Genomic DNA, 57,671 nt, shown 5'->3' with positions numbered 1-57,671 from the left:
CCGGTCGAAGACGCTGCCGTCGGCGCGGGTCATCGGCAGGACGGATCGGGCGTGGTCGCCGCGGTCCCAGGCGGCGGCCGCCTTGCCGTGGGTCTCCACCGCGTAGGCGTCCAGCTGGTCGCGGGTCCAGCCGTCGATGGTGGCGTTCAGGTCGGCGGCCACGCCCATGTGGATGGAGCCGATCCGCTCGACCGTCTCCGGGTCGGACCAGAGCGGCCCCCGGTCGCTGTACATCGGCACCCGGGAGACGCTCTCCACGCCGCCCGCCACGGCCAGGCCGATCTCCCCGGCGCGGATCCTGGCCGAGGTCTGGGCCACCGCGTCGATGCCGGACGCGCAGAACCGGTTGACCGTCCCGCCGGGCACGCCGTCGCCCCACCCGGCCAGCAGCGTCGCCGTCCTGGCCAGGTTGGCGCCCTGCTCGCCGACCTGGGAGGCGGAGCCGACGATCACGTCCTCGACCGCGCCGGGATCCAGGCCGGTACGGCCGACGATGGCCGTCTGCAGCGCCGCGACCAGATCCACCGGGCTCCGATGGTGCAGCGAACCGCGGGCCGAGCCCTTCGCCCGGGGGGTGCGGAGGTACTCCAAGAGGAAGACGTCGGACACGGTTTACGCCTCTCTGCGACGTGCTGCTTCGTTGACGCGCAACTCTCGTTATTGTAGTAAGGAACCATGTCAGTATGGATCCTGGGTGGTCACCAAACGGACTTCGCTCGTAACTGGTGCCGGGATGACCAGGAGTTCGCCGATCTCACCGAAGCGGTCACGGCCGGCACTCTGGAGGACGCGGGAGTGGACGCCGCCGACATCGGTGTCATCCACGTCGGCAACGCCTTCGGCCAGCTCTTCACCCGGCAGGGCCAGCTTGGCGGCATGCCCGCCACCGTGCGCCCCGAATTCTGGGAAGTCCCCGCCGCCCGGCACGAAGCCGCCTGCGCCTCCGGCGGCGTCGCCCTGCTCGCCGCCATGGCCGACCTCGAATCCGGCCGGTACGACTGCGCCCTCGTGCTCGGCCTCGAACTGGAACGCACCGTCTCCGGCGACGACGCGGCCGGGCATCTCGGCGCCGCCGCCTGGGTCGGCCACGAGGGCGAGGACGCCCGGTTCATGTGGCCGTACATGTTCAGCGCGCTCGCTGACGAGTACGACCGCCGCTACGGCCTGGACGACGCGCACCTGCGCGCCATCGCCGAACTCAACTTCCGCAACGCCCGCGCCAACCCGAACGCGCAGACCCGCGGCTGGACCTTCACCGAGGCCAGCTTCACCGACGACGACACCCTCAACCCGATCGTCGAAGGCCGGGTCCGCCGGACCGACTGCAGCCAGATCACCGACGGCGCCGCCGGGGTCGTGCTGGTGAGCGAGCGTTTCGCGGCCCGTACGAAGGCGCGGAAGGCCCGCATCCAGGGCTGGGGGCATCGCACGGTCGGGCTGCCGCTCGCCCAGAAGCTGGAACGCAGCGCCGCCGACCCCTATGTGCTGCCGCACGTGCGCAACACCATCCTGGACGCCTTCGCGCGGGCCGGCATCCCCGGTGTGGACGCGCTCGACGGGATCGAGACCCACGACTGCTTCACCATGTCCGAGTACGCGGCCATCGACCACTTCGGCATCACCGGCCCCGGCGAGAGCTGGAAGGCCGTCGAGAACGGCGACCTGGAACTCGGCGGGCGCATCCCGGTCAACCCGAGCGGCGGGCTGATCGGCGGCGGCCATCCGGTCGGGGCCACCGGGGTCCGGATGGTCCTGGACGCCAGCCGGCAGGTCACCGGCCGGGCCGGGGCCTACCAGGTCGAAGGGGCGCGCCGGTTCGGAACGCTGAACATCGGCGGCAGCACGACCACCACGGTCGGCTTCGTCGTCGGTATCGAGTAGAGGAGCACCCGCGTGGACGTCGACGTCGTCGGACGTGTCCTGTCGACCCTGCCGGCGGAGGACGACCATCCGTACCGGACCGGGCCGTGGCGTCCGCAGACCGCCGAGTGGCGCGCGGACGAGCTGACCGTGGTCGGGGAGATTCCCGCGGACCTCGACGGCGTGTACCTGCGCAACACCGAGAATCCGGTGCATCCGGCGCTGGAGCGTTACCACCCGTTCGACGGGGACGGCATGGTGCACGTGATCGGGTTCCGGGACGGGAAGGCGTTCTACCGGAACAAGTTCGTCCGCACCGACGGGTTCCTGCTGGAGGCGGAGGCGGGCAAGCCGCTGTGGGCGGGCATCGCGGAGCGGCCGGCCAAGTCGCCGCGCGCGGACGGGTGGGGGGCGCGGGGGCGGATGAAGGACGCGTCCAGCACGGACGTGGTCGTGCACGCCGGGGTGGCGCTGACCAGTTTCTACCAGTGCGGGGATCTGTACCGGCTGGATCCGCTGACGCTGGAGACGCTCGGGAAGGCCGAGTGGGGTGGCGAGTTCCCGTACGGGTGCGGGGTCTCGGCGCACACCAAGGTCGATCCGCGCACGGGGGAGCTGCTGTTCTTCAACTACGGGACCGATGAGCCGTACATGCACTACGGGGTCGTCGGGGCGGACGACCGGCTGAGCCACTACGTGGACATCGCGCTGCCGGGCCCCCGGCTGCCGCACGACATGGCGTTCACCGAGAACTACGCGATACTCAACGACTGCCCGATGTTCTGGGATCCGGAGCTGATGGCGAAGGGCAGGTACGCGGCCAGGTTCCACCCCGAACTGCCGCTGCGGCTCGGCGTGATCCCGCGCAAGGGCACCGAGGTGCGGTGGTTCGAGGCGGCTCCGACCTATGTGCTGCACTGGGTCAACGCGTACGAGGAGGGCGACGAGATCGTCCTGGACGGGTTCTTCCAGGACGACCCGGAACCCAGGGACAGCGGCGACGGCGGCTACTACCAGCGCATGTTCCGCTTCCTCGCGCTGGACCGGATGCAGACCCGGCTGCACCGCTGGCGGCTCAACCTGGTCACCGGCCAGTGCCGGGAGGAGCGCCTGACCGACTCGATCACCGAGTTCGGCGTGCTCAACAGCGCCTACGGCGGCCTCGGCTACCGCTACGCGTACGCGGCCACCGGCGTCGAGGGCTGGTTCCTGTTCGACGGCCTGGTCCGCCACGACCTGCGCACCGGCGCCGAGGACCGGTTCCGGCTGCCCGCCGGCGTGTACGGCAGCGAACCCGCCATGGCCCCCCGTAGCGGATCTTCAGCCGAAGACGACGGCTACGTTGTTACGCTGACCACCGACATGAACGATGATCGCTCGGAGTGCCTGATCTTCGACGCGGCCCGGATCGCGGACGGTCCGATCGCGCGGATCAAGCTGCCCGAACGCGTCTCCAGCGGCACCCACGCCACCTGGGCGGCCGGGGACACCATCCCCGGCTGGCGCGCGGCGGACTCACCAGCCCAGGCACTGCGGCTCTGATTTGCTCCCGATGGAGACACCCGTGCTCGTCCACCCGCCGGACCGGCCGACCGCGCTGCCCCCGGGCGGCGCCAACGCGATCGGCCACACGCTCGGCCTGGTCGGCGACGAGTGGAACCTGCTGCTGCTCCGCTACGCGATGCTCGGCGTCCGCCGCTACGGCGAGTGGCGGACCGCGCTGCCGATCTCGCACGCCGTGCTGACCCGGCGGCTCGCCTACCTGACCGGCATGGGGGTCTTCGAGAAGGCCGAGTACGAGAGCCGCTCCCGCCGCCTCGAATACCGGCTGACCAGACGCGGCCGCGACCTGTGGCCGGTGCTGCTGTCGGTCTGGGCCTGGGAGGCGGCCTGGGTGCCCGAGCACGTTGAGTCGCTGCCCACCATGGCGCACCGGCGCTGCGACCGGCCGTTCCTGCCGATCCTGACCTGCGCCGCCTGCGGCAAGCCGGTCCGCCCGCGCGACATCGTCGGCGAGTTCGGCCCGAGCGGCACGTGGGAACGGTCCGTTCCGGCCGCCACCACCCGGCGGCGCTCCACCAGCGCGGGCGCCGGCGTCTTCCCGCAGACCATGACGCTGATCGGGAACCGCTGGTCGGCGGCCATCCTGGGCGCGTCCTTCCAGGGTCTGCACCGGTTCCGCGACTTCGAGCAGCGCCTGGGCGCGCCGCCCACGATCGTGGCCGAGCGGCTGCGCCTCTTCTGCGAACTGGGCGTCTTCGAGCAGAGCCCGAGCGCCGAGCGCGCCGACTGGCTCAGCTACCACCTCACCGAGAAGGGCCGGGCGTTCTTCCCCGTCGTCAGCACCGCCGTCGACTGGGGGGAGCGCTGGCACCGGGCGGCCGAGGGCCCCGCGATGACGTACACGCATCCGTCCTGCGGCCAGGACTTTCATCCCCAGCTCCGCTGCGACCAGTGCCTGGCGCCGCTGCGCGGGCACGAGGTCGCGGTGGAACGCCCGGCGGGTTGACCTTCGGGTAGGTCGAAGGTGCAGGTTGGTGTCGTGAGTGATGCCGGGGAACTTATCACCATCGGGCAGCTGGCTCGGCGTACCGGACTGTCGGTGCACACGATCCGGTTCTGGACCGACAGCGGCGTGGTGCCGTCCGCGCCGCGCTCGGCGGGCGGCTACCGCCTGTTCGACGCGGCGGCCGTGGCCCGTTTCGAGCTGGTACGGACGCTGCGCGAGCTCGGCATCGGACTGGAGAGCGTCCACGAGATCCTGGCCCAGCGGGTCACGGTCGCCGAGGTGGCCGAGACACACGTCCTGGCCCTGGACGCGGAGATACGCACGCTACGCCTGCGCCGCGCCGTCCTGAGCACGGTCGCCCGCCGGCGCGGCACGACCGAGGAGGCACAGATCATGCACCAGCTGGCCCGGCTGTCGGCGACGGAACGCCGGCAGATCATCGACGACTTCGTGACCGGCGTGTTCGCGGGCGTGCCACTCGACGACGACGCCAAGGTCATCGCCGAGTGGATGCGCGAACTCCCGGCCGAACTGCCCGACGACCCGACCGCCGAACAGGTCGACGCCTGGCTGGAACTGGCCGAACTGGTGGCCGACGCGGGCTTCGCCGACCGGCTCCGGAAGATAGTGCTCATCGGTTCCGCCGGACCCCGCTTCGGCGAGGGCCTCGACCTGCGCGGCCGGGTCCTGGAACACGCCGGCCGCGCCGTGGCCGAACAGATCGCGCCGGACTCGGCCCGGGGCCAGGCCATCGTGGCTCAGATCCCCCGGGAACGGGCCGAACTCGCCGACCGGCTCCGCACCCTCGCGGACGCCGAGGTGGAACGCTACTGGCAACTCCTCGCGATCTTGAACAACCACCCGCCGGGCCCTTCGGTCATCCCCGCTTTCGGGTGGCTGATCTCGGCCTTGTGACGTCGATCTCTGACACGCTGAAGCCCGGCGTCGATGCGGAGGTAGACGTGAACGCGTTGCTGACCAAACTGTGGCGACTGGCGAAGCCGGTGCAGTGGCGATTCCTCTACTTCGTGAACGCGAAGTTCATGTGTGGGATCACAGGGGTCGTGCGAACCGAGGACGGGCGGGTGCTGCTGCTCCGGCATCGGCTGTGGCCCGCCGAACGGCCGTGGGGCTTTCCGACGGGGTACGCGAAGAAGGGCGAACGCCACGAGGACACCATCACCCGCGAAGTACGCGAGGAGACCGGGCTGACCGTCGAGGTAGGGCGGCTACTCAAGATCAATAGCGGGTTCAAGCTGCGGATCGAGGTCTACTACGAGGCCACCTTGGTCGGCGACTTCGAGAACCTCCGGCTGGACGAGCGGGAGGTCCTCGAAGCCCGGCTGTTCACGCTGGACGAGCTGCCCGCCGGAATGCCCGACGGCCACCGGGAACTACTCCAGCTTGTCAGCCGGTAAGGGTCACCCGCCGAGTACGTCCGCGGCGAGTGCGGTGCCCTCCAGGCGGGCCGAGATCTTGGCGAAGGCGAGGTCCCGGGAGGTGGAGGTGTCGTCGGCGAACGGTGCGAAGCCGCAGTCGTCGCAGCTGCCCAGCTGGGCCGGGGGGATGCGGCGGGCGGCGGCGAGGATGCGGTCGCGTACCTGGGCGGGGGTTTCTGGGGTCTGGTCGATCGGGTCGGTCACTCCGACGAAGACGCGGGCGCCGGCCGGCAGGTGGCTCGCCACGATGGCCAGGACGCGGTCCGGGTCGGGCTCGCTGGCCAGTTGGAGGTAGAAGTTGCCGACCCGCAGCCCGAACAGTTTCGGCAGCAGGCCCGCGTAGTCGACGTCCAGGCTGTGGGTGGAGTCCTGGTCGCCGCCGGGGCAGGTGTGGACGCCGATTCTGGCCTGCTCCTCGGCGGTGAAGCGGTCGAGGACCTGGTTGTTCAGGGCGATGAAGGCGTCGAGCACGCCGCCGCCGGGGTCGAGCTTGAGGGCGAGGCGGCCCTCGGTGAAGTCGAGCTGCACCACGTGCGCGCCCGCGTCCAGGCAGCGGCGGATGTCGGCCTCGGCGGCGTCGACGAGGTCGGCGATGAAAGATTCACGGGGATAGCCCGGGATGCCGTCGGCGGGGTACAGCAGGCTCAGCGCGGAGGGCGCGATCACCGCCTGCTTGATCGGCAGGCTGGTGTGGCGCCGCGCGGCTCTGAGATAGCTGTCCGCGTGGGTCAGGTAGCCGAAAGGGCCGCTGGTCAGATGGGGGAGCTGCCGGGTGTGACCGTCGGCGAACGGGATGATCGCGCCGTCGGGGCTCAGGTTGGTCAGGCCGTCGATGGGATAGGTCGCGAAACTCGGCTTGGACTGTTCGCCGTCGACCAGGACGGGACAGCCCAGCCCGGCCAGCCGGGCGATCGTGTCGGCGACGGCCTCGTCCTGCCGTTCGGCCAGCACGTCGGCGCTGATCCGGCCGGCCGCGTGGTCGGCCAGCGCGGCGAGCAGGGCGGGGGAGCGGGGGATGCTACCGATCGGTTCGGTGGGGATTCCCATGCGACCGAGCGTAGATACCCAACCCGGTCCCAGCAATCTCACTGTGAGGCCGGTGTCACGACTCCGGAGGTGCCGTCGACGGTGATCCGCTGGCCGGTTTCGAGGGATTCGGTGGCGCGGGGGACGCCGACGACGGCCGGGATGCCGTATTCGCGGGCGACGACCGCGCCGTGCGAGTTGGCGCCGCCCATCTCCATGACCAGGCCTGCGGCGGTCAGGAAGAGCGGGGTCCAGCCGGGGTCGGTGGACGGGCAGACGAGGATCTCGCCGGGCTCCAGGTGGGCGCCGACGGGGTCCAGGACGACGCGGGCGAGGCCGGTGACCGTGCCGGCGGAGGCGGGGGTGCCGGTCAGTGCGCCGTCGGGGGCCGGGGCCCGGCTCGCGACGGCTTCCGGTTCTGTGCCGTCGGAGAGCAGGACGCGGGGGATGTGGCGGCGGCGCAGTTCGCGGTCGTAGTCGTCGCGGCGGCGGGCGACGGTGGCGCGGAGGTCGCCGCCCGCGCGGGCTTCTGGGAGGGTGAGGAAGAAGACGTCGCCGGGCCGCTCGATCGCGCCGTGCCCGGCCAGGTCCGCGCCGACCCGCCAGAGGAGTTCGCGGACCGTCGCCAGCGCGACCACCAGGTAGTACTTGGGGAGTTCGCGGAATCCGGCGAGAGCTCGGGCGCGGCCCAGGGCGAAGCGCACGACCCGGCCGCGCAGGCCGCCCGCGCGGCGGGACAGTTCGGCGATCATCGATTCGGCTTCGGCCGCGCCCCTGGCGAACAGGGCGTCGGGGGCCAGCGAAGAGTCCTCCAGGCGCAGGTAGTTGGCCAGGACGCCGAGCACGTGGGAGGGGTCCTCGCGCCAGCGCGGCAGGCCGAGGTCGATCTCGGCGACGGCGCGGTCGCCGTACCTGGCGAGGAAGTCGGCGAGTGCTTCGCGGACCAGCGGGGGGAGGTCGCCGGTCGGGTCGTCGCGGAGCGCCGCGGCCGCTTCGGGGTGTTTCCTGATGCGTTCGGCGAGGTGCCAGAGTTCCAGGTCCATCTCGGTGGTGACGTTGTGCGGGAGGCCGCGGAGCACGCCCTGGACTTCGCCGGGCCCGGCCTTGGCGCCGAGGAGCCGGTCGGCCAGGCCGAGCATGATGAAGCCGGGGGCGGCGGCGGGCAGGATGGCCGGGACGAGCGGGATCATCTGGGTGGACAGCAGCCATTCGGCGTGGTCCAGCGGGGTCACGCCGGGCGGGAGCGGGAGGCGGGCCCGCAGGTCGGCGCCGATCTGCTCCACCCGCAGCCGGGCCTTCGCCGGGTTGGCGATGGCCTGGACGGCGTGCGGCGGGAGGCGGAACCTCCACACCAGCCGGAGGCCGCGGCGGATCGCCGGGAGCTTGGCGCGCTGGGTGACGCTGAACTCGGGCTCGTCGAACAGGCCGCGTATGACGGTGGCCGAGCGGGCCTCCATCACGTCGAAGACCCGCGGCACGACCGCGCGGCCGAGGCTGCTGCGCAGCAGGGACGTCAGGTCGATGAAGATCCTGCCGCCGGCCTCGTGGAAGGCCGTCGCCCCGGCGCGCGGGTCGGCGACAGGGGAGCCGAACACGGTCGCGGAGACCGACGAGGACAACATCCGGAACGCCGAGACGCCCATCGGCGTGATCGGGCGGGTCAGGCCCTGCGCCAGGCTGAAGCAGAAGTACGCCCGCAATCCCGGCGGGCCTTCCGGAACCGGGTAGAGAGTGGTGATCGGCCGGGCCTGGGTGAGCCACAGCGTGCCGCCGGCGTCGATCGCCCACTCGGTGTCCTGCGGCGAACCGTAGTGATCCTCCACCCGGCCGCCGAGCTCGGCCAGCGCCAGGATCTGCGCGTCGGTGAGGCACGCCGCGTCCTGCGCGGTCGCGACCTGCTCGACGCCGCCTCCGGCCAGGGATCGTACGGCCATGCGCTTGTCGCCCAATCGCCGCTCCCGGACCCGCCCATCCCGCACGACGAAATGATCGGGATTGACCGCCCCCGACACGACGGCTTCGCCGAGTCCCGGGCTGGCGTCGATGACCGCTTCGCGGCGGCGGCCGGTGATCGGATTCGCGGTGAACATGACGCCCGCGATCTCGGACTGCACCATCTCCTGAATGACGACCGCCAGCTTGACCGCCTGATGGTCGATTCCGTTCGCGCTCCGATAGGCCACCGCCCGATCCGTCCACAGCGACGCCCAGCAGCGGTGCACCGCGTCGAGCACGGCGTCGCCGCCGATCACGTTCAGGTAGGTGTCCTGCTGCCCGGCGAAGCTCGCGTACGGCAGGTCCTCCGCCGTGGCCGACGACCGGACGGCCACCGGCACGTCCCCGAACCGGCGGATGGCCGCCGCGATGTCCTCGGGGACCGGGGCCCGCATGACCAGTTCCCTGGCTTTCGCCGGATCCGCCGCCTGGGCGCCGAGGTCGAGCGCCCCCGCCACCTGGTCGTACGCCTCGGTGGTGACGACCACGCCCGGCGGCACCGGCAGCCCCGCCACGGTGAGGATCCCGAGGTTCAGCGCCTTCCCGCCGACCAGCCCCAGATCCCCCACCCCGATGTCCCGAAATTTCAGGATGTACGACATGCGATCGCCTCCTTGCGGCCAGGTTACGACCAGGCCACGCGAAAATCAACAACCGTTGAATTCTCGGTGAAGCGGTCGTGGCCGGACAAACGAGCCGCCGATTAATTAATCGGGCGTTCGATTTAAATCCGGGCATTCGCACTATCGAATGATTTCGAAACACCCGGCAATTCAGGAGATGCGACCTCTCGGCGGCGGACCTACCGTTCCAAATGAGGAGGGTCATGGAAACTCTTGAGAAACCTGAATTGGCGGAGCGTGCCGGCAGAATCGTGCCGTTGCTGCGCGGGAACGCGTACTGGTCGGAGGGCCACCGCCGCCTGCACCCGCTGTCCATCGAGGCGATGGCCGAAGCGGGCGTCTTCAAGCTCAGAACCCCGGCCAGGTACGGCGGTTACGCCTGCGACAGCCGTACCCTAAGCCAGGTTCTGGGCGTGCTCGGGCAGGGCGACGGCTCGGCCGCCTGGACCGCCGCCGTGTGGTCGATCGCGACCTGGCTGACCTGCCTGTTCCCCGACGAGGTCCAGGACGAGGTGTTCGCCACCCCCGACGTGCGGATCTGCGCCACGCTCAGCCCCACGGCGGTCGCCACGCCGAAGGACGGCGGCTACTCGGTCAGCGGGCAGTGGGCGTTCATGAGCGGCGCCCACCACAGCCAGTGGCAGGTGATCGTCGCCGCGACCGAGAGCACCGGGCCGATCATGGCCGTGGTGCCGATGGCCGACCTGCAGATCATGGACGACTGGTACACCTCCGGGCTGAAAGGCTCGGGCAGCGTCACCACCATCGCCAGCGAGATCTACGTCCCGGCAGTCCGGGCGCTCCCGCTCGGCGCGATCCTGCAAGAGCAGTACGCCTCCCGGCGGAACGCCGACACCCCGATCTACCGGTCGCCGCTGCTGCCCACCGCCGCCGCGTCCTCGGTCGGCACGCTGCTCGGCCTGGCCAGGGGCGCGATGGGCTCGTTCCTGCACCGGCTGCCCGGCCGGGGCATCACCTACACCGGCTACACCAGCCAGCGCGAGGCCCCGGTGACCCACCTTCAGGTGGCCGCCGCCGCCATGAAGATCGACGAAGCCGAGTTCCACGCCGACCGGCTGGCCGGCCAGGTCGACGGCAAGGCGATCCTCGGGGAGACCTGGACCACGGCGGAACGGGCCCGCGCCCGAGCTGACATGGGCTCGGTCTGCCAGCTGGTGAAGGAGGCCGTGGACATCCTGAACACGGCCAGCGGCGGCTCCTCGATCTACGACATCGTGCCGATCCAGCAGATCGAACGGGACGTGCGGGCGATCAACCTGCACGCACTCATGCACCCCAACACCAACCTGGAACTCTACGGCCGGGTCCTCTGCGGCCTCGACCCGAACACCTATTACCTATGAGGCACACATGCTCAGATGCAGCGTGGTCATCCCGACCTACAACCGGGCGGAACTGCTCGGGCACACGCTCGGCGCCCTGACCCTGCAGACGCTCCCGCGCGAGGAGTTCGAGGTCATCGTCATCGACGACGGCTCCGACGACGACACCGCCGCGGTGGCGCACCGCTTCCAGGACCGGCTCAACCTGCGCTACTTCTTCCGGGAGCGCGAAGGTTACCGGGCCGCCAAGACCCGCAACGTCGGCATCGCGCACGCCGAGGCCGAGGTGTGCGTGCTGTTCGACTGCGGCGTGCTGCCCAGCTCCGGCTGCCTGGCGGCCCACCTGGCCAGCCACGACGCGGCGGCGGTCCCGATCGCCGTCACCGGCTACGTCTACTGCTACAACTTCAACGGCGACGACGCGGAGCTGATGAACCGCACCATCGACTTCGCCGACCCCGACGGCACCATCGCCCTGCTGGCCGACAAGCGCCTGTGGCTCGACATGCGCGAGGACTACTACACCAAGTACGGCGACGACTACGGCACCCAGCCCGCGCCCTGGATGAACTACTGGACCTGCAACGTCTCGGCCAGGACCGACCAGCTGCGCGCGGTCGGCGGGTTCGATGAGGACTTCGTCGCGTGGGGCGGCGAGGACATCGACCTCGGCTACCGGCTGCACCGGGACGGCGCCCACTTCATCCTCAACCGGGACGCGTCCGCGATCCACTGCCCGCACCCGAAGACCGAGGAGGGCAACAACGCCGACGCCGACGCCAACTACCGCCGGATGGCCGCCAAATACGGCACGCCCATCACCCGGCTCCTGCTGTCCATCCCCGACGTGCACTTCTTCAACCTGAACGACATCATCACGCTGCGCGGCATGCCCGCCTGCGCCGACTACCTGGCCGCGAACGCCAGGTAAAGCCGCACCCACCCGAGCGCCGACGGGTTTTTCACGAGAGGACTCCGTTCATATGCGCTTGGACCCGATCCGCGTGCTCGTCACCGGCGGCGCCGGATTCATCGGCTCGGCCCTGTGTGAGCGCCTGCTCCGGGACGGCCTGGAAGTCATCTGCGTCGACAACTTCGTGACCGGCCGCGCGGCGAACATCGCGCATCTGCTGGCCGTGCCCGGCTTCCGGCTGGTCACCCACGATGTGATCGAGCCGCTGGACCTGCCGGGGCCGCTGCACGAGATCTTTCACCTGGCCTCCCCGGCGTCGCCGGTGGACTACCAGCGCCTGCCCCTGGAGACCCTTCGGGTCGGCTCGGCGGGCACCGACAACATGCTCGCCCTGGCCCGCGCCAAGAACGCCCGCTTCCTGCTCGCCTCCACCTCCGAGGTGTACGGCGACCCGCTCGAACACCCGCAGCGCGAGGCGTACCTGGGGAACGTCAACACGGTCGGCCCGCGATCGGTGTACGACGAGGCGAAACGGTACGCGGAGGCCATCACGGCGGCCTACCACCGGACCTACGGCACCGACACCGCCATCGCCCGGATCTTCAACACCTTCGGGCCGCGGATGCGCCTCAACGACGGCCGGGTGGTGCCCAACTTCATCGCCCAGGCCCTCGCCGGGAAGCCGTTCTCGGTCAACGGCACCGGCAAGCAGACCCGCTCGCTCTGCTACGTCGACGACATGGTCGAGGCCCTGCTCTCCCTCATGCGCTCACCGCACCACGGCCCGGTCAACCTGGGCAGCACCGAGGAGATGGCCGTCCTGGACATCGCCGGGCTGATCGCCGACCAGACCGGCAACCCGCTCCGGTTCGTGTACGCGCCGCTCGGCCAGGACGACCCAGAGAAACGCCGCCCGGACACCGCGCTGGCCCACCGGCTCCTCGGCTGGTCCCCGGCGATCGGCATCCCGGACGGCATCGCCCGAACGATCAGCTGGTTCCGTACCGACCTGGGGAGGACTTCGTGAAATGCAGTGTGGTGATCCCGACCTACAACCGGGAAGAACTGCTCCGGCACACCCTGAACTCGCTCACCCGGCAGACCCTGCCGGCCGGCGACTTCGAGGTGCTGATCGGGGACGACGGATCGAGTGACGGCACCAAGGCCGTGGTGGACGGCTTCCGGGACCGGCTCAACCTGCGCTACTTCTTCCAGGAGGACCTCGGCCACCGCGCCGCCCAGGCCCGCAACCTGGGCCTCGCGCAGGCGTCGGCGGAGATCTGCGTGCTGATGGACTCGGGCGTGCTCGCCTCCACCACCTTCCTGGCCACCCATCTGGCCACCCACGAGGCCGCCGACGTGCCGCTCGCCGTCTGCGGCTACGTCTACTGCTTCAACCTCGACAACGAGGACGCCATCCTCATCCTGAAGGCGATCGACTTCGCCAACCCCGACGCCACCATCGCCAAGCTGAAGCGCTCCGGCCAGTGGCTCGACGTCCGCGAGATCTTCTACGCCAGGTACGGCGACGACTTCGCCGACCTGCCCGCGCCCTGGCTCAACTACTGGACCTGCAACGTCTCCGCGCGCACCGCGCAGCTCCACGAGATCGGCATGTTCGACGAGAACTTCCGGCGCTGGGGCGGCGAGGACATCGACCTCGGCTACCGGCTGCACCGCGCGGGCGCCCGCTTCGTGCTGAACCGCGACGCCACCGCGATCCACGTGCCGCACCCGAAGAGCTTCGACGGCAACAACGACCAGGCGGCCGAGAACTACCGCTACATGGCCCGCAAGTACGGCACGCCGATCATCGACCTGCTGCCCAGGATCGGGGAGCTCAACTTCTTCGAGCTCAACGACATCATCCGGGAGCTCGGGCTGCCGCAGTGCAATGACTTCGTGGCCGCCCAGCGGTCTCAGGGGCAGATGTCCGGATAATTCTGGTCCGGCAGGTAGGACGGGAGGTCGAGCGGCGGCGGGAAACGTCCGGCCAGCCGGCAGACCTCGGTGGCCGGGTCGGGGGTCAGCGCGGGGTTCCACAGCCGCCTGGTCCCGGCCGGGCCGCCGCCGATCAGCCCGCCGTCGGCGCCGTACGCGACCGTGGTCAGGGCGCGGCCGAGGGGCGCGCCCAGCTGCTTGTGGGTGTTCAAATCCCAGATCCGGATATTTCCGGCGGCGGTGGCGAGGGTGGTCCCGTCGCCGCTGAACGCGATCGAGGTCACCGCCCCGGTGTGGCCGAGGAACGGCGGCCCGATCGGGCGGCGTTCGGCCAGGTTCCAGAGCCGGACCGTGCCGTTCTGGGTTCCGGTGGCCAGGCGGTTGCGGTCGCGCGGATCGAAGGCGAGCGCGGAGATGCCGCTGGCCTGGGCGAGCGTCAGCTCACCCGGGGTTCCGGTGGCCGTGCTCCACCAGCGGATGGTGTGGTCGTCGCCGCCGGAGACCAGTTCGGCGCCGTCCGGGCTGTAGACCAGGGTGTTCACCTGGCCGGTGTGCCCGGTCAGCGGTTCGCGCAGGCGTTTGCGGGTGCGTGCGTCCCACAGGCAGATGGCGCCGGCGGTCGCGGTGGCGAACTGGCGGCCGTCCGGGCTGGTGGCGGTCGCGGTGGCGAGTTCGGTCCGCCGGGTGGCGGACGCCTTGACGGTCGCCGGGCGGCAGGGCGGCGCTCCCGCGACGGCCTCGGGCGCGGCCCCCGCGGGCTCGCCGCCCAGCCTGCGGGTCAGGGCGAGGTCCCAGACGCGGACGACCTCGTCGTCGCCGGCCGCGGCCAGCCAGTTGCCGTCCGGGCTGAGCGCCAGGTCCCGCACCGCGCCGGCCCGGAACGGCTCGGCCAGCGGGACGCCGTTCGCCAGGACGTGGACCAGGCCGTTGCGCTGGGCGGTGGCGAGCAGGTTTCCCTCGGTGCCGTAGGCGAGGGCCACGAAATCGCCGCGGATCGGCCGGTTGGTCTGCCGCCGGGTGGTGAGATCCAGCCGTCGCAGGGTCCCGTCCACGATGAACGCCACGTTGTCCCGATTTATCGTGACCGGGCCTGGTCCGCCGGCGATGCGGCCGATCAGGCGATGGGTGCGGGCGTTCCAGATGCGCAGCACGCCCGCGTTGTCGTAGGTGGTCAGGACGCGGCCGTCGAAGGTGAGGTCGCGCAGGCCGCTCGGGTGGCGCGGGAACGCACGGCCCAGCTGCCGCCGCGTGGTCAGGTTGAGCAGACGCGGCACGCCGTTCTGGTCGCCCACCGCGAGCACCCGGCCGGGCGGGTCAGGCGCGATCATCGTGCCGGCGATCGGCTCACCCACCTGCTCGGTGCCGTTCCAGATCCGGACCGTCCTGTCCCGGCTGGCGGTGATCACCCGCCCGTTCGCGGCGAAAGTCACCTGGGTGATCCCGCCCCGGTGCCCCGTGACCGGCTCACCCGGCCGGAACGAGCGCGCGTCCCAGGTCCGCAGCGTGCCGTCCGCGCCGCCGGTGGCCAGCGTCGTGCCGTCCCTGCTGTACGCCACCGCGTACACGCTGTTGCGGTGCCCCCGCAGCACGGCCGTCAGCGGGCTGGTCAGCGCGGCCAGCATGCTCCGCCGCGCCTCCGGCGTCGGCGCCGCCCGCCAGGCGGCCACCGCGAGCAGCCGGGACATCGCCGGATCGACGGAGGCCACACTCTCACTCTGCGCGGCCAGCCGCACCGACTCCACCCCACCGCGCGCGCTCACCACCTCCCGGGCGGCCACCACCGCACCAGACCCGGTCGCCAGCAGGAGCACCGCCAGCAGCGATGCCCGGAGTGCCTTCATCGTCGAGCTCCCATCAGGGCTCCATCAGCTCGATGAAATCAGATCCCGGCGCTCCAATGGTCCCTCATTCCGCTGGGATAGCATCGAAATGCCGACCACGATAGCCAGGAGGCGAGATCATGAGCGGACGTGGCTTGGCCCACGAGGTGGAGTTCGGGCCATACACCGTCCTCGATCTCCATGAGCTTCCGGAGGACGGTAAGGGGTTCGAGGTTGAGGACGGGTGGCTGGTCGAGGTGGCTGCTGGTTCCCGGCACAACTGGGTGGCACGGAACCTGTCCCGGACCATCGAGGCCGCCGCGTCGCGGTCCGGCGCTGCCGTGATCGTGTGTGACGGCGGCGAGTGGGAGATCAGCACGCCTGCCGGGATCCGCAAGCCCGACATCTTCGTCATCCCGCGGGACGTCGCCCGCGCCGCGATCATCGACGAATCGCCGAAGGTGATTCCCGGCAGGGAGGTCCTGCTGGCCGTCGAGGTCGTCTCCCCGGGCAGCGGCAGCGAGCGGAACGACCGGGTGCGGAAGGTGGGGGAGTACGCCACGGTCGGCATCTCCCAGTACTGGATCGTGGATCATCAGCCAGAACCACGGGTCCAGGTGCTGGTACTCGGCGAGTACGGCTACGTGGCCGCGCCGGCCGTCGCCGCCGGCTCGCTGCTGGCAACGCAACTCGAAGCCGACAAACCATTTGAGATCTCTTTCGACCCGGCGGCGCTCCTCGACTTCTGAGCCAGACACGCGGGCAGCGTATGGGCGCCGCAGGACGGACCGACCCTAGGGGTTGCGGATCGAGATGGTGGTCGGGTCGGACAGCACCCGTTCGATGACGACGTGGGCCGCGCCCCGGGAGGCGGCGCCGAAACCGAGGTCGGAGGCGGTGAGACGGCAGCGGTCGGCGGCGTCGCGCATGCTGAGCTGGTCCAGTTCGGTCTGGGCGACCGGGATGATCCGGTCGGCCAGCTGGGCGAAGTATCCGCCCAGGACGATCACCCGCGGGTTGAAGAGGTTGACCAGCGTCGCCGCGCCGACCCCGAGCCACCGGCCCACCTCGGTGATCGCCGCGTCGACGCGGGGATCACCGGCGGCTCGCTGCTGCTCCATCTCGGCCAGCCGTTCCTCCGGGTCGCGGACGACCGGCGGGCCGACCCCGTAGGCGTGGTCGGGGGCGGCCATCCGGACCAGCGCCGCCAGCCCCACCTTGGTCTCCCAGCAGCCGATCCGGCCGCAGCCGCACCGCTCACCGGCCGGGTCGACCCTGATGTGTCCGACCTCGCCGGCGAAGCCGTCCGCGCCGTTCAGCAGCCGCCCGCCGGAGATGATGCCGCAGCCGACGCCGACCTCGCCGGTGAGGTAGATCAGGTTCGCCGTGCCCAGGGCGACCCCGCAGCGATATTCGGCCAGCGCCGCCAGGTTGGCGTCGTTGTCGACGGTGATGGGGACGTCCGGGGCGATGGCGGCGCACCGCAGCCGGTCGGCCAGCGGCACCAGGCGCCAGCCGAGGTTCGGGGCGACGACGACGGTGCCGGTGCTGGTGTCGACGAGTCCGGGCACGGCCACGGTGATCCCCGCCAGCGCGACCCCGAGCCGGCCGATGTCGGCGACGGTCCTGCCGATCACCTGGGCCAGCTTGTCGATGGAGCGTCCCGGATCACGCCCGAGGGCGTCGAAGCCGACCCTCCGGTCGGCGAGCACCCGGCCCGCCAGGTCGGTGGCGTAGGCGGCGATGTAGTCGACGTTGACCTCGACGCCCAGGGCGCCCACCCCGGCGCCGTCGAGCACGAGCGCGAGGCTCGGGCGGCCGACCGCGCCCGCGTGCCTGGGCCCGATCTCCTTGACCAGCGCGCGCGCCTGCAACTCTCCCACCAGGCTGGTGACGGTGTTCTTGTTCAGGCCCGTCTCGGCGGCGACGGCCGACCGGGAGCACGGCCCGCTCCCGCTGACCTGGCGCAGCACCAGGGATAGGTTGGCGCGGCGGATCGTGGCCTGGTCCGATGGAGCCCCCGCCCCGCCCGGACCGGTCAGATCCACAGCCCCGCCTCCTCAATTGGTCCGCCTGGCTGGTCAAATTAAAGACCGCCCGGCTCGCAAGAGGCAAACGAAGCGATCGTAACGGTCCAGTAACAGCCTGTGTATGCCATCTACCTGCGCATATTTGAAGATGTCAACTCGTTACCTCGCGACAACGTGCACACCGGACACATGCGTGTTACAAACCTCATTAATTGATTGCTGAGACAAACGAAAGGCGGTGACCCGCGTGACCCGGAAACACAACCTCACACACGCGGCCGGCACCGCCTCACCGACCAGCTCTCCGATGGTGCGTCAGACGAACCTCTCGTTGGTCCTGCGCCACCTGCGTGACCACGTGTCCCAGTCCAGGGCCGACATCGCGGAGGTGACCGGCCTGCACCGGGCCACGGTCTCCAACCTGGTGTCGGAACTGCTCGACCGGCGGCTGGTCCGGGAGATCGGCACGGAGCACGTCGGCGCGATCGGCCGCCCCCGGCGGCCCCTGGCTCTGCACGGCGCGCATGTCGGCGCGCTGGGTTTGGAGATCAATGTTGACTACATCTCGGTTCACGGGTCCGACCTCGGCGGCCGGGTCCTGGTGGAGCGCCGGGTCGGCTTCGACGCCATAGCCGGCGGGCCGGATCGGGCTCTGCGCGTGCTCAGCCGGGTGGCCCTGGAGGCCGTCGAGGCGATGAAGCGGGCCGAGGCCGTACCCGCCGGGCTCGGTGTGGCGGTTCCCGGCCTGGTCGACGTGGCGCGCGGTGTCGTCACGTTCGCCCCCAACCTGGGCTGGCACGACCTGCCGCTGGCGGCACGGCTGTCGGCCGCGCTCGGCCCTTGGAGCGTTCCGGTGTCGGTGGACAACGACGCCAACCTCGCGGCCGTGGCCGAGCACACCTCCGGCGTCGCCGCCGGCACCCCCCATCTCGTCTACCTGACCGGCGAGGTCGGCGTGGGCGGTGGCATCTTCGTCGACGGCAAGCTGCTCCGTGGCGCGGACGGCTTCGCCGGCGAGGTCGGCCACCTGCCGGTCGACCCGGAAGGCGCCCGCTGCGGCTGCGGGCGGTATGGCTGCTGGGAGACCAAGGTCGGGCTGGCGGCGCTGGTCCGTACGGTGATGCCCGGCCACGCGTACCAGCCGGCCGATCTGCCGGTGTCCGACCCCGAGGAGCGCGCGACCGAGATCGCCAGAGGGCTGGCCGCGGGCGACCGCCGGATGATGGACGCGGTAGCGCAGGTGGGGCGGTGGCTCGGGCTCGGCGGCTCGATCCTGGCCAACCTGTTCAACCCGCGGGCGATCGTCGTCGGCGGTTACTTCGCCACGCTGGCCGAATGGCTGCTGCCCCACGCTCAGGCGGAGCTGGAGCGGCTGGTCGTGGCCCGCTCCGCCAACCAGTGCCGGTTCATCGCCTCCGACCTCGGCTTCGGCGCCGCCTCACGGGGCGCCGCGAGCATGGTGGTCAACCGGCTCATCGACCACCCGACCATGATCATAAATCCCCTGCCCCGGCTGTTGGCCAACTGACAGCCCCCACAAGCCTGGAGATGGCACCCTCCAGCCACTGCAACACCCAACCCCAGTAACAAGTGGCACCAGCGCGGCGGCGCGCGCTTTGCCTGACGAACCCCAGTCAGGAAAGGGATTACCCCATGTCACCACGTTCTCGAACGTGGGCCAGGATCACACAGGTCCTGCCGAAGACCGAAACCCGCTCCCTACGCCGGATCGCGGCGACGATGGCCATGGCCCTCGTCGTGCCGCTGATGCCCGTCCTCACCCTCCTGACGTCGCCGGCGAACGCCGCCGCCGAGCCCGCCTTCAAGGTCCTGGTCTTCTCCAAGACCACCGGCTTCCGGCACGACTCGATTCCCGAGGGCATCGCCGCCGTACAGAAGCTCGGCCTGGAGAACAACTTCGCGGTCGACACGACCGAGGACAGCGCCCAGTTCACTGACGCCAACCTGGCGCAGTACCAGGCCGTCATCTTCATGTCGACGACCGGCGACCCCGTCTCCACGGCGGACCAGAAGGCCGCCTTCCAGCGCTACATCCAGGGCGGCGGCGGCTTCGCCGGCGTCCACGCGGCCTCCGACGGCGGCTACGGCTGGGAGTGGTACGGCAAGCTCGTCGGCGCGTACTTCAAGTCGCACCCGGCGACCCAGTCGGCCACCGTCCGGGTCGAAGACCCCGCGCACCCGTCGACGGCGCACCTGCCGACCTCGTGGACCCGCGTCGACGAGTGGTACGACTACACCACCAACCCGCGTGGCACCGTGCACGTGCTGGCCTCGATGGACGAGAAGTCCTACACCGGCGGCACCATGGGCATCGACCACCCGACGGTGTGGTGCCAGGACTACGACGGCGGACGCTCCTGGTACACCGGCCTGGGCCACACCAAGGAGAGCTTCGTCGAGCCGAACTTCGTGAAGATGCTCCTCGGCGGGATCATGACCGCCGCGGGCGCCGAGAAGGCCGACTGCTCGGCCTCGCAGAGCGGCAGCTTCCAGAAGGTCACCCTCGACGACAACACGGCGAACCCGATGATGACCGACATCGCCAAGGACGGGCGGGTCTTCTACATCGACCGCCTGGGCGACGTCAAGATCATCAAGACCACCGGCTCGACCGTGACGGCCGGCCGCCTGAACGTGTTCACCGCCAACGAGAGCGGTCTGCTCGGCCTGGCGCTGGACAAGGGCTTCGACACCAACGGGTGGCTGTACCTGTTCTACTCGCCCTCGACCGGCGGGAACGTCGACCGGCTGAGCCGCTTCACGGTCGTCGGCGACGCGATCGACTTCGGCACCGAAAAGGTCATCCTCAACGTGCCGGTCCAGCGCGCCGAGTGCTGCCATCATGGTGGCGGCATGCTCATGGACCACAAGACCGGCGACCTGTGGCTGGCCACCGGTGACAACAGCAACCCGTTCGCCTCGGACGGCTACACGCCGACCGACGAGCAGGCCGGTCGCTCCGCCTGGGACGCACAGCGCAGCTCGGGCAATACCAACGACCTGAGCGGCAAGGTGCTGCGCATCACCCCCCAGGCGGACGGCACCTACACGGTCCCCGCGGGCAACCTGTTCGCGCCGGGCACCGAGAAGACCAAGCCCGAGATCTACGCCATGGGCTTCCGCAATCCGTTCCGGATGGGTCTGGACCCGAAGACCGGTCACGTCATGGTTGCCGACTACGGTCCCGACGCCGGCGCCGCGAGTGCCACCCGCGGCCCCCGCGGAACGGTCGAGTGGAACCTGGTCGACAAGCCGGGCAACTACGGCTGGCCGTACTGCGTGGGCAACAACACGCCGTACATCGACTACAACTTCGCGACGAGGGCGTCGGGGGCGGCGTACAACTGCGCCAACCCGGTCAACGACTCGCCGAACAACACCGGTCTGACCAACCTGCCGCCGGTCATCCCGGCGTCGATCCACTACACCGGCGCGACCAACCCGAACAGCTTCCCCGAGCTGAGCGGCGGCGCCCCGATGGGTGGCCCGGTCTACCGCTTCGACGCCGACCTCGCGTCGCCCGTCAAGTGGCCGGCCTACTGGGACGGCAAGGCCATCTTCGGTGAGTGGAACAACAACACGTTGTTCTCGTTCCAGCTCAACGAGGCCGGCAGCGCCCAGATCAAGATCAACCAGATCCTGAAGTCCATGAGCTTCAAGCGCCCCATGGACATCAAGTTCGGTCCCGACGGCGCGCTGTACCTGGTCGAGTGGGGCTCCGGCTTCGGCGGCGACAACGCCGACTCCGGCATCTACCGGATCGAGTACGTCAAGGGCACCCGCCCGCCGGTCGCCCGCATCGCCGCGGACAAGACCGACGGCCCGGCCCCGCTGACCGTGCAGTTCTCCAGCCAGGGATCGAGCGACCCCGACGGCAAGCCGATCACCTACGCCTGGGACTTCGACGGCAACGGCAGCACCGACTCGACCGCCGTCAACCCCTCGCACACCTACACCCAGGCCGGGCAGTACAGCGCGGTCCTGACCGTCACCAACCCGGACGGCCTCACCGGCACGGCGAACCTGCCGATCACGGCGGGCAACACCCGCCCGACGGTGACCCTCGAACTGCCGCCGAACGGCGGGTTCTTCGAGTTCGGCGACCAGGTCAAGTACAAGATCGTCGTCACCGACCCCGAGGACGGCGCGATCGACTGCGCCGACGTCGAGGTCCAGGCGTACCTGGGCCACGACAGCCACGGTCACCCGCTCGACCAGCACGAGGGCTGCGAGGGCACCATCCAGACGCTGTCCGACAGCGGCCACGGCGTCGACGACAACCTGTTCTACATCCTTGAGGCGAACTACGCCGACAAGGGCGGTTCCGGCGGCGCCCAGTCGCTGACCGGGCGGGCCGAGGCCATCCTGCAGCCCAAGCGCAAGCAGGCCGAGCACTTCTCGACCACCGGCCGCGTCGCGGGCGGCACGGGCACCGACACACCCGGTGTCCAGATCGAGAACGGCGCCGACCCGCAGGGTGGCGCGCAGAACATCGGCTTCACCAACGACGGCGACTACTGGTCCTACAGCCCGGTCAACCTGGGCGGCATCTCCCAGGTCCGGTTCCGGGTCTCCTCGGCCGGCGCCGGCGGCACCGTGCAGATCAAGACCGGCAACGCCGACACCGGGACCCTGGTGGGCTCGGTCGACATCACGCCGAGCGGTGGCTGGCAGACGTACAAGGACGTCACGGTCGATCTGACCAACGTCCCGGCGACGACCGGCCCGGTGTTCTTCATCGTCCGCAAGCCGGCGAGCGCGGCCAATGACGCCTACCTGCTCAACTTCAACTGGGTCGACTTCATCGGCCAGGGCGTGACCGACAACCAGCGCCCGACGGTGACCATGTCGGCGACGCCGACCGTGGGCATCGCCCCGCTGAAGGTCGACTTCACCTCGACCGCCACCGACCCCGACAACAACAACCCGATCACCTACAAGTGGAACTTCGGGGTGAACGGTTCGCCGGAGCCGACCACGGCCAACGCGAGCTACACCTACACCGCGCCGGGCACCTACACCGCCACGGTGATCGTGACCGACGCCAAGGGCGCCTCGACCAGCAAGACGGTCTCCATCAAGGTGGACCCGCCGAGCACCACCTGCTTCACCGGTCGTTCCGACGACTTCCTGGGCGCCTCGCTGGACCGCGACCGCTGGTCGGTCGTCCGTGAGGACCAGAACCTGAAGGTGGAGGACGGCAAGCTCATCCTGCCGACCTCGCTCACCGAGATCTACAACACCGGCGCCGGCACCGTGACCAACATCACGCTGCAGCCGCTCCCGCAGGGCGCCTGGACCGCCACCACCAAGGTGACCATGGTCGCCAGCCAGCAGTACCAGCAGGCTGGTCTGGTCGTGTACGGCGACGACAACAACTACGCCAAGATGGTGCTCCAGGGTCGGAGCGCCACCCCCGACCACGCCGCTCGCATCTTCCAGTTCATCCGGGAAGAGAACGGCGTGCCGAACGAAGTGGCGGCGAGCAACACCGGCAACCTCGGTGACGCTTTCCCCGACACCTACTACGTCCGGTTCATGAGCAACGGCACCAACCTCACCGCTCATTACTCGGCCGACGGCACCAACTTCACCGCCATGCCGGAGACCAAGGCGCTGGCCGGGATCACCAACCCGCGCATCGGTCTCATCTCGTTCGCGAGCACCGGTAACACCAAGCCGGTCATCGACGCCGCGTTCGACTGGTTCCACATCACGCCCGACGACACCGCCACCGCGGCGGTGCCGAGCGACGAGTTCAACGGCACGTCCCTGGACGCCTGCCGCTGGAACGCGATCGTCCGTGGCGACTCCTCGGCCGCCCGGGTGACCGGCGGCAACCTGGAGCTCGACACCACGACCGGCGACATCTTCGGCACCGGCAACACCGGTCCGAAGAACTTCATCCTGCAGAACGCGCCGAGCGGCGACTGGACGCTGGAGACGAAGGTCGACGCCTCGACGCTCGACGAGCAGTACCAGCAGGGCGGTCTGATCATCTACACCGGTGACGACGACTACGTGAAGCTCGACTACGTCGCAGACAACGCCGCGGGTTCCGCGGTGGCGCGGCGCATCGAGCTGCGCAGTGAGGTCGCCGGAGTCGTCCTGGACCCGCAGCCGCAGGTCGGCTCGCTCACCCAGGGCGTCTGGCACCTGCGCCTGAAGAAGGAGGGAACCAGCTTCAAGGGTTCCTACTCCGCCGACGGCACCACCTGGACGGAGTTCGCGCAGGCGGTGACCAACACCGCGGTCGGCAACGGCAAGATCGGTGTGTACACCATCGGCACCGCCCAGCAGGCGTCCAAGACGGTCAAGTTCGACTACTTCCGCCTGAACAGCGGACCGGCGCCGGACACGATCGCGCCGGTGACCACGGCCACCCCCGACCCGGCCCAGCCGGCCAGCGGATGGTTCACCAGCCTGATCCTGGTCACGCTGGCCGGCGCCGACCAGGCGCAGGGCAGCGGCGTCGACAAGACCGAGTTCCAGCTCGACGGCGGCGCCTGGACCACCTACCTGGAGCCGGTGGTCATCACCGGTGACGGGAACCACACCCTGGCGTACCGTTCCGTCGACAAGGCGGGCAACGTCGAGGCGGCCAAGACGCTCGCCGTCAAGGTCGACGCGACCGCGCCCACCACGACCGCGGACTTCCTCCCGGTCAGCCAGGCCGCGGTGCCGGTGACCCTCGCCGCGGCGGACGCCACGTCCGGCGTGGAGAAGATCGAGTACGCCCTCGACAGCGGCGACTGGACGCCCTACACCACGACGGTCACCGTCACCGGTGTCGGCGACCACGAGCTGCGCTACCGCGCCACCGACAAGGCCGGCAACGTCGAGCAGACCAAGGCCGCGACCATCAAGATCGAGGAAGTGGAAACCGAACCCACCATCCTCATCTCCGGTGTCGCGGACGGCACCGAGTACGGCGACAGCCAGGACCTGACCATCGCCTGGGAGGTCGCCGGAACCGGGATCAAGACCGTGACCGGCAAGCTGGACGGCCAGCCGTTCACCTCCGGGACCGTCCAGCAGCTCCACAAGCTGGCCCTGGGCGACCACACGCTCACCGTCACCGTCGAGACCAACTCGGGCGGCACGTACGAGCAGTCGGTCGCGTTCAAGACGGTCACCTCGACCGACGAGATCTCCGCCCTGATCGAGCGCTTCGAGGCCGCCGGGCAGCTGTCCGCCACCGGCGCCGCGAAGCTCCAGGACAAGATCTCCAAGGTGATGGTGTCCGAGGACAAGGAGCGCGAGCGGGACAAGAAGAAGATCGTCAAGAAGCTTGAGCGCTTCATCGAAGCGGTCAACGACCCGAAGATCGTCTCCAACCCGGTCGTGAAGGCCACGTTCCTGCGTGACGCCAACGCGCTGATCGTCGCCAACGGCGGCACGCCCGTGTAAGTGGGGCCCCGGCCCCGACCAGGGGGCGCCGGGCTCTCGCCATGAGCCCGGCACCCCCGCTTGATCCGTAGTCCGGGGTGCCCCACGGTGTGGGGCACCCCGTTTCGCGAACCCGGAAGGGAATCACCACCCGTGAACAAGGCCCTGAGATACGCCGCGATCATCCTGCTGGCCGGGCTCGGGCTGCTGCTCGGCGCCCCGGCCGCCTCCGCCGCGGCGGATGGACCCATCCAGCTGGAGGTCGTCGGGGACGGCGGTCGCAACGTCAACGTGCTGGTCACCTGGAAGAAGGACGGCAGCCCGGTCACCGACCTCGTGGCGGCGACCCTGCTCGCGACGGCCCCCGACGGCCGCACCTTCGGCCCGATCACGCTGAAGTCGGCGCCCGAGGGCCAGAACCTCTACAACGCGGCCGAGCCGCTCCCGGCGGGGGAGTGGAAGGTCACCGTGACCGCCACCAAGCCCGCCAAGGCCAGCAAGTCGGTGACCCTGGCGTCCCAGGACATCGCGCTCCCCGCGCCGGTCGCGCCGGTGTCCGACGCGGCACTGACCGAGCGGGTCCAGGAGAGTTCGTCCGACCTGCCCCTCACGCTCGGCGTCATCGGCGTCGGGGTGGTGGCCGCCCTGGCGATCCTGCTCGTGCTCGTGCGCCGCCGGAACGTCGCCTGAGTAGCTACATGCCGATCGAACCGCATGGATGATGTCTCCGGCAGGAGCATCCCCCGCGAGGCCGGCTCGGCGCGGAAGCGCTCCGCGAAGGCGACATCGGCCTCGCTCGCACCCAGCCCGTTCCCCGGTGCCGCCGATCCGGCCAGCTGCCCCGTACCCCGTCTCGGGCCGGCCGCCGGGGCGGCGCCGCCTCCCACAGCGCCGTTGAGGCCTCGATCCCGAGTTCTCGGCGCAGCGTTTCCTGACATATCGCGACCTGGCGCAGGGCCCCCGCCCGATCGCCCAGCACGGCCAGGATCCGCACCAGCAGCGCGTGATTGGCCTCCTCCAGCGGGTCACCCGCCACGGCCCGCCCCGCGTAGGCGAGTGCCTCGCGCGCCCGGCCTCCGGCCAGCAGGGCGGTCGCCGCCCGGCGCAGCCTGGCCGCCACCGTGGCCGCGATCCGGTGCCGCTCCACCAGCAGCCAGGACTCGAACTCCGGGCTGGTGGTCACGTCCACGCCTTCGAGCAGCTCACCGCCGAACTCCAGCAGCGGAGCCGGGTCGGCCAGGTCGCCGATGAGCAGCGGGAGATCGACGTTCACGTCGTCGCCGTACCGCACGACGACGGGGTCGCCGGTGAGCAGTCCGGGCACGCCGACGGCGCGGCGCGGCTCGGCGAGCGACCAGCGCAGCGCGCCCAGCGGATCCTCGGCGTCGCCGAAGAGCAGGCCGGCCAGGCGTCTGCGGCTGGGCGGCCGGTCGGCCAGCAGCAGGTAGCCGAGCAGCGCCCAGGTCTTGTGGCCCCGCGGCGGGCGGACCGGCAGGCCGTCGCGTTCGATGGCGGGTGGACCCAGCAGGCGGATCGTCAGCATGACCTCACCCGGCCGTTCGCCTTCGCCGAAGCCGCCGGCCACCTCACCCGGCTGCGCGCCGCGGTCGCCGCCGCCGGCCACCGGCTGTCCGACACCGACCTGGTCGGCCTGTTCACCGCCGAGGCGGACCTGCGCCTGCGGGCCGGCCACGCCGTCCAGGCCAGTGAGCTGCTGGCCACCGCCTGGGCCAAGGCCACCGGCACCGGCAGGGCCTACCTGCTCGGCGCGGTGGCCCTGGGCCTGGACCGGATCGACGCCCGCTTCGCCATGCCCCGCGCCGACCTCCTCGCCGTGCTCACCACCGCCCGGCACGCGCTGGACGGCACCGGCACCACCACCGAGGCGACCGTGACCGCGGCGCTGGCCCGCCAGCTGCAGCACTCCGTGCCCACCGACCGGCCGCAGGCCCGGCCACTGGCCGAACGCGCGGTGACGATCGCCCGCACTCTGGACGACCCGGCCACGCTGGCCAGCTGCCTGCTGGCCGAGCACGACACCCTGTGGACCCCCGGCACCGTCGTCGCCAGGGCCGGCATCGCCGCCGAGATCGCCGACCTGGCCAGGCGGGCCGGCGACCAGGAACGGCACGCCCAGGCCCTGCTGCTGTCGGCGACCGCGCAACTGGAGAACGGCTCGGCGGCCTTCCGCGCCACCTTCACCGAGTACGCGCATGCCACCCGGCGGCTGCGCCAGCCTCGCCACGAGTACCTGCTGCGGACCCGGCAGGCCGCGCTGGCCCTGCTCGACGGCGACATCGCCACCGGTGAGCGGCTCTCCGCCGAGGCGGCCGCCCTCGGGGAGAGCGTCGGCGACACTGACACCGGCAACGTCCGCATGTCCCAGCGCCTCGAAGTGGTCCGTGCCCGTAACCAGCCGGCCGAACTGCGGGAGATGGCCGCGGAGGCGGTCGCCTGGTGGGTCGGCGCTCCGGCGCACGCGCACGCCGTCGCCGCCGGGTTCCGCGCGCGGGCCGGTGACCTCGACGCCGCCGGGCGGGAGCTCGACACCGTGCTCGCGCTGGAAGACTGGCGTACCGACCGTTCCTACCTGTGGTCCATCTTCATCGGCGAGATGGTCACCGCCGCCATCGCCCTGCATGACCGGCCCTTGTGCCGGCGGCTCCTCGACGACCTGCTCCCTGTGGCCGGGACCTGTGCCGTCAACGCCGCCCTCGTCTGCTTCATGGGGGCGCACGCTCACCGGGTCGGGCTCTTGTACGCCGCCCTCGGCGAGTCCGAATCCGCTTATTTATGGCTCAACCAAGCTCTTCAGACGCATCGGCGGCTCGGCGCCCGCGCCTGGCTAGCCGAGACCCGCCGCGCTTTGGAGACTCTCGGCGAACCTGACGGATCAACGCACCAGGCCCAGGTCACCACCGCGCCCGATGTCTCCCCGTCGGCGGCTCGGGATGACATTCCGCGGTTGCGGCGCGCCGGTGACCTGTGGCAGGCCGACTACCGGGCGCACACCGCCTACCTCCGCGACGCCAAAGGACTGCACGACCTGGCCGCGCTGCTCGCCCGCCCGGGCGTCGACCTGTCCGCCCTGGACCTCACCGGCGGGGAGAGCTCCGACGGAGCCCCCACCACGCGAACCGAACCCGTGCTCGACCGCACCGCGCTGGCCGCCTATCGGCGGCGCCTGGCCGAACTCGACGACGAACTCGGCGTCGCCGAGTACCACGCCGACCTCGCCCGGCACCGGCACGCCACCGAAGAACGGGAACGACTCCTGGCCGAACTACGCCGGGCGACCCGGCCGGACGGGAGTTCCCGCGCCTTCCCCAACAGCGCCGCCGAACGTGCCCGCAAGGCCGTCACCGCGCGCATCCGCGACGCCATCCGCCGCATCACCGACGCACACCCGGAACTCGGCGCCCACCTCAACCGCACCATCCGCACCGGTACGACGTGCCGATACGAAGCCCCTGCGGCAAGCCAGCCCTCGTGAGGGGGATTTAAGCCTATTTGTCAATTGAACGATAGTTATGACGTCAGTTAAAACGTCACATGGCACCACAACAACGCGCTAAGGGCCCGCACCTTTTGGTGCGGGCCCTTAGCTACGAAATACTTTGGAGCTTAGGCGGGAACGATGTTCTCCGCCTGCGGGCCCTTCTGGCCCTGGGTGACATCGAAGCTCACCTTCTGGCCTTCCTGGAGCTCGCGGAAGCCCTGGGCGGCGATGTTCGAGTAGTGGGCGAAGACGTCAGCGCCGCCGCCGTCCTGCTCGATGAAGCCGAAGCCCTTTTCAGCGTTGAACCACTTCACGGTGCCAGTAGCCATAATGAATCTCCTTATGGGGCAGTGCCGGAAGACTCGTAACTTTAACGAGCCTCGCGTCGCCGCAATGATTACCCCGTCCGGAAAGCCCCGGCAATACAAAAGTGCCAGCACCGGCATGGGACACCGGTGAGGCACTTGAAGTTTTTGGGAACCACAACTGCAACTCGAATCGAGACTATCACGGTGCGCGCAGAGTTGACACTTCGTACCGGGGAAGTGAGGGGGTGCCCATGGCTCGGGGGGAGATTTCGCCGCCGTACAACGACGCCGGATCCCCACCTTTCGCCCGGGACGAACACCGGATAATGCCTGCACGCAGGCGGTCTGGCGTGCTCCGGTGCCAGAATCGGCACCCTCAACTGGGCCGCGACGAAGTTCCCCGCTGAGGCGGGTTGGCGGCCCAAAGATCTACATTCACACCCGATCGCCATCGGCGATAGGGCTTGCTCGGGTTGAGCGTTCCCGTCGGCCGCCTGATCGGCCGGCGAAGCCGTCCGGATTGTCAAGCGCGCTGCCGGGAATCCGGCAGCCAGGGCGCGGCAGTCCGCGGGCAACGGCCACCGCCCGGCGGCAGCCATAGCCCAGCGGCGGCTAGGGCCCGGCGATGGCCAGGGCCCCGACGACGGCGACCGCCCCGCGACGGCGACCCCCCGAGACGGCCACCGCCCGACGGCGGGGGTCAGCCGCCAGGCCATGGCCGTGGGCGTCAGGCAGCCTACGAAGCGGCCGCCCATTGCCGTAGGGTGCCGGGCAGCTTACGAGCGGCGGCCCCGGCACCCATGACTACCAGCGGTGATGCACCTGGGCGCGGATCTTGTCCGCGTAGAGGTCGTCGACCGCGGTCAGCACGGCGTCCGACAGCGGGGGGAGGTCCCCTGCGGCGGCGTTGGCCCGCGCCTGCGCCACCGTGGTGGCACCGGGGATCACCGTGGTCACGCCCGGCTGCTGGATGATCCAGCGCAGCGCGGTCTGCGCCGCGGTGGCGCCCTCCGCGGCCAGCGCGGCGAACTCCCGGGCCGCCTCGATCCCCGACGCGTAGTCCACGCCGGAGAAGGTTTCGCCGACGTCGAACGCCTCGCCGTGCCGGTTGTAGTTACGGTGATCGTCGGCGGCGAACACCGAGTCGGTCTTGAACGCCCCCGTCAGCAGCCCGGAGGCCAGCGGCACCCGCGCGATGATGCCCACGCCGGCCGCCGACGCGGCCGGAAGGACCTCTTCGAGCGGCTTGTGCCGGAACGCGTTCAGGATGATCTGCACACTGGCCACGTTCGGCCGGGCGATCGCGGCCAGCGCCTCCGCGCAGGTCTCCACACTCACCCCGTACGCGGCGATGCTGCCCTCCGCGACGAGGGTGTCCAGCGCGTCGAAGACCTCGTCGGTGTCGTAGACCGGCGTCGGCGGGCAGTGCAGCTGCACCAGGTCGAGGGTGTCCACGCCGAGGTTGGCCCGCGAGCGGTCCGTCCAGGCCCGGAAGTTGGTCATGTTGTAATGCGCGGGCTCCTGGGCGACCCGGCGGCCCATCTTGGTGGCCACCGTCAGGTCCGCCGGGTGCTCCCGCTCTTTCAGGAACCGGCCGATCAGCTGCTCGCTGCGGCCGTCGCCGTACACGTCGGCGGTGTCCAGAAAGGTCACACCAGAGTCCACGGCGGCGGCGAGGATCGCCAGGGCGTCCGCCTCGTCAACCCGTCCCCAATCCGCCCCCAGCTGCCAGGTACCCAATCCGATGACCGAGGCATGCCGGTCAGTTCTGCCCAATGCTCTTTTCTCCACGTAGAGGAGCTTATAGTCGCCCCGATCACCGCCCATCTCCCGCATTGCCCAGAAGCGATCGCGCCTTGAACTGGTGCTCGGCCGTCCTGGCCGCCCGCCCTCCAGACCGTTCTCACCCACCGGCCTCCACCATGCAGCACTCGGTGCCCGGGGCACACAGCTTGCGTAATCGCGAGAGCAAGTCCAACGCCGTTGTCGCCGGGAGCGACTACTTCGTGTTGCTTTCGGCGACCACTCTCAACCTCGGGGACGACGACCCGCTCAACCGTGGGTATGCCTCAGTTGACCGAGATCGAGTTCTATCCGAGCTCCGTGGACGGTGACCACGATGCTCGCGCTGTCGGCGCCGGTGGCCATCAGGTAGTCGTGCAGGGTGGACAGCAGCATGTCGTTGCGGTTCTCCAGCCGGGACACCACACCCTGTCCGACCCCGAGTTTGCGGGCCACTTCCACTTGGGTCATCTGCCCGGCCTTGCGGATCATCGCCAGATTCATCGCGTAGGCCCGGTCCATCTCTTCGGCCGCCTCGTGGGCCTGGGCGACCTCGGCAGCAAGCTGCGGGTCGGACAGGAGCCGGTCCAGATGCTCATTGCCGCGCACAAACGTGGTGTTCTCTGGTTCGGTCATGGCTTCTCCTCGTAGGACGTCTCCCGTTTCCACTGGTCGATCAGGTCGTCTGCGCGGGTGGCGACGCCGTTGTAGAACAGGTCACCTAGCTTGCTTTGTTTCCGGCGAACAGTGCGACGACCACCTTGCCGGTGTCGGGCGGGAACCAGCAGATCAGCCGCACTGCTACCGCTGGATGGTATGCGTGGGAGATTCGCCACAGGGGATAGCGTCGCGACTGGCGGACCCATCGCACTGTGGCCGTCTCTTCTTCTCGATCCGGTGGTTCGGACAGGTTTCGTAGCTGATCCAATGCACGGGCCGTGAAGACCAGCATGAGGCGTGATTGTTCATCGCCCGCGCGTGCATCGGCTTCGAGCCGGTCGAGCCAGTTGCCGAAGTCGGCTGGCCAGTCGATGTCCACCCTCAGATTATGCCTTCAAAGTGATATGCTTTGCAAGTCATATTGCCTGGGTGGCCCGATGGTGAGCTGAACGACCCGCTGGACAGTATCGCCAACGAGGCCCCTTTGGTGAATCTGGCCGACCTGGCCATCGCGGGTCACCAGCGCAGGAGGCGTACCACTCTGGCGCTGGCCGTCGTGGCGGTGGTCGCGGTGCTTGGCGTGGCGACGGTGGCCGTGGTGCTGCCGGGGTCGCGTGGCGACAGCACATGCGCACTCTTCTCGACGCCAGGACGGGGCGAATGCTGCGAAAGGTTGCCATCGGGGCCTGCTGAAGGACGGTGGCATCTTCAACGTCTCCCTTTGGCGGAGCGCGTCCAGGGCCCCGATCGTCTCCCAGGACACGGAGGTCACCACTTACGCGGTCGACGTCACCACGCGGCTGGCGCTTGACCCTGCCTGGTGCCGCGGGGCTCTATGAGGGAGTACCGGGACGGGCAGACTTTCGGGTGTGAAACGAGTCCCTATCATCGGAATCGGCGCGGGAGATCCCGATCACCTCACGCTCCAGGCGGTCAAGGCCATCGCGCGGGCCGAGGTGTTCTTCATCCTGGACAAGGGCGAGGTCAAGCAGGATCTGGTACGGCTCCGCCGGGAGATCATCGACGCGCACGCGGCGGGGCCGTACCGGCTGGTGGAGGCGGGTGATCCGGCCCGGGACCGGACCACGCCCGCGTATGCGGCGGCGGTGGAGGACTGGCGGGCGCGCCGGGCCGACGTCTTCGAGCGGCTGATCCGCGACGAACTCGGCGCGGACGAGACGGGCGCGTTCCTGGTCTGGGGCGATCCTGCCCTGTACGACAGCACGCTGGCCATCGTCGAAGAGGTCCTCGGCCGGGGAATCGCTTTCGAGTACGAGGTCATCCCCGGAATCAGCAGTGTCTCCGCCCTGGCCGCCCGGCACCGGGTGAGCCTGACCAGGGTCGCGCGGCCCCTGCACATCACCACCGGCCGGCGGCTGGCCCAGCACGTCCCGGTTGAATCCGACGACATTGTCGTCATGCTCGACGCCCGCGATGCCTTCGCGACGATGCCCGGCGCGTCCGAGTTCGACATCTATTGGGGTGCCTACCTGGGCACTCCTGACGAGATCTTGATATCCGGGCCGGTCACCGAGGTCGCCGACCGCATCCGCGCGACCAGAGCTGAGGCCCGGGAACGCAAGGGCTGGATTATGGACACCTATCTGCTCAGAAAAGTGGATCGGTCCGGGAACGCGGACCCCGCCGCTTTGCGGCGGAAGGCGGCCCAATGAGTATGGGTCACGAAGGCGACGGCGAATCGAGGAAGCCGGCGTGAATCCGGTGCGGTCCCGCCTCTGGGATCGGTGAGCGAACCCCGAACAAAGCCACTGTCCGGAAATCATCCGGCTCCCGGTCGCGCGCATCGACGGCCGGTGTCACATGTGAGGCGTCGGCGGTGCTCTAAAGATGTGGACGTTGTAGTGCATGGCGGGAGCGCGTCGGTCGCCCGGTCCGGAGGGCACGGTGTGGTGGCCGGGCGGGAGGACGGTGGGGTGGTGGCGAGTCCTCCTGGAGGAGGTGCCGTCCGGGCTGACCTGGAACAGGTCTTCCGGGCGGCCTATCCGCGGGTGGTCGCGGTCGCCGCCCGGGTGCTCGGTTCCCGGGACGAGGCCGAGGACGTGGCCCAGGAGGTGTTCCTGAGGTTCGGGCGTTCCGCGGTGCCGGCCGGGGAGGCGGTTGGCTGGTTGAGCGTCGCCGCGGCGCACACCGCGCTGAACCATCTGCGCTCCGGTCGTCGCCGCGTCTCCCGTGAAGAGGCCGCCGACGACGGCGATGCCGTCTCCCCGGACGTCGCTGACGCGGTGGTGGCCCGCGAGGAGCGGCGGCGTGTACGGGCGGCTTTGGCGCGGCTTCCCCGCAGACAGGCCGTCGCCCTGGTCCTGCGGCACAGCGGCCTCAGCTACGCCGAGGTCGCCGCCGCTCTCGATCTTTCCCCCGGCAGCGTGGGCACCATCGTGCGACGCGCCGAATCCGCCCTGCGCGAGGAGTTGAATCGTCATGCGTCATCCGAGTGACGGCACACTGCGCCGCCTCCTGGACGAGCCGGCCGGCGTCACCGACGCCGACCGCGAGCACGTCACCGGCTGCCCGGCATGCCGGTCCGGACTGACAGCCGCCCGCCAGGACGCGGCCATCACCAGCGCGGCCCTGAGCGTCGGCTTCGACACCAGATGGCACCGCCCGTCGAACGCGACCACCGGTGTGGCACCGAGCGTCGAGTTCGCCCTGGACGTGGACACGGGATGGCACCACCAGTCGAACGCGGCCGCCAGCGCGGGCTCGAGCTTTGAGGTCGCCGTGGACGCGGGCGGGCATCGCCAGTCGAACGCGGCCACCGGCGCGGCATCGAGTCTTGAGGTCGCTGTCGAGGTGGACACCGGATGGCAGCCCCAGCCGAACGTGGTCCCAGGTGAGGCGCTGAGCGTCGAGTTCGACGTGGACGTGGACGCGGGCTGGCACCGCCAGTCGAACACGGCCGCCAGCGTGGGATCGAGCGTCGAGTTCGACGTGGACGTGGAGGCGGGGTGGCAGCGGCTGTCGAATGCGGTCGCTGCTGAGGAAGGGCGGGGATCGGCCACGGCTGTCTCTCGCTGGCGGTCGGCTGCGCCCGGACGCCGTTGGCGTGCGGTGCTGCGTAGTCCGGTGGTTGCCGTGGTCGGTGTTGTCGTCCTGCTGGCCGGGGCCGGGGCTGCGGTTGCCGGGGACTGGTTGCAGATCCTCCGGACTGAGCAGATCGCTCCGGTTGTCGCTCCTCAGGCTGACTTGGTCAAGCTGCCCGATCTGTCTGCCTTCGGCAAGCTTGAGATCACCGAGAAGCTTGGCGTGCGGGAGGTCGCCGACGTCGGCGCGGCGGAGAAGGCCAGTGGGCTTTCCGTTCCGTGGGTGAGCAAGTTGCCCCACGGTGTGACGGGAGAGCCCACGTATCACGTCGCGGCTCGGATCAGCGCGGTGTTCACTTTCTCGGCCGAGAAGGCGGCGCAGACCGCTGCGGCGGCCGGTCAGACGCCGCCACCGCCGCCCCCGGGTCTTGACGGCAGCCAGTTCCGGCTGGTCGCCGGTCCGGGGGTCGCCTCGGTCTGGTCGAAAGCGCGCGGGATCCCGGCCATGATCGTGGTCCGCGCGGCCGCGCCCACTGTGTACTCCTCGGGCATCCCGTTTGACACGGCCCGCGACTACCTGCTGTCCCTGCCCAGCCTGTCCGAAGAGGTCGCGTCGCAGCTGCGCGCCTTCTCCGGCGACGGGACGACGCTGCCCGTGGTCGTCTCGGTCGAGCGGCTGGCGAGCTCCACAGCCGACGTCGGCGGGGTGCCGGCCACGGTGCTGACCTCGCGCAACGGCGTGATGGCGGGCGTGGTCTGGGTGGATGACGGCATCGTGACCGCGGTGGCCGGCTCGCTCAGCGCCGATGAGGTGCTGTCGGTGGCTCGCGGGTTGCGGTGGGACCGGTGACCGGCCCCACCGCCCGGCTGGGCGCCAGCGCTTCCCTCGACGTCGGAGCCGAAGAGCAGCCAATCGCCGACCTGCCCCCGTCATCGGCCGTGTGGTGTTCGGGGCTGCGCAAGCGGTACCGGCGGCAGACCGCTGTCGACGGTGTGTCCTTCACCGTCGGACGTGGCGAAGTGGTGGGTCTGCTCGGACCGAACGGAGCCGGCAAGACCACCGTCATCAAGATCCTGCTCGGGCTGGTCCGGCCCGATGCCGGTGAGGTGCTGCTGCTCGGGCGGTCAGCGCGGGATCCGCAGGCCCGAGCCGGCGTCGGCTACCTGCCGGAACTCTTCCGGTATCAGCCGTGGCTGAGCGCCGCCGAGGTGCTGGCCCTGCACGTACGGCTCGCGGGTGTCACGGTGCCGGCCGCGGAGCGGCGCGCGTGCCTGGCCCTTGTCGGGCTCGCCGACCGCGCCGGCGACCGGGTGGGCGGCTTCTCCAAGGGCATGCAACAGCGCCTCGGACTGGCCGTCGCGCTGGTGGCCCGCCCGGACCTCGTCATCCTGGACGAGCCGACCAGCGCCCTGGACCCCCTCGGCCGGGCCGACGTCCGGGACCTGCTGCTCTCCCTCAAAGCACGCCAGGTCGCCGTGCTGCTCAACTCGCACCTCATCGGCGAGGTCGAGCGGGTCTGCGACCGAGTCGTCATCCTCGACAAGGGCCGGGTCGCCGCCTCCGGCACCCTCGCCGAGCTGCTCGGCCGACGCGAACTGCGGCTGCGGCTCGACGGGGTGGACTCGGCGGCGGAGGAACGGCTGGCCGCCGCCGGCGCGTTCACCCGCGACCGGGACTCGTTCGTCGTCGCGCTGCCCGCCGACCCGGACGCCACCACCGTGCCGGACCTCGTGGCCGACCTGGTCGGCCTCGGAGTGCGAGTGCACGCGGTCGAGCCCGCGCGGATCAGCCTTGAAGAGCGGCTGCTGGACATCCTCCGCGCCGGACCCACTGAGGAGCGCCGATGACTGCCCGGATCGTATTCACCGTCGCCGCGCTCACCCTTCAGGAGGCCGCCCGCCGGCGTGTGCTGCGCTCACTCGCCGTACTGACGATCACGCTGCTCGCGCTCAGCGCGTGGGGGTTCTCCCGGCTCGACGCGGAGTTCGGCGGGCTCACCACGGGGGAGGCCAAGGTGGCCGCCTCCACCGTGCTCAACCTGGTGATGTTCGGCCTGAGCCTGATCGCCGCGCTCGGCACGGCGTTCCTCGCCGGCCCCACCCTGGCCGGCGAGGTCGAGTCGGGGACGGCGCTGGCGATCCTGGCGCGGCCGATTCGCCGCTCGGCGGTGCTGCTGGGCAAGTGGCTGGGGCTGGTGGCTTTCGGCAGTGGCTTCGTGGCCCTTGCCGGGCTTGCCCAGTTCCTTATCGTCAGGACCACCCTGGGCTACTGGCCACCACAGCCGGCCATCGGCCTGGCGCTGCTCGCGGCCCAGACGATCGTGCTGCTCACCCTGGGACTGCTGCTGTCCACCGCCATCTCACCGATGGCCTCGGGCATCGTCGCGGTCGGCCTCTTCGGCGCCACCTGGATCGCCGGGGTGATCGGCGGGGTCGGCCAAGCCCTCGCCAATGACAGCGTGGCCAGGGTCGGCACCATCTCCCAGATGCTGCTGCCCACGGACGGCCTGTGGCGTGGGGCCATGCACGCCTTCCAGGACCAGACGTTGTTCACACAGGTCGGCCCAGGATTCGGGGCCTCCCCGTTCCTGAGCCAGGCCCCGCTCACCACCGCCTACCTCGGCTGGGCAGGCCTCTGGGTCGTCCTCGTACTGGTGCTCGCGGGGCTGGCCTTCCAGCGCCGCGACCTGTGAACCGTCAGCCCTGGGTCTCGGGCATTCCGACCGCCTGGAACGGATGCCGGTATGCAGAACAGTGGATGTCCTGGTGGTGGGTGTAGCCCGCCCTGGTGACCTGACCGGCCCGGCTGCTGGGTGAGATCGTCGACGACCTCACCCAGCCTGCCGACGTCCGGGCGCGACTTTGACCGTCTCACCCGGCACCCGCGCTCACTTAGACCGGCGCGAAGACCACGGCGACCGCTACGCCGCCGTCCTGAGCAACCGCTTCCCAGGTCTACGAACTGGTCACGGGTTGATGTTGAGCACCTGCAGGTTGATGTCGGTGGCGTCGCCGCCGCTCCATTCCACCCGCCCGGTGGCCACGCTCGCCTGCGTTTCCGGCTGGACGACCTGGTTGAAGCCCTTTCGCACGCGAATCGTGTCCTCCTGGCAGCCGCACTGACCCTCACGCAGGACGACTTCCCCGTGGTAGCGAATGGCGTTGCCCGGCAGCAGTTCGACGAAGCCGTGCAGTTCGGTGAGGACCTCTCCGCCGCAGGACCAGCTCTGGTCGATGACCATTTGCTGGCTGTTGAAGACGAGATCGTTGTCCAGCAGGGAGTAGGTGCAACGCTCATTGGTCCCGAAATTCTCGTCATCCATGATGTAGACGGTCCCGGAGACGACCACGCGCCGTTTTGCTTCGTCCGCTGAGGCCGACGCGGAGGTGATGCCAAGCATTCCCAACGTCGTAACTCCGGCACTACTCAGCGCCGCGATTTTCCCAAGCATGATTCTCTCCTACGCAGTGGCCCGAACGAGGCGTAGTCGATCTTTCCTGGGAGGCGTTCCGCGTAGGGCCTCGACTCCGCAAGGATCATCCCAAGATTCGAGGCCGCGTAGTCGAGCCGTGAGCGTTAATGGCCCGTTTTCGCAGGTTGGGCCCGGTTTACAGTAACGATCCGGTCTCCCATCCCATACCCGCGTAACCCATCCGAGAGAGCCACCCGTCCACGAAAGGAACACATCGCCAACCTCTGGAGCAACACAATGCGCCTCCCTTCCCGCGCGCTGGCCATTGTGGCCGCCGCCGCACTGGTTGCCCCTATTACCGCGGCGGTTCCGGTCGGCGCGGCCGTACGCCCCAAGGACGTCCCGAAGACCGCCCTCGCCGTGAAAATCAAAAAGATTGTCGACGGCGACACCGTGGACATCACGTACAAGGGGAAAAGCCTGCGGGTTCAGCTCCTGGAAATAGACGCTCCCGAGCGCGGCAAGTGCTGGTTCAGAACGGCGACCGCGCGGACGGCGGCGCTGCTCCCGGTCGGCAAACTCGCCTACGTGCTGCGGGACAAGCAACTCAAGGACCCGCACGGCGACTACCAGTTCTACGTGTGGAACGCTGGCGGCACGTTCGTCAACCGCAACCTCGTCCGGTACGGCTACGCCAAAGCGGTCCTCAAGCAGCCCAACGACAGATACATCCAGGTCATCCGTGCCGACCAGGCCAAGGCCAAAGCCGAGCGCCTGCGAATCTGGTCCGGCAAATGCGACACCGCAGGCGGCAGCGCGCCGACCCCGACGCCCAAACCCACGAACCCGACGCCGTCCGGCGGAACCGGAAGCGGCGACGACCCTCGATACCGCACGTGCGCGGAGGCCAACGACAACGGATACGGCCCCTACCGCCGCGGCATCGACCCCGAGTACGACTGGTACCAGGACCGAGACGGCGACGGAATCGTCTGCGAGCGCTGACCGAAGCCCAAGTCTGCCGAGGAGTAAGCGCCGGCCCGGGGCTTCCTGGTCGCGATTACGGACTGCACAGCACGACGTTCTGAAGTGCGAACCCCCGCCGGGATGGCGGGGGTTCGATAGGCCCGCGGAGCCGCACGGGTTCTCAGTGCACGCCGAGCAGCACAGGCCAGGTCTGCGGTCCGACGACGCCGTCGACCTCGATGCCCGCGGCAGTCTGCAGGCCGCGGATGCCGACGGAGTGGGCCGGGGTGAACATGGTGTCGCTGACACCGTCCAGGCCCGGGACGTCCCTGGCGAGCATCAGATGATGCATCGTGCGCACCTGCGGCCCCTGCTCGCCCTGCCTGAGAATCGGGAGTTCTCTCACGATGGCCTCCGTCCAGCTCTCGTGCTTCTCGTAGTCGGGGTTCCAGAACCCGGCGATGACTGACGCGTCACGTACGCGCCGCTTGCAGGTGTCCTCGGTGTTGCCCTCGATCGTCTGCAGCCTGCCGTCGCCGAGATTCTTCTCGACCACGCCGATGTGGTCGATCCGGCCGATGGAGTTGGTGCCGCCCCAGTCGAAGAACACCAGCGAGCCGGGCCGCGCGTACTGCTTGATGTCGGCCACGGTTCCCGGATGCCAGCGGCCGAGCCCTTCGCCGTCCTGCGCGTGCCACACCGTGTAGGCGCGATCCCCGTTGGGCAGGACCGCGGCGGCGTTGTCGGAGTGCCGTGCCCAGTACGAGATGGCCATATCGCACCACGGTTCCCGCAGGTACTCCGACCCGTTCCGGGCGGCGTACCAGCGAGTGATGACGTTCGGCCGGCCCGACAGTCCGAGGTCGTCGCTCGCCCGGGCCACCATTTTCTCGGCGGTCACGGCGTCCTCCTTCCGTTCGGCCCGTGCTCGTACACGCCGGTCTCCGGGTTGAGTACGTAGCCCAGAGAGACCAGGACCTGCTCCTCGTCCGGCTCGGTGGGACCCCACGGGTGGGTGTCCACGCCTTCCGCCACGAGTTCTGCTTCTGGTCTCCTGCTCATGATCAGCCATCCTGGTCGGGACGCGACGCCTGACCTCAGGCAAAAGTGATCCACCCAGAGACGGCCTGAATGCCGCGACTTGATCGGTCTGGAAAAGGCCGGCCGGTTTCGTCACCGGCTCCAGCAGCTGGCTGTTCGCATCGGCGACACGCCGCGAAACAGCCCCGGCACGGATACGTGCCTTGAGTTACGCCTGCCCCCCGCCGGCCAGGCGTAAATCCTTGAGACGACCAAGTCATCCTCAAATGGACTTATCTGGACTCAGTTCGGAGTGGGGCCGCCCAGTTGGGCCAGGAGTTTCTGCATGCGGTCGATCTCGATGCGCTGGTCGGCGTCGACGTGGGAGGCGAAAGTGAAGATCTCCGTTTCCTGGCCGCCGTCGCCGTCGAACAGTTTCTCGACCATCTGGAGCGCGCCCAGGTGATGGGCGATCATGTTCTGGGTGAAGGCCCGGTCGAAGTCTTCGCCGGTGGCCTTCTTCATCTCGGCGAACTGCTCCTCGGTCAGCATGCCGGGCATCAGCTCCGCGCCCGCGCCGGAGTGATCGTGGTTGGCGTCCGGTACCGTCTGGCCGCGGTCCTGGAGCCAGCGTCGCATCAGCGCGATCTCGTCCTCCTGGGAGGCCTCGATCCGCTTGGCGATCAAAGTGATGTCCCGGTTCGTGCTGCGGGAGGGGACCAGGCCGGTCATCCGCAGCGCCTAGGCGTGGTGCGGGATCATCCCCTGCATGAAGAGCACGTCCGAGGCCATGTACAGAGCGTCAGCGACCGTCGGCAGCGCGGTGGCGGCGAGCGTCTGTCCAGGGTTGCCTGGAGCTCCCGGTTGAACGATCATTGGCGCGGCCGGCGCCTTGGGCGTCTCCGCGGCGCATCCGGCGATCACACCCGTGACCAGCACGAACATGCCTATATATCGCAATGTGGGCAGCGAACTCATTATTTGGACCTGTTTCGCCTTGCTGGGTGGTGTCCATCCGGAACTGTAGAGATGTCATGGTATAGAACATCAAGGTCGTCTCCGTTACAGTTCGCGTGTAACACCAAAGTGGATCTCCCTCCCAGCTGGTGTCACAAGAGGCACCGGCCTGGTCCCGGGTGCCCCTCGCGATAGATCAACTACGGAGGGGATGCCCGAAAGAAGGGAAACGGCCCGTGAGAAGTAGCCGTTCGGCACGTGGGGGACGTGCCAGACTACAAAAGCTCGGGATCATCGCAGTAGGCGCGTTACTGGTGGGCCTCCTGCCAGCCGCGACCTCCGCGGCGGCCGACGTCGACCCCCCGGATCGGACTCGGCGCCGGATGGCTGGACGCCCAGCAGGCCATCAGCGGACTGGAACTGACCGCGCACCAGGACCGGCCGGAGGGCTTCTACGTCGCCTCCAACCCAGGAAGCGGTTCGTTCCTCAACTCTGACCTGGCATTTGGCGGGAACTACGCGTTCTCCGGCAACTATAACGGTTTCAACATCTATGACATCTCCAACGGCGACAGCCCCGTCCTGAAGACCTCGGTCGTCTGCCCCGGCGGCCAGGGCGACCTGTCGGTGTACGGGAACCTGCTGTTCATGTCGGTGGAGGAGACCCGCGGCCGGATCGACTGTGGCACGCAGGGAGCCAGCGGAACCGTCAACCCTGACCGCTTCCCCGGTGTCCGGGTCTTCGACATCAGCGACATCAGCCACCCGGTGCGGGTGGCGGCGGTGCAGACCTGCCGCGGGTCGCACACCCACTCGCTGGTGACCAGCGAGAACGAGCCGGAGAACGTCTACGTCTACGTCTCCGGCACCTCCAGCGTCCGCTCCGCGCAGGAGCTCGCGGGCTGCGCCAACACGGCGGCGACCGACCCGGCCACCTCGCTGTGGCGGATCGACGTCATCCGGGTTCCGCTGGCCGCGCCGCAGAACGCGGCGGTCGTGAGCAACCCCCGGCTGTTCACCGACTCGACGACCGGCGCGATCAACGGCCTGCAGAACACCCCGCCCACTCCGCAGCACCCGTCGGGCACCAACTGGTCGCCGTCGCCGGTCACCAGCCAGTGCCACGACATCACGTCATACCCGGAAATCGGGCTGGCCGCCGGCGCCTGCGCCGGTAACGGCATCCTGATCGACATCTCCGACCCGACGAACCCGAAGCGGCTCGACGCGGTCTCCGACCCCAACTACGCGTACTGGCACTCGGCCACCTTCAACAACGACGGTACGAAGGTCATCTTCACCGACGAGTGGGGCGGCGGCTCCGGCGCGCGCTGCAGGAGCACCGACCTGCCGTCCTGGGGTGCGAACTCGATCTATGACATCGTCGACGGCAAGCTCGTCTTCCGGAGCTACTACAAGCTGCCGGCGCCGCAGACGACGATGGAGAACTGTGTCGCGCACAACGGGTCGCTCGTCCCGATCCCCGGTCGCGACGTGATGGTCCAGGCCTGGTACCAGGGTGGCCTGTCGGTGTTCGACTTCACCGACTCCAGCAACCCGAAGGAGATCGCGTTCTTCGACCGCGGCCCGGTCAGCGGGACCTCGCTGGTCACCGGCGGCTTCTGGTCCGCCTACTGGTACAACGGCCACGTCTACGGCAACGAGATCGCGCGCGGTTTCGACGCCTTCAAGCTGAAGCCGAGCCAGTTCCTCAGCCAGGCCGAGATCAACGCGGCGGAGGCGGTGAAGCTCGGCGGGTTCAACCCGCAGAACCAGCCGAAGCTGACTCCTGGCCTCTCGCTGTCCGCGACCGCTCAGGCCCGCTGCGTGGGCACGTCGGCGTACGTGGCGGTCACGGCCGTCAACAACGGCACCGTGCCCGCGAACGTGACGCTGTCGAGCCCCTACGGTTCCAAGACCGTGGCCGACGTCGCTCCCGGCAAGCAGGCGTACCAGTCCTTCAACACCCGGACCAGGCAGCTCGCCGCCGGCACGGCGAACGTGACGGGCACCGCGACGATCGGTGGCCAGGTCACCGCGTCGCACGACGCCGCCTACGCCGCGATCAGCTGCGGCTGACCGGACCGGCGGTAGCCACGGCGTACGCGCCGAAGACGCCGCTTAGTTGAACCGGGGCCGGTCGGCCGACAGGCTGGCCGGCCCTGCCCCCCATAAGTGGAGTAACCATATGAAAAGAAACAGGATTCTCGCTGCGTCGGTGCTGGCTCTCGCGATTGCCGGTGTGGCCGGTCCCGCGATGGCGGCCGATGACCCCGACACCAACGGTGTTGAGGTGTCGGTGACGATCGAGCCTCTGCGTGTTCCCGGTCAGGTGTCGATGACGGTGGCCGACAACAGTGGCGTGACTCTGACGGAGAACGGATCCAACGCCGCCGCTCGTCAGTTCACCGGTACGCTGCCGACGGTCACGGTGACCGACACCCGTCTCCCGGACGAGATCCCCGCGGGGGACTTCTGGGCGGTGGTGGGTCAGTCGAGCCAGTTCGCGGCGACCGGTGACCCGGCCAAGACGATCGGTCCGGAGTACCTGGGCTGGGCTCCGCATCTGCTGACCGGTTCGACGACGGGGTTGGTGGCGCCGGGTGAGCCGGTTTCCAGTGTCGTCTCCGACGGCAGTGGAGCGCCCGCGGTGGGTCTGCAGGGCCAGGAGCTGCTGGTTTCGATCGCGGACTCGGCTGAGGAGATCGGCACTCACCAGGTCAACGCCAATCTCGCGCTGCGGACTCCGGTCGACGTCGCGGCCGGGGAGTACCACTCGACGCTGACGCTCTCGCTGTTCAACCAGTCCTGAGCCCAGGGGCCGAACGCCCCTGCCGCAGGTTCCGTCCGGGAACGTTCACGATCAGACAGGAGACACCTCCGTTGGCCATGAGCAGTCCGCGCAGGGCACCTGCCCTCCTCGCGCTCCTGTGCGCTGTCGGCGCGACCACCCTGGTCGGATTCGCCGGCCCGGCCGGCGCCGCAGGCCGCAGCGACGTCACCTGGTCGGTCGCGCCTGCCGACGCCAACGGCCCCGACGGCCGCAGCGTGATCGATCTCGAACTGGCCGGTGGGCAGGAGGCGACCGAGCATGTCGCGGTCATCAACCGCTCCACCAAGGAGGTCGTCTTCGCGATCGACGCCAACGACGGCTACCTGACCGCCAAGGGACTGTTCGACATGCGGCCCTCGGACGCCACGCCGACCGACGGCGGAGCATGGATCAAGGTTCCCGGCAAGGTGACCATTCCCGCCGGCGCCACCGCCGTCGTGCCGGTCAAGGTCACGGTGCCGCAGAACGCGACGCCGGGGGACCACCCCGCGGGTGTCACCGCGTCCGTGGAAACGATCTTCGAACAGGTCCGGGTCCAGAACCGGGTGGGCGTCCGGGTGAACCTCCGCGTGACCGGCGACTACGCGGCCAAACTCGCCGTGACCGACCTGCGGGCCGAATACACCGGCTCATGGAACCCCTTCGCCGCGGGCTCCATCGACGTGACCTACACCGTGGCCAACGCCGGCAACGTCCGGGTGGCCCCGGACGCGCAGATCCGCACGTCCGCGCTGGCGGGGGAGAGCGGCTGGGACGACACCTCCGAAGCCAAGACCAGGGAGATCATGCCGGGCGGCAGCCGCGAGTTCACCGCACGGGTGACCGGCGTCTGGCCGATGGGTTCGATCACCACGAAAGTCGTCGCGATCCCCGCACTCGTCGGTGAATCACCCCCCGAGCGTCGTCGCCGAACGAGTGACGATCGACACCACACTCTGGGCACTGCCATGGCCACAGCTCGTTCTCCTCGTCGTCGCCTTCTTCGTCATCCGGGTGGCCGCCTCCCGCCGCCGCCTCCAGCGCCAGGCCGAGATCCTCCGCGAGGCAAGCGCCCTGATCGCCCACTACGGCGGCGTACCGAAAGACTGACCTTGCCCGGGATGGGCCGATCCCTCTCAAGCAGAGCTGACCAAAGATTTATGTCCATGTCCGACTTTGTACGGATACAGAGTCATCTATGGATTGGGTGGGCTGGTCTGGCGTTGGCTTGATGCCCGTACAGGGGGAGGTCAGGCCAGATGGGAAGTAGTCGTTTCATTCCCGGTCGAGTGAAGGCGCTGGTCGTCTTGGCGTCGCTGGCGGCCGCGTGTGGCGGCGAATCGACGGAAGCCGACAGTGAACCAGCCAAGGGCGTCAGCGAGATCGTTCTGATCGCTGAGAAGACCGATCGGGTGGCAGGGGTCATTCCCAAGGACATGAGGGGTAAGGCGAAGGCGCTCGCGGAGAAGGGGGCCGGGACGCTGAGGGTCTTCGCGGTGGGGCGTACGGCGAGTGAGGTGGGTTTCATCGACCTGCGTATCACGCGAGCAGGGACGGATCAGGAGGAGCACAGCCCGCCGCTGCGCGCCATCGGGGTCGATGATCGGCTCACCGACCTGTCGGAGGCGATCGCGAAAGCGCAGGTCGGAAGTATCGGGTTCGACCTCTACGCGGCCCTGCAGGCGGCCGAGGACATTTCGAAGGGCGGCCGCGCGGATGTGACACTCGCGACTGCCGTTCTGACGGCTACCGTGGCGCCCCTCGATATGTCGGTACTGACGGCGGGGGATCCGGAAGCGGCGGTTCAGGAGGTGATGAAGACCGACATCAGCGAGGTCGACCTGTCTGGAGTCGATCTTCATCCGGTGCTGCTCACTCCGGGCGGGTCCGGGCAGGAGCCGCTGGGCGTCGCGAGCGAGGTGTGGCGCGAGAAGTTCATCGTCGGGCTCGGCCAGGCTCTGGGCGCACGGGTGAGCGAACCTGTGCGCGATCGGGAGCGGGCGGCGCCCTGGGCCGATCCGTCCGCCGTCCCGCCGATCGTCCAGATCGAACCGGAGCCGACCCCCACGCCCGACCCTCCGCGCGTGGGGAGGATCGACGCGGCGTACTTCCGGCCAGACGAGGCCGTGCTCATCGACCCGGCGGCGGTCGAGTCGAAGGCTGCCCAGATCGCCGGCCAGTACCTCGAAGCGCCGGCGGGCTCGGTCATGACCGTCACCGGGTTCTGCGCCAAGTTCGGCGACAACCCGGCCGGCGCCCGCGCCCTGTCCAAACGCCGGGCCGAGGTGATCAGGGACCTGCTCGTCGACGCCGGCGTGCCGCCCGAGTTCGTCCGGGCGGACGGAAAGGGCTGGGACGTCAAGGGCACGCCGGGGAAGCCCGCGCAGGACCGGGCGCAGCGTGTCGTCGTGGTGAAGATCACCGCGCCTGAGACCACGTGACAGGGGGAGGATCATGTCCGGCGAACTGGCGGATCACCACGGAAGCTGTCCCTACTGCTCGACGCGGCAGCTGGCCGGCAAGGCGATTCCGATCGAGGCCCTGCCCAGGGGGGAGGTGCTGCCACCCGAGGACATCCTGGGTGTCGGCGTGGCCATCACCGGCTCCCAGCGTGAGGAGACGGGGCCGCGCGCCGAGGCCAGGCAGCGCAAGGCGTTCGAAGACGCGCTGGAGCGCCTCCAGGATGAGGCTATGGAAGTGGCGAAACGCCACGACAACGGCCTGTTCCATGAAGCTCGGTGCGCGGTCGAGAAGACGACCGAGGCGGGCGCCGCGCTCCAGCAGCGGGCGACCATCCGCGACGCCGTCCACAACTATCGGGCCAGCGTCCGGCTGGCGGCCAAGCGTGCGCAGGAAAGCGACGACCAGCACACGAACAAGCCGCTGCGCCGCCGCTGGGTGATCGTCGTCGCGGGCGCGACGGCCATCGTCGACGTGGCCCTCTACTGGGAGCTCATCTTCAACCTCGGGCCGCTGGACTCACTCGCGTCCCTGGTGCAGTGGGGCGCCGCCGCCTGCCTGGCGTTGCTCTGGACGGTCGCGATGGACTTCAGCCTGGAGGCGTACCGGACGCGCGAGCGGTCGAGCCGGGACGCGCGGTCGGCGCTGCGGGACCACAACCGCGACCATCGTGACACCGGCCTGGACGTGGCGGCGCGCAGCCGGGCGGAGGCCATCCTGGCCCAGATCAAGGCCGCCGACCGCCTGACCCGGCTCGCCTTCGGTTTCGTCCTCACGGTCACGCTGATCAACACCCTGCTGATCGGGGGCCGGGTGGCGTCCATGGTCCGCTCGGCGGGCAGATCCGTGGCCGAGGCGGCGATCTTCGGGCTGGCGGCGGGACTCATCGTCTGCGCGGTCTTCGCCGTGCTGACCATCCTGCTCACGCGCGGCAACGATCTCGGAAACCGGCTGCGCGACGGGCGGGCGGGCCTGGCGAAGCTCGGGGCGCGGCTGGAGGCGTCGGTTCAGCGGGCGACCACGCTCGCCGGGCAGGCGACCAGGCACGTCGACGCCGCCGACCTGGCGGCCGTGCACGCCGAGGAGGACCGGCAGTGGGTGCTCCGGCGCTACCGGCAGGGCATGACCTGGGCGATGGTGCAACTGGGCCTGGACGAGATGCCCATCAGACCGGAGAACATCGTCGTCCACGCGATGACGACGTACACCGAAGGCAGCAAGACCCTGGAGACCGCCCGGCTCGGGCTTCCGTCGCTCGCGGCGGAGCTGAGGCAGGCGCGGGAGGAGGCGCAGGAACTCCAGGCCGCGCTGCACGGGGTGACGGAGCCTACGGCGACCACGCAGGCGTTCGGCATGGAGGCGATCGAGTCGGCGAGGCCGGTCCCTCCGCCGAGCCGGCCCGTGGTTTCCCGCGTGGTGCCGCCGCTGCGTCCCGGAGAGGGTTCGCGGATCATCCCGCTGGACCCCCCGCTGCCCCGGCCCGGTTCTGTGCCGGGCATGCCCAACCAGGCGAAATGGCTTCCGATCGCCGGGGCGGTCGTCGCGGCGGCTGCGGCCCTGGTCATGGCCGTCACGACGGCATCCCCCACGGAACGATCCAAGGTCGTGCAAACCGACACGTGATGCGACATTTCCAGAACACTGGCGGTAACCCGCTGGCTACTCATTTGGCTGCTTGCTAGCCTGCTGGTACCGGTTCGGGGCGCCGCCGCCTGAAGGAGCTTCCATGCTGCCCCCAGCCGGATCCCCCGAGAGTCACCGAGCCGGACTCGGCCTCGTCAAACGCCAGCGGGTACGCAACCGGCTGCTCATGGGCGTGCTCGGACTGGTTCTCCTGGCCGCCGTCGCCGCTGTCGCCACCATCGTCGCGGCGTCCGCGCGCGATGTCGCCGCGGGGCTGGCGGCCGGGGGCGTGCTCGTCGCCGTCATGGTGATCTGCGGGCTGTCGAACGACTCGCTGACGTTGTGGCGCTTCGGCGAGGTGCACGACCCGGAACGGCGGGAGGCGCTGCAGGCGATCGTGAACCGGATGGCGGCGGAGTTCCGGATCGCGCCGCCCCGGGTCAGGATCATGGACAACGGCGTGAACGCGGTGGCGATCGGGTCCGGGGGCCGGGCCCACATCTGCCTGTCCGTACGGCTGCTCGCCCTCTACCACGACGACCCCGACGAGCTGGAAGCCGTCATCGCGCACGAACTCGCCCATCACGCCAACGGCGACTCCTGGATGGCGAGCGTGCTGGTGGGCGCCATGATGTGGAACCGCTGGGTCTACACCCTGCTGACGTTCTACGCCGAAGCCCTGCGAATCGTCTGCCTGGGGTTCCTGGCGGCGACCACGAACAGGTCAGGGCCCATCGTCGGTCCGCTGCGGCTGTCCTGCGCCGTCATCGCCAGGTTCGTCGCGCCCGCGATCCGCAAGGCCGGCAAGATCGTGCTGGTCGTCAACCACGCGATCCTGATGGCGCTGTGCCGGCATCGGGAGTTCGCGGCGGACGCGGTGGCGGCGTACGTCACCGGGAGACCCGAGGCTCTCTGCGCCGCCTTGGAGCGGATCGAGGGGGAGCCGACGACCCTGGTCCGGGGGCGCTGGCTGGCGCAGGAACGCGCCATCGCGCGGGCGGTGTCCGGGGGCGGGCTCGCCGAACTGCTCTCCACCCATCCGAGCACGAGCCGCCGCATCGAGCGTCTGCTCGGGTACACGACGGGCGGCGAGCCGTTCCGCGACAGAATCCCGGTCCTGGTCGCGGGTTTCGTGACGTTGGCGCTGGTCATCGCAGGCAGCGGCGTGGCGGGGTACACCGCGATCGGTTCCAGGCCCCAGGTGTCGTACGGGACGACCATCGCGCAGGCGGGCTCCCCCGTGGCCGCCGACGACGACTTGGCCCCGGATCCGGCCACCGACCTCGCGACGATGCCACCGGAAACACCCGGCCTCGCCGAACCGCCACCCGAACCTGCCACCACGTCGGCTGAGCCACCTGCGGAACCTCCCGCCGAACCCTCCACCAAATCCCCAAATAAGCTGAACAAGCCGGATAAATCACCTTCCAAGCCCCCTTCGCCCACGACGGACCCGGAGACGGACCCGGAAACCCCGACCCCACCCGCGACCGGCCGATCCGCCGACCCTTCCCCCACGCCATCCACGACCCCAGAACCGACCGCTGAACCGACCCAAGAACCGGCTCCCGACCCGCCCGCCGCAGCACCTGTCCGGCTGGGCGGCGTCGACTTCGACGCGTACTGCCGCCTCCTGGGCGCCGGCGACGCCACCCTCGAAGAGAACAACGTTTACGGCTGGCGCTGCGACGGCCGCCCCCTCTCGGTCACCGACGCCTGCAAACAGCTGTACGGCGACGAGAACGCCCTGGACAAAGCACTCAACTACGCCGACCCCGAATCCTGGGAGTGCTGGCAGGTCACCCGCCGCCTCGGCGTCCTGGACTCCGCCGACTTCGACGCCCACTGCCAGGCCGGGGGAGCGGAGGACGCGACCCTCGTCGCCGACCACGCGTACGGCTGGCGTTGCCGTACCACCGACGGCACCGAGACCGGCATATCCGTCATCGACGTCTGCCGTCGGCGACATGACGAACCGGCCGCCATCGACCGGATGGCCGACTACCACAACCCCGACTCCTGGGAGTGCTGGATCTGATGGGACGCTCCGCCGCGGAAGCCCTGACCGTCCTGGTCATGCGCCTGCTCGAAGCCGATTCGTGGGGCGAGTCGTTCGAACTCGTGGCCCGGCACCCGGAGGAACTGCTGCACGAGGACGCGCTCTTCGTCCTCGACGTCATGGTCCCGTTCATCCAGCAGTTCGGACCCGCCAACGGACTCAGCCAGCTGGCGAGGCACCGCCGCTTCCTGGAACTCTGCGCGCGAAGCCGGGCCGGGCACCCCGAATCCTGGCCGTCGAGCCCCGCCACTCTGGTGGAGATAGTCCGTGAACTCGACCACGGCGAAGCCATCGCGGCCGAGGACCTGGAAGACGACCACGACGCCGGCGAAGCCATCGCGGCCGAGTACTCGGAAGACGAACCCCTGGGGTCGGCCCGTCGCATCCTGGAGATGGTCACCCTGCTGGAGCGTCTGGCAGACACCCCCACCCTGGCCGCCGCCGAGCAGCTGATCAAGGCGAATCCCCGGCTGCTGGACGACCCCATGGCCGGTGTCCACCTGACGGAAACCGCGGACCTGGCGGCCAGGATGGGCCGCCCCGAGGAACCAGCTCATCTGCGCGACCTGGTGGCCCTGCTCGCGCGCCTCCGCGGCGAACCCGAAAAACACTCCGAAGCGACGGCGTCCCGCCCACCGGAAACCCCCGGACACTTCCACGAGTTGTGGGACAACGCGGTGGCAGCTGACGAGCGGGCCAAGACCGGGCTCCACGGCTGGCCCGGGGCGATCGACGCCGCCGCCGCATGGGAGAGCATGATCGAGCGCCCGGACTTCGTCGGTACCGATCCCGAATTCCAGGGCCTGGTGCTGAGCAGCGCCGGTGTCGCCTACCTGCGCGTGGACTGGATCGAGAACGACGCGACAGCCTTGGACGGCGCCATCCGCTGCTGGGCCAGGCTCGTCGAGATGGCTTTCGGGCGGCAGCCGTGGGCCGAAGGTTACCCCGCCAACCTGGCGGCCCTGTTCATGCAGCGCTATCAGCGCTACGGCCGCCACCTCGAAGACCTCAAGGCGGCGATCCGCGAGTATGAGCGGCTACGTGACGCGGACCTGCTCGACGACCCACGGCGCATGGGCGCGTACGCGGCCACGCTCTCCGAGCGCGCGTCCCGGCTGGGCCGGGCGGACGACCTCACGACCGCCATCGACTGGCACCGGAGAGCAATCGCCAAAGCATCCGCCACGGATCCGCGCGGTCAGGCCGAGCTCCAGCGGGACCTGGCCACCTCCCTGATCCGCAGGTTCGAGGAAACCGGAGCGCTCGCCGACCTGGACGACGCCATCGCGGCCGGTCGCGCGGCGGTCGCCGGTGGCGAACTCGGCCAGGAGCGGCTGAGCTGTCTCGGCAGCCTGGCCACGGCCCTGTCCACCAGATTCGAGCGGTACGGCGACCTCGCCGACCTCGACGAGGCGATCACCTTCGGCCGGGAAGCCCTCGACTCGCTCGCAGAACAGCCCGCCGGCCTGACCGACGTGATGGAACCGATCGTCGACCACCTGGAGGCAGCGGGCCTGCCCGCCGAACTGATCGCACAACTCAAGACGCAGGCTCCCCCCACGGAAGGACTGCCCCCGCACGAACGCGCCGGGCTGCTCTCCAACCTGGGCACCGACCTCACCAGACGTTTCCGCATAACCGCGAACGTCGCCGACATCGACGAGGCGATCACCCGGCAGCGTGCGGCGGTCGACATCACGCCACACGACCACCCGGACCGGATGCGCTGCCTGACCGGACTCAGCCAGGCCCACCTGACCCGCTACCGCCACGCGGCGGAACGGGATCTCCCCACCGCCGTCAACGCCGCGTACGCGGCCCGCAACGCCGCATACACGATCAGGGACGCCACCCCCGGCGACCACCCGAGCCCGCACGTCGTGGAACAGACCCTCCACCACGCGCTGCTCACCCAGTACGAGTTCTCCGGCCGCCAAGCGCATCTGGAGGCCGCCAGGGAACAGGCGAGGCGCATGGTCGGCGCCACCGCCGAGACCCACCCCGACCGGGGGCAATACCTGCTGCACCTGGGCAACGTGCTCGACCTGCCCCGCCGCAGGGCCGTCCAGCTGAACCCGGCGTGGGAGCAGGAAGCGCGCGACAAGTGGCTGGAAGCGGCCGGCAGCACGGTGACCCCGCCGCTGATCCGGGCTTACGCCCGGCGGTTGCTCGGCGAGGATCTGGTGCGATCCGGCGACCTCCGCGCCGCCTCCGGCCACTTCGAGAAGGCGATGGAGCTGCTGCCCGAAGTGGTGTGGCGCGGCCTGAGCCAGGCCACCAGGGAACGCCAGCTCAGCAGCTGGAACGGTCTGGCCACCGACGCCGCCGCCTGCGCCATCGCGCACGGTGACCTTCAACGAGCCCTCGAACTGCTGGAACAGGGCAGATCCGTGCTCTGGTCCCAGCAGCTGGACATCCGGACGGACCTCACGGCGCTCAAAGCGAAGGCCCCCGACTTGGCCGCCCGGCTCCAGCGACTACACGCCGGCCTGGATTCGGCGGCCGTGAACGGCGCGGACACGGATCGGCGCATCGCCGACGCCCGCGAGTGGGAGACGACGATCGCCGAGGTCCAGGCGCTGCCCGGCTTCGACACCTTCCTGCGGCCGGCGCCGTTCGCGGAGTTCGCCCGCGTGCCAGGACCGGTGATCGTCCTCAACGTGAGCACGATCCGCTGCGACGCCATGCTGGTGCGCGACGGCGAGGTGAGCTCGCTGCCCCTGCCCATCACCTACGACCGGATCCTCACCCTGGCGAACGACCACCTCACCTATCTGGAACAAGCGAATGGAAGGCTGGACACCGGCAGGTGGCCGCTCCTCGACGAACTCTGGCGGGACATCGCCGAACCCTGCCTGTCCGCGCTCGGCGTCACCTCGGCCGGCCGCGAACGGGTCTGGTGGTGCCCCACCGGCCCGCTCGCCTTCCTGCCCCTGCACGCGGCGGGCGACGACCACGACAGTGTGCTCGACCGCACCGTGCCGTCCTACACCACCACCCTGACCGCGCTGACGCGTGCCGCGAAGGCGGCGCGGCCCGCCCCGGAGTTCCGGCGGCTGCTCTGCGTCGGAGTCCGAAAGAGCCCGGGAACCCCGCCGCTGGTCTACGCGGTGCGGGAGGCGTCCGAAGTGGCGGCGAAGGTTCCAGGCACGACGCTGCTGAACGCGGACGCCACCCGGGCGGGGCTGCTGGCCGAACTGCCCCGCCACGCCTGGGTTCATCTGGCCTGTCATGGCGGGCAGGACCCGTGGAACCCCTCCGACGGCGCGCTGTACCTCGCCGATGGGCAGGTGCGGATGCCGGAGATCGCGGGGCTGCGCCTGAAGAACGCGGAGTTCGCGTTTCTGAGCGCCTGCCGTACCGCTGCCGGCGGATACGCCCTTCCGGACGAATCGCTGCACCTCACGGCGGCGCTGCAGCAGGCGGGGTTCCGGCACGTGACCGGGTCGCTCTGGCCGGTCGGCGACCTGGCCAGTCTCGAACTGAGCGAGCCGATGTACACGGTGCTGGCGGACGGCGGATTCGACGCCTCCCGGGCCGCCCACGCTTTGCACGAAGCCGTGCTCCAGCTGCGCGCGGCTCACCGGAAGAGGCCCTTCATCTGGGCTCCCTACGTGCACTTTGGACCATGAGGACCATGAGGACCATGAGGGGACTTTGGGATGCGCCCGGATCCTGATGCGATCTCGACGGTCGAGGAGTTCGCGCAGGCGCTGACCCTGCTGATGGACCAGGCGGGGCTCACCCTGCGCGGGCTCGCCAAACGGGCCGGCATTCCTCCGCAGACCGTGAGCGACTATCTCAACGCGCGGAACCGCCCGAGGATCTCCTCGGCCAACCTGGCGAAGCTCCTCAAAGCCTGCGGGATCACCAGCGACGGCGAGATCGACCGCTGGTACGCGCTGCTGCGCCGGCTCTGGCGGGGCAAACCCGTGCTCCCGCAGGCTGAGCCGGCGCGGGAGCCGCCCTCGTACGGCATAGTCTCCACCCGGCCGCCGGTGGAACGCCTCAGCGAGGAGCCCACCCTGGTCGGCCGCCAGGACCTGCTCCGCCTGCTCGGCGCGGGACTGACCGCCGACTGGGACGGCCCGCGGGTGCACGTGCTGCACGGCCTGGGCGGCACCGGCAAGAGCGCGGTCGCGCTCGCCCTGGTGCGCTGGGCGCTTGAGCGGAAGGTGCACACCTGGTGGGTGACGGCCGCCGACGGTCCTGGCGCGGTCTCCGACGGCATGCGGGCGCTCGCGGTGCAGCTCGGCGCGGGCCGGGAGGTCATGCGCTCGGGCAGCCACCCCGACGTCCTGTGGCGGTTGCTCAACAAGTACCGCTCCCCGTGGCTGCTGGTCATCGACGACACCGATGACCCGCGCCGGGAACTCTGCCTGAACGGCGCGCCGGTCACCGACGCCACCGGCTGGCTGCGCCCGGTCGAGGGCAGATTCGGCCTGGTGGTCGTCACCACCCGGGATTCCTTCTCGTGGGGCCGGCCCGGCTCGTGGGCCAGGTCGCACCGGATCGAGCCGCTCACCGCCGGCCAGGGCGCGGACGTGCTGCGGGAGCTGGCGCCCCAGGCGGGCTCGGCGGAGGACGCGCACGCGCTCGCCGAGCGGCTCGGCGGCCTGCCGCTCGCGCTGCGCCTGGCCGGTCTGCATCTGGCCCAGGCCGCCGGTCTGCCCGGCCGGCTCGCGGGGCCGGCCACCTTCGCCGAGTACGGTGAGGCGCTGCGGCAGGACGAGGACGTGCTCGACGTGGACGCACCCGGCGGGCTCCGGCACCGGCAGCGGATCGACCGGACCTGGGAGCTCTCCCTCGACCTGCTGGCGGACCAGGGCCTGCCGCAGGCCCGGCCGCTGCTGCGGCTGCTCGCGTGTTTCCGCCAGGCCGCCGTGCCGTACGGGCTGCTGCTCAGGCCCGAGATCCTGTCCCGGTCCCCGCTGCTCGCCGGCCTGACCACCGGCTCGTTGCGCGCGGCGCTGCTCGGCCTGTCCGGGGTGGGCCTGGTCGACCTCGTCCGGGACTCCGCCGCCGACCCGGCGGTCGCCGACCTGCTGCTGATCCATCCGCTGGTGCGGTACGCCTGCCGCCGGCACGCCCGCGACGACCTGCCGGAACTCCTCTCGGTGAGCACGGCTCTGCTGGCCGCCGTGGCCGACGAGCTCGACCCCAAGAATCCGGTGTCCTGGTCCGGCTGGCGGGCCCTGGCCGACCACTGCCACAGCCCGTTCGACCTGATGGAACCCGGTCCCCAGCCGTCCGCGGGCGTGCTCGGCCCCGCCACGCTGGCCGCGCGCTACCTGCTCTACGCGGGCCGTTTCGAGGAGGCCGGCGACCGGTACGGCTCGCTGCTGACGATCGGCGTCGGCCTGTTCGGAGCCGACCACCCCGACGTGCTCGCCGTCCTGCACGACCTTAGCCAGGTGCGCGCCTCCCTCGGCAGGTACGCGGAGGCGGAGCGCGGCTTCGGCGAGGCGCTCACCGCCCGGCGGCTGGTGCTGGGCCCCGAACATCCGGACACCCTGACCACCCAGCACTATCTGGGCCGGCTGCTGCTCGACCAGGGCCGGCTCGACCAGGCGGAGGAACTGCTCCGGCCCACCCTGGCCGCCCGCGAGCGGGTGCTCGGGCCGCTCAGCACCGACACCCTCACCAGCAAGAACAACCTGGCCCACCTGCTGTACGCGCGAAACCTGCTGGCGGAGGCCGAGCACCTGCTGACCGAGGTGCTCCGCGACCGTACCCAGGTCCTCGGCGCGGACTTCCCCGCCACCCTCATCACCCGGCACTACCTGGCCCTGATCGAGCAGGCGCGCGGCCGGCACGCCGCCGCCCTGGCGCGGCTGCGGGAACTGGCCGCGGTGTGCGTCCGGGTGCAGGGGCCCGAGCACCACCGGTCGCTGGCCATCCGCCACTCCCTCGGCGAGGCGCTGCTCGCGCTGGAGGACCGCGACGGCGCGCGGTCCGTGCTGACCGGCGTGCTCGACGGGCGGACCAGGGTCCTCGGCCCGGATCACCCGCACACCCTCGCCACCGAGAAGGTCCTCGGCCGATGCCGGTGAGGTCAGATCCCCTTGCGCAGCCGCGCGGTGACCTCGACGCCGATCGCGGGGTCCGGCCAGGTGTCCACCGGCACGCCGAGTGACCTGGCCAGGGCGGCGCCGTACAGGTCGGCGAGGGACTCCACCAGGTCGGTGAAGTCGCCCCACGCGGCGCGGCCCGACCACCAGGCCGCCGCGCACCCGGCGACGGCGACCAGCAGGGCGGGCCACCACCACGGGGCGATCAGCAGGTAGAGCAGGCCGCCGCCACCGTGCACGCCCGCCGTGTGCCAGGCCGCGTACGCCTTGCGGGCTTCGTCGCGGACCCGCGAGGGGAGCGTCAGCCAGAGCCGGGGCCAGGCCGCCCACAGGTCGAGGCCGTACTCGCCGTGGATGTGTTTCTCCCGGGCGGCCATGGCGTCGCCCATCCAGGTGGCGTGCCGGGGACGCGACAGGGAGATCCGGTTGCGGCGGGCGGCGGCCACCGCCTTCGCCGCGTCGTCGCCACCGGCTCGCGCGTCCCTGGAAGGCGTGTTCGGCGGCCTCCCATCGGCGCAGGCGGCCAGCGGCCAGCCGCCGCGACAGGGTGCCGCCGGGTCCTCGGATCCAGCACGCCCGCGTCAGCCGCCCGGCGTACTCCGCGGCCGTCCCGTGTACGGCCACCGCGACCAGGAACAGCGCGGCGCAGGCGAGCACGGCGGCTGGCCGGTCCGGCAGGGCGTTCGCCCGCTTGATCAGCACGCCGACGTCGTACCAGGATGAATGGCCGAGCGCGGGACCGGCGAAGGCGGTCGCCGCCCAGAGCGCGCCGGGGACCGGCGAACGCCTGCCGTGCGGGGCGAGCAGCACGTCCATCGGTCATGATCCGCGCATGCGCATGTTGCGGCCGACGTGGCAGCGGGGCGCGGGGCCGTCGGTCTCCCGCGTCTGCGTGCGCGCGCACCTGCCGATCGGGCACACGTACACCGGGTCCATGATCGGGTAGCCGCCGTACAGGCCGTCCAGGCCCCGGTCGCCGGTGCCGTACCGTTCGTCCAGCCGTTTCAGCAGTTCGGCGAAGTCCGCTCCCGCCTCGTGCCCGTGCTGCGCGGCGGTCATCAGGCCTTCCAGTTCGCTGGTCAGGCCCACCTTCTCGGCGCGTTCCCGCAACGTCGGCAGGAGCAGGCAGAACTCGCCGATCCACGCCGCCTCGCCCACCGGGCCGTACGACCGGGGGGCCTCGGGGCGGCGGGGCGGCGCCAGGCTCTCCTGGTAGGCGTCCAGCGCCCGCGCCGAAGATTCGGAGCTGGCCGGAAGGTGCTCGACGTCGCGGACCAGACGCCGGTGGAACATCAAGATGCCGTAGGTCTGCTCGACCACGCACCGTTTGGGCTGGGGGACGAACCCCTTGTCGGCGGGGTTACGTTCGACGATCTCCACGTCGATCCCCAGACCGGCGCCATGCGCGACGACCGCGTTCTTGAACCCCTGGTCGGCCAGCGCCTTGGTCACCGTGCCCTCGGTGCTCGCGGCGACCCGGCCCAGCAGGGCGATCCCGGCGGTGTTCTCGTGCGCCGAGGCGGCCAGCACCACGACCGCGATGACCAGGCCCAGCACGTCCACGGCCAGGCCACGCTTGCGCCCGGTACCCTTTTCGCGGCGTCCCGTCCGGTGGTGGAGGCGGGGACCCCGGCCGCGACGTGGACGCTCTGGGTGTCCAGCACCACCAGGCTCGGATCGGCTAATCGGCCCTTCCTCTCCCGCAGATGCCAGCGCAGCAGGTCGTGAATCGCCTGGTCGGTGCCGTCATCGCGCCACTTGGAAAAGTAGTGGTACGTCGCGCTCTTGGGCGGCAGGTCGTGCGGGAGATAGTCCCATTGGACGCCGGTTCGTCCCTGGTAGCGGATGGCGTTCACGATCTCGCGTAACTCGTAGTTGCCCTGGTGGCCGCTGACGGATGGGTGCGCGGCCTTCCACGCCGCGAGCACCGGCTCGATCAACGCCCATTCCGCGTCGGATAAGTCGCTCGGGTACGGCTTACGCTCGGTCACCCGGCTATCCCAGCACATCCGATCTCGCCGATCGGCGGTAACGCTACAAATCCATACGATCACACTGCGACATCACGAGCATATGCTCGCGGAACGCACT

At 70.0% G+C, this 57,671-nt stretch carries 48 protein-coding genes and 1 pseudogene (1 of these 49 running past the window's edge); 30 read left to right on the top strand and 19 right to left on the bottom strand.

Translation table 11 applies throughout. The features are described from left to right. Window positions 1-609, bottom strand: the 5' portion of a protein-coding gene (locus tag Acor_RS29965) for an acetyl-CoA C-acyltransferase (protein WP_155340118.1). Its footprint begins 591 nt before the window's first position; only the first 609 of its 1,200 coding nucleotides appear in the window; the start codon lies at window positions 607-609; its stop codon lies off the left edge, out of view. A gap of 66 nt (window positions 610-675) precedes the next feature. Here Acor_RS29965 and Acor_RS29960 point away from each other — a divergent pair, with 66 nt between their 5' ends. Genes Acor_RS29960 through Acor_RS29940 form a run of 5 tightly spaced genes read left to right on the top strand, consistent with a single transcriptional unit; the run spans window position 676 to window position 5,787 of the window. Beyond that, on the top strand, window positions 676-1,881 hold the full coding sequence (locus tag Acor_RS29960) for an acetyl-CoA acetyltransferase (protein WP_155340117.1): 1,206 nt from the start codon (window positions 676-678) through the stop codon (window positions 1,879-1,881). A gap of 12 nt (window positions 1,882-1,893) precedes the next feature. Continuing rightward, window positions 1,894-3,402 carry a carotenoid oxygenase family protein gene (locus Acor_RS29955; protein WP_155340116.1) on the top strand — a complete coding sequence of 503 codons (1,509 nt, stop codon included), beginning with the start codon at window positions 1,894-1,896 and terminating at the stop codon, window positions 3,400-3,402. 22 nt (window positions 3,403-3,424) lie between these two features. Continuing rightward, window positions 3,425-4,369: a winged helix-turn-helix transcriptional regulator gene (locus Acor_RS29950; RefSeq protein ID WP_246239317.1), complete on the top strand. Its 945-nt coding sequence runs from the start codon at window positions 3,425-3,427 to the stop codon at window positions 4,367-4,369. A gap of 33 nt (window positions 4,370-4,402) precedes the next feature. Continuing rightward, window positions 4,403-5,284, top strand: coding sequence for a helix-turn-helix domain-containing protein (locus tag Acor_RS29945; protein WP_155340114.1), 882 nt, complete (start codon window positions 4,403-4,405; stop codon window positions 5,282-5,284). 47 nt (window positions 5,285-5,331) lie between these two features. Continuing rightward, the gene (locus tag Acor_RS29940; RefSeq protein WP_246239316.1) at window positions 5,332-5,787 is read left to right on the top strand and encodes an NUDIX hydrolase; all 456 of its coding nucleotides are present in this window, start codon (window positions 5,332-5,334) and stop codon (window positions 5,785-5,787) included. 3 nt (window positions 5,788-5,790) lie between these two features. Here Acor_RS29940 and Acor_RS29935 read toward each other — a convergent pair whose 3' ends face one another. Continuing rightward, entirely contained in the window at window positions 5,791-6,855 is a 1,065-nt protein-coding gene (locus Acor_RS29935; RefSeq protein ID WP_155340113.1) for a uroporphyrinogen decarboxylase/cobalamine-independent methonine synthase family protein, read from the bottom strand. A gap of 38 nt (window positions 6,856-6,893) precedes the next feature. Next, a complete protein-coding gene (locus Acor_RS29930) occupies window positions 6,894-9,431 on the bottom strand; it encodes a PEP/pyruvate-binding domain-containing protein (protein ID WP_155340112.1) in 2,538 nt (845 codons plus the stop codon). Between the two features lie 224 nt (window positions 9,432-9,655). On the opposite strand from Acor_RS29930, the gene Acor_RS29925 reads away from it, so the two are divergent. Genes Acor_RS29925 through Acor_RS29910 form a run of 4 tightly spaced genes read left to right on the top strand, consistent with a single transcriptional unit; the run spans window position 9,656 to window position 13,649 of the window. Further along, window positions 9,656-10,816, top strand: coding sequence for an acyl-CoA dehydrogenase family protein (locus tag Acor_RS29925; protein WP_218034569.1), 1,161 nt, complete (start codon window positions 9,656-9,658; stop codon window positions 10,814-10,816). Window positions 10,817-10,823: 7 nt separating this feature from the next. Continuing rightward, complete coding sequence (locus Acor_RS29920) at window positions 10,824-11,726, top strand: glycosyltransferase (protein WP_155340110.1); 903 nt, start codon at window positions 10,824-10,826, stop codon at window positions 11,724-11,726. A 52-nt stretch (window positions 11,727-11,778) separates the two neighbouring features. Further along, complete coding sequence (locus Acor_RS29915; RefSeq protein ID WP_174876218.1) at window positions 11,779-12,735, top strand: UDP-glucuronic acid decarboxylase family protein; 957 nt, start codon at window positions 11,779-11,781, stop codon at window positions 12,733-12,735. Beyond that, on the top strand, window positions 12,732-13,649 hold the full coding sequence (locus Acor_RS29910) for a glycosyltransferase (RefSeq protein WP_218034568.1): 918 nt from the start codon (window positions 12,732-12,734) through the stop codon (window positions 13,647-13,649). The genes Acor_RS29915 and Acor_RS29910 overlap by 4 nt, the downstream gene beginning before the upstream one ends. On the opposite strand, the gene Acor_RS29905 is transcribed toward Acor_RS29910, so the two are convergent. Continuing rightward, a complete protein-coding gene (locus tag Acor_RS29905; protein ID WP_155340108.1) occupies window positions 13,628-15,490 on the bottom strand; it encodes a WD40 repeat domain-containing protein in 1,863 nt (620 codons plus the stop codon). The genes Acor_RS29910 and Acor_RS29905 overlap by 22 nt on opposite strands. A gap of 119 nt (window positions 15,491-15,609) precedes the next feature. Between Acor_RS29905 and Acor_RS29900 the strand changes: the two genes are divergently transcribed. Beyond that, the gene (locus tag Acor_RS29900; protein WP_155340107.1) at window positions 15,610-16,218 is read left to right on the top strand and encodes a Uma2 family endonuclease; all 609 of its coding nucleotides are present in this window, start codon (window positions 15,610-15,612) and stop codon (window positions 16,216-16,218) included. A 45-nt stretch (window positions 16,219-16,263) separates the two neighbouring features. Here the strand turns inward: Acor_RS29900 and Acor_RS29895 are convergent, their stop codons facing one another. Continuing rightward, window positions 16,264-17,517, bottom strand: a complete 1,254-nt coding sequence (locus Acor_RS29895; RefSeq protein WP_218034567.1) for an ROK family protein — start codon at window positions 17,515-17,517, stop codon at window positions 16,264-16,266. A 289-nt stretch (window positions 17,518-17,806) separates the two neighbouring features. On the opposite strand from Acor_RS29895, the gene Acor_RS29890 reads away from it, so the two are divergent. The 3 genes from Acor_RS29890 to Acor_RS29880 all read left to right on the top strand — a co-directional run bounded on the left by Acor_RS29890 (window position 17,807) and on the right by Acor_RS29880 (window position 25,599). Beyond that, a complete protein-coding gene (locus Acor_RS29890; protein WP_155340106.1) occupies window positions 17,807-19,027 on the top strand; it encodes an ROK family transcriptional regulator in 1,221 nt (406 codons plus the stop codon). 125 nt (window positions 19,028-19,152) lie between these two features. Continuing rightward, a complete protein-coding gene (locus Acor_RS45630) occupies window positions 19,153-24,930 on the top strand; it encodes a ThuA domain-containing protein (RefSeq protein ID WP_155340105.1) in 5,778 nt (1,925 codons plus the stop codon). A gap of 132 nt (window positions 24,931-25,062) precedes the next feature. Continuing rightward, window positions 25,063-25,599: a hypothetical protein gene (locus Acor_RS29880; RefSeq protein ID WP_155340104.1), complete on the top strand. Its 537-nt coding sequence runs from the start codon at window positions 25,063-25,065 to the stop codon at window positions 25,597-25,599. Window positions 25,600-25,603: 4 nt separating this feature from the next. On the opposite strand, the gene Acor_RS29875 is transcribed toward Acor_RS29880, so the two are convergent. After that, entirely contained in the window at window positions 25,604-26,452 is an 849-nt protein-coding gene (locus Acor_RS29875) for an AfsR/SARP family transcriptional regulator (RefSeq protein WP_155340103.1), read from the bottom strand. On the opposite strand from Acor_RS29875, the gene Acor_RS29870 reads away from it, so the two are divergent. Further along, a complete protein-coding gene (locus Acor_RS29870; protein WP_155340102.1) occupies window positions 26,378-28,402 on the top strand; it encodes a hypothetical protein in 2,025 nt (674 codons plus the stop codon). The two genes, Acor_RS29875 and Acor_RS29870, sit on opposite strands and share 75 nt — an antisense overlap. 131 nt (window positions 28,403-28,533) lie before the next feature. Here the strand turns inward: Acor_RS29870 and Acor_RS29865 are convergent, their stop codons facing one another. The 4 genes from Acor_RS29865 to Acor_RS29850 form a co-directional block, all read right to left on the bottom strand. Next, window positions 28,534-28,737 (bottom strand): cold-shock protein, encoded by a 204-nt coding sequence (locus tag Acor_RS29865; protein ID WP_034275260.1) that lies wholly within the window; start codon window positions 28,735-28,737, stop codon window positions 28,534-28,536. A 783-nt stretch (window positions 28,738-29,520) separates the two neighbouring features. After that, complete coding sequence (locus Acor_RS29860) at window positions 29,521-30,507, bottom strand: aldo/keto reductase (RefSeq protein WP_155340101.1); 987 nt, start codon at window positions 30,505-30,507, stop codon at window positions 29,521-29,523. A gap of 261 nt (window positions 30,508-30,768) precedes the next feature. After that, window positions 30,769-31,134: a helix-turn-helix domain-containing protein gene (locus Acor_RS29855; protein WP_155340100.1), complete on the bottom strand. Its 366-nt coding sequence runs from the start codon at window positions 31,132-31,134 to the stop codon at window positions 30,769-30,771. Window positions 31,135-31,219: 85 nt separating this feature from the next. Continuing rightward, window positions 31,220-31,537, bottom strand: a complete 318-nt coding sequence (locus tag Acor_RS29850) for a hypothetical protein (protein ID WP_218034566.1) — start codon at window positions 31,535-31,537, stop codon at window positions 31,220-31,222. 490 nt (window positions 31,538-32,027) lie between these two features. Between Acor_RS29850 and cobF the strand changes: the two genes are divergently transcribed. From cobF to Acor_RS29825, 5 genes are all read left to right on the top strand, one after another. After that, entirely contained in the window at window positions 32,028-32,831 is an 804-nt protein-coding gene (gene cobF, locus Acor_RS29845; protein WP_155340099.1) for a precorrin-6A synthase (deacetylating), read from the top strand. Between the two features lie 177 nt (window positions 32,832-33,008). Next, the gene (locus Acor_RS29840) at window positions 33,009-33,614 is read left to right on the top strand and encodes an RNA polymerase sigma factor (protein ID WP_218034565.1); all 606 of its coding nucleotides are present in this window, start codon (window positions 33,009-33,011) and stop codon (window positions 33,612-33,614) included. After that, window positions 33,598-35,049 (top strand): hypothetical protein, encoded by a 1,452-nt coding sequence (locus Acor_RS29835; protein WP_155340098.1) that lies wholly within the window; start codon window positions 33,598-33,600, stop codon window positions 35,047-35,049. Before Acor_RS29840 ends, Acor_RS29835 begins: the two co-directional genes overlap by 17 nt. Beyond that, window positions 35,046-36,047: an ABC transporter ATP-binding protein gene (locus Acor_RS29830; RefSeq protein WP_218034564.1), complete on the top strand. Its 1,002-nt coding sequence runs from the start codon at window positions 35,046-35,048 to the stop codon at window positions 36,045-36,047. Before Acor_RS29835 ends, Acor_RS29830 begins: the two co-directional genes overlap by 4 nt. Then, window positions 36,044-36,892 (top strand): ABC transporter permease, encoded by an 849-nt coding sequence (locus tag Acor_RS29825; protein WP_155340097.1) that lies wholly within the window; start codon window positions 36,044-36,046, stop codon window positions 36,890-36,892. The genes Acor_RS29830 and Acor_RS29825 overlap by 4 nt, the downstream gene beginning before the upstream one ends. A gap of 4 nt (window positions 36,893-36,896) precedes the next feature. Here the strand turns inward: Acor_RS29825 and Acor_RS29820 are convergent, their stop codons facing one another. Together Acor_RS29820 and Acor_RS29815 are read right to left on the bottom strand one after the other, a co-directional pair. Continuing rightward, a complete protein-coding gene (locus Acor_RS29820) occupies window positions 36,897-37,034 on the bottom strand; it encodes a hypothetical protein (protein ID WP_155340096.1) in 138 nt (45 codons plus the stop codon). Window positions 37,035-37,165: 131 nt separating this feature from the next. Next, the gene (locus Acor_RS29815) at window positions 37,166-37,651 is read right to left on the bottom strand and encodes a hypothetical protein (protein WP_155340095.1); all 486 of its coding nucleotides are present in this window, start codon (window positions 37,649-37,651) and stop codon (window positions 37,166-37,168) included. Between the two features lie 258 nt (window positions 37,652-37,909). On the opposite strand from Acor_RS29815, the gene Acor_RS29810 reads away from it, so the two are divergent. Next, entirely contained in the window at window positions 37,910-38,617 is a 708-nt protein-coding gene (locus tag Acor_RS29810; protein ID WP_155340136.1) for a thermonuclease family protein, read from the top strand. Window positions 38,618-38,759: 142 nt separating this feature from the next. Here the strand turns inward: Acor_RS29810 and Acor_RS29805 are convergent, their stop codons facing one another. The 4 genes from Acor_RS29805 to Acor_RS29790 all read right to left on the bottom strand — a co-directional run bounded on the left by Acor_RS29805 (window position 38,760) and on the right by Acor_RS29790 (window position 40,543). Continuing rightward, window positions 38,760-39,479, bottom strand: coding sequence for a CHAP domain-containing protein (locus Acor_RS29805; RefSeq protein ID WP_155340094.1), 720 nt, complete (start codon window positions 39,477-39,479; stop codon window positions 38,760-38,762). After that, complete coding sequence (locus Acor_RS29800) at window positions 39,476-39,640, bottom strand: hypothetical protein (protein WP_155340093.1); 165 nt, start codon at window positions 39,638-39,640, stop codon at window positions 39,476-39,478. The genes Acor_RS29805 and Acor_RS29800 overlap by 4 nt, the downstream gene beginning before the upstream one ends. A gap of 261 nt (window positions 39,641-39,901) precedes the next feature. Further along, on the bottom strand, window positions 39,902-40,330 hold the full coding sequence (locus Acor_RS29795; RefSeq protein WP_155340092.1) for a DUF305 domain-containing protein: 429 nt from the start codon (window positions 40,328-40,330) through the stop codon (window positions 39,902-39,904). A gap of 9 nt (window positions 40,331-40,339) precedes the next feature. After that, a complete protein-coding gene (locus tag Acor_RS29790) occupies window positions 40,340-40,543 on the bottom strand; it encodes a hypothetical protein (protein WP_155340091.1) in 204 nt (67 codons plus the stop codon). Between the two features lie 378 nt (window positions 40,544-40,921). Between Acor_RS29790 and Acor_RS45950 the strand changes: the two are divergent. From Acor_RS45950 to Acor_RS29750, 9 genes and pseudogenes are all read left to right on the top strand, one after another. Continuing rightward, window positions 40,922-41,104 (top strand): annotated as a pseudogene (locus Acor_RS45950) (hypothetical protein); the annotation flags it as partial. Window positions 41,105-41,182: 78 nt separating this feature from the next. Then, complete coding sequence (locus tag Acor_RS29785) at window positions 41,183-42,634, top strand: LVIVD repeat-containing protein (RefSeq protein WP_246239315.1); 1,452 nt, start codon at window positions 41,183-41,185, stop codon at window positions 42,632-42,634. A 109-nt stretch (window positions 42,635-42,743) separates the two neighbouring features. Beyond that, complete coding sequence (locus tag Acor_RS29780; protein WP_155340089.1) at window positions 42,744-43,367, top strand: hypothetical protein; 624 nt, start codon at window positions 42,744-42,746, stop codon at window positions 43,365-43,367. Between the two features lie 77 nt (window positions 43,368-43,444). Further along, window positions 43,445-44,599, top strand: a complete 1,155-nt coding sequence (locus Acor_RS29775) for a COG1470 family protein (RefSeq protein WP_155340088.1) — start codon at window positions 43,445-43,447, stop codon at window positions 44,597-44,599. Window positions 44,600-44,626: 27 nt separating this feature from the next. After that, the gene (locus tag Acor_RS29770; RefSeq protein WP_155340087.1) at window positions 44,627-45,808 is read left to right on the top strand and encodes an OmpA family protein; all 1,182 of its coding nucleotides are present in this window, start codon (window positions 44,627-44,629) and stop codon (window positions 45,806-45,808) included. Between the two features lie 13 nt (window positions 45,809-45,821). After that, window positions 45,822-47,450 carry a hypothetical protein gene (locus tag Acor_RS29765; protein WP_155340086.1) on the top strand — a complete coding sequence of 543 codons (1,629 nt, stop codon included), beginning with the start codon at window positions 45,822-45,824 and terminating at the stop codon, window positions 47,448-47,450. 103 nt (window positions 47,451-47,553) lie between these two features. After that, entirely contained in the window at window positions 47,554-49,488 is a 1,935-nt protein-coding gene (locus Acor_RS29760) for a M48 family metalloprotease (RefSeq protein ID WP_155340085.1), read from the top strand. Beyond that, complete coding sequence (locus tag Acor_RS29755) at window positions 49,488-53,141, top strand: CHAT domain-containing protein (protein WP_155340084.1); 3,654 nt, start codon at window positions 49,488-49,490, stop codon at window positions 53,139-53,141. Before Acor_RS29760 ends, Acor_RS29755 begins: the two co-directional genes overlap by 1 nt. A 30-nt stretch (window positions 53,142-53,171) precedes the next feature. Then, window positions 53,172-55,562, top strand: coding sequence for a helix-turn-helix domain-containing protein (locus Acor_RS29750; RefSeq protein ID WP_155340083.1), 2,391 nt, complete (start codon window positions 53,172-53,174; stop codon window positions 55,560-55,562). A gap of 2 nt (window positions 55,563-55,564) precedes the next feature. On the opposite strand, the gene Acor_RS29745 is transcribed toward Acor_RS29750, so the two are convergent. Then, window positions 55,565-56,026, bottom strand: coding sequence for a hypothetical protein (locus Acor_RS29745; protein WP_155340082.1), 462 nt, complete (start codon window positions 56,024-56,026; stop codon window positions 55,565-55,567). On the opposite strand from Acor_RS29745, the gene Acor_RS29740 reads away from it, so the two are divergent. Then, on the top strand, window positions 56,007-56,303 hold the full coding sequence (locus Acor_RS29740) for a hypothetical protein (RefSeq protein ID WP_155340081.1): 297 nt from the start codon (window positions 56,007-56,009) through the stop codon (window positions 56,301-56,303). The two genes, Acor_RS29745 and Acor_RS29740, sit on opposite strands and share 20 nt — an antisense overlap. Before the next feature lie 96 nt (window positions 56,304-56,399). On the opposite strand, the gene Acor_RS43505 is transcribed toward Acor_RS29740, so the two are convergent. Both Acor_RS43505 and Acor_RS29735 read right to left on the bottom strand, forming a co-directional pair. After that, window positions 56,400-57,143 carry a hypothetical protein gene (locus Acor_RS43505; protein ID WP_218034563.1) on the bottom strand — a complete coding sequence of 248 codons (744 nt, stop codon included), beginning with the start codon at window positions 57,141-57,143 and terminating at the stop codon, window positions 56,400-56,402. Further along, complete coding sequence (locus tag Acor_RS29735) at window positions 57,029-57,571, bottom strand: transposase (RefSeq protein ID WP_218034562.1); 543 nt, start codon at window positions 57,569-57,571, stop codon at window positions 57,029-57,031. Before Acor_RS29735 ends, Acor_RS43505 begins: the two co-directional genes overlap by 115 nt. Between the last annotated feature and the right edge of the window lie 100 nt (window positions 57,572-57,671).

The organism is Acrocarpospora corrugata (genome assembly GCF_009687845.1).
GTDB lineage: Bacteria > Actinomycetota > Actinomycetes > Streptosporangiales > Streptosporangiaceae > Acrocarpospora > Acrocarpospora corrugata.
Note: the sequence above shows the minus strand (reverse complement) of the source record. Positions and strands in the feature narration are given on the sequence as shown.

Coding starts and splice junctions, on each gene's coding strand:
- Acor_RS45630 (WP_155340105.1), top strand. CDS start 19,153: ATGTCACCACGTTCTCGAACGTGGGCCAGGATCACACAGGTCCTGCCG.
- Acor_RS29925 (WP_218034569.1), top strand. CDS start 9,656: ATGGAAACTCTTGAGAAACCTGAATTGGCGGAGCGTGCCGGCAGAATC.
- Acor_RS29835 (WP_155340098.1), top strand. CDS start 33,598: ATGCGTCATCCGAGTGACGGCACACTGCGCCGCCTCCTGGACGAGCCG.
- Acor_RS29780 (WP_155340089.1), top strand. CDS start 42,744: ATGAAAAGAAACAGGATTCTCGCTGCGTCGGTGCTGGCTCTCGCGATT.
- Acor_RS29875 (WP_155340103.1), bottom strand. CDS start 26,452: ATGCTGACGATCCGCCTGCTGGGTCCACCCGCCATCGAACGCGACGGC.
- Acor_RS29755 (WP_155340084.1), top strand. CDS start 49,488: ATGGGACGCTCCGCCGCGGAAGCCCTGACCGTCCTGGTCATGCGCCTG.
- Acor_RS29905 (WP_155340108.1), bottom strand. CDS start 15,490: ATGAAGGCACTCCGGGCATCGCTGCTGGCGGTGCTCCTGCTGGCGACC.
- Acor_RS29865 (WP_034275260.1), bottom strand. CDS start 28,737: ATGGCTACTGGCACCGTGAAGTGGTTCAACGCTGAAAAGGGCTTCGGC.
- Acor_RS29930 (WP_155340112.1), bottom strand. CDS start 9,431: ATGTCGTACATCCTGAAATTTCGGGACATCGGGGTGGGGGATCTGGGG.
- Acor_RS29810 (WP_155340136.1), top strand. CDS start 37,910: ATGCGCCTCCCTTCCCGCGCGCTGGCCATTGTGGCCGCCGCCGCACTG.
- Acor_RS29920 (WP_155340110.1), top strand. CDS start 10,824: ATGCTCAGATGCAGCGTGGTCATCCCGACCTACAACCGGGCGGAACTG.
- Acor_RS29815 (WP_155340095.1), bottom strand. CDS start 37,651: ATGCTTGGGAAAATCGCGGCGCTGAGTAGTGCCGGAGTTACGACGTTG.
- Acor_RS29900 (WP_155340107.1), top strand. CDS start 15,610: ATGAGCGGACGTGGCTTGGCCCACGAGGTGGAGTTCGGGCCATACACC.
- Acor_RS29765 (WP_155340086.1), top strand. CDS start 45,822: ATGTCCGGCGAACTGGCGGATCACCACGGAAGCTGTCCCTACTGCTCG.
- Acor_RS29890 (WP_155340106.1), top strand. CDS start 17,807: ATGGTGCGTCAGACGAACCTCTCGTTGGTCCTGCGCCACCTGCGTGAC.
- Acor_RS29915 (WP_174876218.1), top strand. CDS start 11,779: ATGCGCTTGGACCCGATCCGCGTGCTCGTCACCGGCGGCGCCGGATTC.
- Acor_RS29775 (WP_155340088.1), top strand. CDS start 43,445: ATGAGCAGTCCGCGCAGGGCACCTGCCCTCCTCGCGCTCCTGTGCGCT.
- Acor_RS29800 (WP_155340093.1), bottom strand. CDS start 39,640: ATGAGCAGGAGACCAGAAGCAGAACTCGTGGCGGAAGGCGTGGACACC.
- Acor_RS29790 (WP_155340091.1), bottom strand. CDS start 40,543: ATGTTCGTGCTGGTCACGGGTGTGATCGCCGGATGCGCCGCGGAGACG.
- Acor_RS29825 (WP_155340097.1), top strand. CDS start 36,044: ATGACTGCCCGGATCGTATTCACCGTCGCCGCGCTCACCCTTCAGGAG.
- Acor_RS29935 (WP_155340113.1), bottom strand. CDS start 6,855: ATGGGAATCCCCACCGAACCGATCGGTAGCATCCCCCGCTCCCCCGCC.
- Acor_RS29770 (WP_155340087.1), top strand. CDS start 44,627: ATGGGAAGTAGTCGTTTCATTCCCGGTCGAGTGAAGGCGCTGGTCGTC.
- Acor_RS29760 (WP_155340085.1), top strand. CDS start 47,554: ATGCTGCCCCCAGCCGGATCCCCCGAGAGTCACCGAGCCGGACTCGGC.
- Acor_RS29795 (WP_155340092.1), bottom strand. CDS start 40,330: ATGACCGGCCTGGTCCCCTCCCGCAGCACGAACCGGGACATCACTTTG.
- Acor_RS29960 (WP_155340117.1), top strand. CDS start 676: ATGTCAGTATGGATCCTGGGTGGTCACCAAACGGACTTCGCTCGTAAC.
- Acor_RS29855 (WP_155340100.1), bottom strand. CDS start 31,134: ATGACCGAACCAGAGAACACCACGTTTGTGCGCGGCAATGAGCATCTG.
- Acor_RS29750 (WP_155340083.1), top strand. CDS start 53,172: ATGCGCCCGGATCCTGATGCGATCTCGACGGTCGAGGAGTTCGCGCAG.